We start from the raw sequence: 56567 nt of genomic DNA, 5'->3' as shown, positions 1-56567 counted from the left end.
GCGACCGCGCGCAGGTCCATCTGGTTCACCACCGACAGCCCGATCTCGACCAGGGCAGGGCCGGCGCGGTAGACGCGGCTGGCGGGATCCTGGTCGACGAACCCGTGGTGGACCAGCATCGCCATCAGCCGGTGCGCGGTCGACTGCCCCACCCCGAGGGCGTCCCTCGCATCAGACAGCCGCAGTTCCCTGGTGGCGCTGAACATCCGGAGCAGCCGCAGCGCGCGGTCCACGGATTCGATCGGGTACTGGGGAGCGGGCCGCGCGGGACCGGCTTCGGCAGCGGATGTCTGCATGCCAGACATCGTATCTGGACCAGGGCGTTTATGGGGTTTTTCAAGGACAACAGTGGGCAAAGTTTCTTGAGAACAGAATTGGAGTCCGCAGGCTAGACTTCACGCCGGGTCGCGGGGTTAGCATGAGCCGACGGCACGCGGGGCTCCAGGTCCCCGCGGGACTCAGGAAGCGCAGGAGCGACGATGCTCGAAGCCCATTCCGGCCCGGAAATCCCGACCCGGGTCGCCGAACTTCTCGACCGCGAGTGGCGCCTGCTCGTCGACGGCAAGCTCGTCCCGGCGCGGTCCGGCAGCACCTTCTCCCGGGTGTCCCCCTACACCGGCACGGTGATCGCCGAAGTTCCCGACGCGGGACCCGACGACGTCGACGAGGCAGTACGCGCGGCGGCCGACGCCCGGGCGGCCTGGCGGGACACCCTGCCCGTCGAGCGGGCGAAGCTGGTCGCGGAGCTGGCCGACGCGATTGAACGCCACGGCGAGGAACTGGCCCTGCTCGACACGGTGGACGCCGGTTCGCCGATCTCGAACTCCCGCGTCGACGTCGGCGTGACGGTGGCGCAGCTGCGCATGTTCGCCGGGCAGGCGCTGGAACTCAAAGGCACGACAATCCCGGCCAGCACGGCGCTGCACGTGACCACGCGAGAGCCGGTCGGCGTGGTGGCGCGGATCGTGCCTTACAACCATCCGCTGATGTTCGCGGGCAAGATCGCCGCCCCACTGGTCGCGGGAAATCCGACGATCCTGAAGCCGCCGGAGGCCGCGCCGCTGTCCGCGCTGCGGCTGGCCGAGCTGGCGAAGGACATCTTCCCGCCGGGCGTCCTTTCGGTGGTGGTCGGCGACGGCCCCGCGGTGCCGGACGCGCTGGTACGGCACCGCCACGTGCGGCGGATCGGGTTCATCGGGTCCGAACCCACTGGGCGCGCCATCCAGCGGGCGGCGGCCGAGAGCGGCGTCAAGGACGTCAGCCTCGAACTCGGCGGCAAGAACGCGATGGTGGTGTTCCCCGACGCGGACCTCGAAGCCGCGGCCGCCGGCGCGGTGTTCGGCATGAACTTCACCTGGTCCGGGCAGTCCTGCGGGTCGAACTCGCGGCTGCTCGTGCACCAGGACGTCCACGACGCGCTCGTCGCCCGCGTGGTCGAGCTGATCGAGGCGCGCCGGATCGGCGACCCGTTCGACGAGCGCACCGAACAGGGCACCATGATCAACCGGGCGCAGTACGAGAAGTCGTTGTCCTACATCGACATCGCGGTGGCGGAGGGCGCGCGGGTCGTGACCGGCGGCGGCCGTCCGGCGGGCGTGGAGCAAGGCTTGTTCGTGGCCCCGACGGTGTTCACCGGCGTGCGCCCGGACATGCGGATCGCCCGCGAGGAGGTCTTCGGGCCGCTGCTGTCGGTCATTCCGTTCGCCGACGAGACGGAAGCGGTCCGCATCGCCAACAGCGTCGACTACGGCCTGACCGCGAGCGTCTGGACCGCCGACGTCACGCGTGCGCACCGCGTCGCCCGCGCGTTCGAGGCCGGGTTCGTCTGGATCAACGGCTCGTCCCGGCATTTCCCGAACGTGCCCTTCGGCGGTGTCAAGGGCTCCGGCGTCGGCCGCGAGGAAAGCCTCGAAGAACTGCTCAGCTACACCGAAACCAAATCCATCAACGTCATGTTCTGACCATCGAAGGCAAAGGGGCCCTCATGGCGTACGTCATCGGCATCGACACCGGCGGAACGTTCACCGACGCCTTCGTCGCCGACCAGCACAACCGGCTCGCCGCGGCCAAAACCCCGTCCACTCCCCCGGATTTCGCGACCGGCTTCCTCACCGCTATCGACGAACTCGCCGCGGAACTCGGCATCCCGGTCCGCGAACTTCTCGCGAACACCGACTATCTCGTGCACGGCACCACCTCGACGTTGAACGCGCTGGTGACCGGGGACGTCGCGCAGGTCGGCTTCCTCACCACCCGCGGGCACGCGGACTCGATCAGCATCATGAATCTCGAAGGCCGCTACGCCGGCCTGGGCAGCGACGACATCCAGCACATGGCGCGCACCGCGAAGCCCGCGTCTTTGGTGCCCCGGCACCGGATCCGCGAGATCGACGAGCGCGTGGACTACCAGGGCCGCGTCGTCGTCCCGCTCGACGAGGGCGGCGTCCGGACCGCGGTTCGCGAACTGCTCTCCGACGGTGCGGAGGCGATCGCCGTCTCGTTCCTGTGGTCGTTCCGCAACCCCTCGCACGAGCAGCGGGTGCGCGAGATCGTGCAGGAGGAAGCGCCGGAGGTGTACGTGGCGCTGTCCAGCGAGGTCAGCCCGCGCATCCGGGAGTACCCGCGCAACGTCACGACGATCATGAACACCCAGGTCGGGCCGCGGCTCGGCAGCTACCTGCGCCCGCTCGAAGACGAACTGCGGGCGCGCGGGCTCACCGGCGCGCTGCTGGTGATGCAGGGCTCCGGCGGCTGCGTCACGGCCGCCGATGCTCCGGCACACGCGATCACCACCATCGGTTCGGTGCTCACCGGCGGCGTCGTCGGCTGCACGCGGATGGCCGATTCGCTGGGCCACCACAAGGTGATCTCCACCGACATGGGCGGCACGACGTTCCTGGTCGGGCTGGTCGTCGACGGCAAACCGGTGACCACGACGAGCACGATCCTCAACCAGTACACGATCAGCACGCCGATGGTCGACGTGCACACCATCGGCGCGGGCGGCGGCGCGATCGCCTGGGTCGACCCGGGCGGCAACCTCCGCGTGGGGCCGCGCAGCGCGGGCGCCCGTCCAGGACCGGCCTGTTACGGCGAGGGCGGCTGGGAGCCGACGGTCACCGACGCCGACCTCGTCCTCGGCATCATCAACCCGGACAATTTCCTCGGCGGGCGCAAGAAACTGGACGTCCAGCTTTCCCGCGACGCCATCGACAAGGTGGTCGCGACGCCGCTCGGCATGTCCGTCGAGGACGCGGCGGCGGCGATCTACGCGATCCAGAACGCCCAGACCGCCGACCTCGTGCGCAAGGTCGTGGTCAACTCCGGCCAGGACCCTCGCGATTTCACGCTCTACGCGTTCGGCGGCGCGGGCCCGATGCACTGCGCGAGCTATTCGGCCGACCTCGGCGTAAAGGAGGTCGTGGTCCCGCTCGGTTCCACCGCCGCGGTGTTCTCCGCCTACGGCCTGGCCGCCTCGGACATCGTGCTCACGGCCGAACAGTCGCAGCCGGGTGCGATGCCGGTGCCCGCGGACACCGCGAACGAGGTTTTCGCCGGCCTGGAACGCGAACTCGAACGCCGGTTGGCCGAACAAGGCTTGACCTTCTCCGCCATCAGCTACGAACGCGAAGCCGACATCCGCTACACCATGCAGCTCGCGGAAGTCGCGACTCCAGTGCCAGGCGGCGAGCTGACCGACGAGTCGGTGAAGCAGCTCGGCCGCGACTTCGAGGCGAGCTACGAAGCGTTGTACGGCAAGGGATCCGGCTTCCCCGACGCCGGGCTGCAGCTGATCACCTACCGCGTCCGCGCGACCGGGATCCTGCAGATCCAGCCGGAACTGCCCGAGCACGGCACCTTGTCCGGCGAGCCCGCCACGAGCGGCGAGCGGGACGTCCTGCTCGACGTGCGCACCGGACGGCAGCCCGCCGCGATCTACGACTACCGCGCGCTGGGCGCGGGCCACGAGATCGAAGGCCCCGCGGTCGTCGAAGCGCCCACCACCACGGTCGCCCTGCCCCCGGGCACTCAGGCCACGGTGGACCGTCTGGGCAACCTCGTGATCCGTTTCCCCGAACGGAAGGAACACTCCTGATGGCCGTCATCCCCGTCGCCGGATCCGAGCGATTCGTCCAGTCCGGCGCTCCCCTCGACCCCGAAGCCCGCTTCGGCGACCTGAACCTGCACCGCGTCAGCTCCCACGACGTCGACGCGCTGACCTACGAGGTGGTCCGGCACCGGCTGGTCGCCATCACCGACGACATGGGAGACGCGATCAAGCGGATGTCCGGCTCGGTCGTCGTGACCGACTGCAACGACTTCGGCGCGGGCATCATGGACGAGACCGGCGAAACCGTCCAGGTCGGGCTCTACAACATGCAGCTCGGGTCCGCTTTGGACATGGCGGTGCGCTGGACGCTGGAGCATCGCGCGGAGAACCCGGGAATCGCGCCGGGCGACCAGTTTTTGCTCAACGACCCGTGGATCGGCGGCGGCCTGCACCAGAACGACGTCACCGTTCTCGCGCCGCTGTTCTACGACGGCCAGCTCTTCTGCTGGACCGGCGCGGTCGCGCACCAGGTCGACCTCGGCGGGGTGTCGCCGGGCAGCTGGTCCGTCGAGGGCCACGACGTCTTCTGGGAAGCATTGCCGATCCCGCCGGTGAAGATCGTCGAAGGCGGCCGGCTGCGCTCTGACATGGAGGACATGTACCTGCGGCGATCCCGCGTCCCGCGACTGGTCGGGCTGGATCTGCGCGCCAAGATCGGCGCGAACAACGTCGCGCAGGACCGGCTGACAGCGCTCATCGACAAGTACGGCCCGGACACCGTCAAGGCCGTGATGAAGAAGATGATGGGCGACGCGGAATCCCAGCTGCGCGCGAAACTGCGCTCGCTGCCGGACGGAACGTGGTCGGCCGTGGCGCACCAGGACGGCGCGCGGGCGGGCGACCGGGACATCCACAAGATCGTCGTCGCGATGTCCAAACAGGACGACACCCTGACGTTCGACTTCACCGGCACCGACCCGCAGGTCGACGGGATCATCAACTGCACGCTCGCCGGTTTGCGCGGCGGGATCCTGCCGATCCTGCTGACCATGCTGTGCCCGGACATCTCCTGGTCGCCGGGCGGGATCTACCGGTGCGTCGAGATCGTCAGCGAACCCGGGACGATCAACAACTGCACCTTCCCGGCGGGCATCGGGAAAGCCTCGGTCAACTCGGCCTGGTCCACGCAGAACGCGGTCTCCGAAACCGTCGCGCAGATGCTGAGCACGCACGCCGAGCTGAGCCGGTCGGCGATGAGCGTCTGCTGCGGCACCTGGGACCTGACGCTGCTGGCCGGCGTCGACCAGCGCGGCGGCGGCTTCGCCACGATGCTGTGCGACGCGATGTCCGGCGGGCTCGGCGCGAAGGTCGACGGGGACGGCGTCGACACCGGCGGCGAAAACTGCATCCCGATGGGCCGCATCGCCGACATCGAGATCAACGAGTTCAGCTTCCCGATGCTCTACCTGTGGCGGCGCGAGGAGGTCGATTCCGGCGGACCGGGCCGGTGGCGCGGCGGCGTCGGGGCGTCGAGCTGCTTCATTCCGTACGACTCCCCTACGCGCAGCGTGCACCTCGTCGTCTCGGCCAACGGCAAGGCAGTACCGCAAGCTCCCGGCATCTCGGGCGGTTATCCCGCCGCCACGCAATGGGACGTCCTCGTCCGCGACACCACCGTGCGCGACCAGCTCGCGAACGGCCGGATCCCGCAGACGATCGACGACCTGAGCGGCCAGGCGGACACCCTCCCGCCGCACCTGGAAACCGATCTCGCCGAGGCGGACGTCTACTTCACCCACTGGCAAGGCGGCGGCGGAATCGGCGACCCGCTGCACCGCGAGCCCGAACGCGTCGCCGCGGATGTCCGCAACGGCAAGGTGTCCGCTCTCGCGGCGACGGAGGTCTACGGCGTCGTGCTGGCCGACGGCGAACCCGACCTCGCGGCCACTGCGGCACAACGCGACCGGCTGCGGTACGAGCGCGCCGGGCTCACGCCGCCGGAAGGAGCGCACCAATGAACCTCGACCTCAACCTCCGCGTGGACGACGCGACCGGAGCGGTCGTCTGCCGGCATTGCGCGACCAGAATCGGCGACACCACCGCCGAACCGATGGCGCACGCGCTGCGCCACGCACGCCCCTCCACCGAAGCCGGACCCGGCGTCCACGCCGACCCCGCCGCGTTCGTCGACCGGGAAGTCCTGCTGCGCCAAGCGTTCTGCCCCGGCTGCCTGACGCTGCTGTCCACCGAGATCGTCCCGGACGGCGAACCCTCCTACCGAAGCTGGAGCCTGACATGACCCTCACCGGACTCGCCGGAAAGGTCGTCGTCGTGACCGGCGCGGCCCAAGGCATCGGCGCGGCTTACGCCCGCCGCCTGGTCTCCGAAGGCGCGACCGTGGTTCTCGCCGACCTCAACCTCGAGGGTGTCCAAACCACCGCCGCGTCTTTTGATGGTCCCGGCAAAGCCAGCGCGTACGCACTCGACGTCTCCAGCCGTAGCAGCTGCGCGGAATTCGCGGCGCAGCTCACCGAGGCGCACGGCCGGGTCGACGGGTTGATCAACAACGCCGCGATCTTCTCCACCATCAAGATGAAGCCGTTCTGGGAGATCACCGACGAGGAATGGGACCGTCTGATGGCGGTCAACCTCCGCGGCCCGTGGCTGCTGGTGTCGGCGTTGCTGCCGCTGCTGCAGGCTTCGCCGTCGGCGAGCGTCGTCAACATCGGCTCCGACGCGGTTCAACTCGGCCGCCCCGGCTACCTGCATTACGTCGCCAGCAAGGGCGGCGTACACGGCATGACGTTCTCGATGGCACGCGAACTCGGCGATTTCGGAATCCGGGTCAACACCCTCTCGCCGGGCCCGGTCTACACCGAAGTCGCGCGGGAAACCGTGACCCCGGAGCAACGCGAGGCCATGCTGCGAGCCCAATCGCTGCACCGGCCCGCCGGGGCCGACGACATGACCGGCCTCGCCGCGTTCCTGCTCAGCGACGACGCGGGCTACCTGACCGGCCAGACCCTCAGCGTCAACGGCGGGCTGGTGCACCGATGAGCACCCCACAGGAACTCGTCGCGCTGTCGTCCCGGATCCTGGCCGCCGCCGGACAAGGCGACCTCATCTGGGGCCACGTCTCGTGCCGCGACGCCGACGGGCGGGGCGTGTGGATCAAGTCCGCGGAATGGGGCATGGAGGAGGTCACGCCGGAGCGGGTGCACCTCGTCAACGCCGACGGCGAGGTCGTCTCCGGCGATGGTCCGCGGCACAGCGAATACCCGATCCACACCGAGGTCATCGCCGCGCGGCCGGACGTGAACGCGGTGGTCCACACCCATGCGCCGCACGCTGTCGCCCTCGCCGCGACGGGACAGGAGCTGCGGCCGGTGAGCCATGCCGCGAACCTGTTCGTGCCGCCCGAGGTTCCGCGGTATACCGAGACCGCTGATCTGATCCTGACGCCCGAATTGGGCAAGTCGCTGGCTGCGGAACTGGGCAATGCGCGGGCGGTTTTCCTGGTGAACCACGGGATTGTCGCGGTCGGCGACTCGGTCGAGAGCGCGACGGTGGCCGCGGTGGTGCTGGAGCGGGCGTGTGAGCAGCAGCTGCTGACACAGTCGTTCGGCGGGTGGCCTAGTTGGTCGCCGCCGGAGGAGTCGCACGCGAAGCGGGAGCATATCTACCACCCGCGCGCGGTGCGGGCGGTGTGGGATTACTTGGTGCGGCAGTTGCCGTGAGCTGAAGGTGCGCTGTCCGGCCGGGCAGCGCACCTTCAGCCGTCAGCGCTCCTGAACCGCCCGGACAGCGAGCGGGCGCTGGCCGGGCAGGTGCTTCGCGCACGCTCGCGCGTTGGGCTCCGCCACGATCGCCGACTCGGTGTTGCCCGGCGGATAAACCCGCAACCCATAGACCGGCCGGGGCGCGCAGCTCGCCGGATCGTAGACGTCGACGTTGACCTGATCGACCCACGCCATGGCGGACTGGCCGGGCGCCAACGTCAACCTCGGCGCCACCCCGGGCTCCCGGACCGCCGCGTCGCCCACCTGGTGCCGATCCGGGCCCGCGACGTAGGAAACCCCGGGATGACCGCCCAAGGCGCAGGCGCCGCGGCCGGAGTTGGTGAAGACGATCGGCACGTAGTAGTGCCCGGCGGCCCCCTCTCCCCGGCCGAGCGCGACGTGCAATCCGCTGGTCCGGCAGGACGCCGTCCGCGCGGAAGCTGGCTGGTTCGCGATGACCGTGCCGGCGAGTGCGGCCACGACGCCGCCGATTACGAGGTACCGGGCCGAGATCACTGTCGTTCTCCCGTCGTCCGAGATTCCGCTGATGCCTCATCGTGGCAACGCACCGCCCGTCCGCTCGAGAAGCCAAGGACCCTCTTTGGGTCACTGCCTGCTGGCAGCAAGCGCCGAACCCGCGGAAAACCCCGCCGTCCGCCGCACGACGCGAAGGAATCCGCATCGGCTCCGGTCTTGCCGCGATAGGGAACAATTTCTAAAGCATGTTCCGCGGCGGAGGGGCGGCCCGATGACGGTGCGAGTCTTGCTGGTCGAAGACGACGCCCTGATCAGCGAAGCGCTTTCGCTCGCTCTCGCTGACCAGGGTTGCATGGTGACGCAGGCCGCGTGCGGCGAGGACGCGTTGTCGATGCTGGAATCGGTGAGCGTGGACGTGGTCCTGCTCGACCTGATGCTGCCCGGGATGGACGGGCTCGCCGTGTGCAAGGAGCTGCGCGAGCGCGGCGATCTTCCGGTCATCATCATCACCGCTCGCGCCGACAGCCAGGACGTCATCGCGGGCCTGGAAGCCGGTGCGGACGACTACGTGACCAAGCCGCTCGTCGCCGGTGAGCTGGCGGCCCGGATCCGCGCGTTGCTCAGGCGCGCCGCGCCGGTCCGGCGGTGCTGCCTCCAGGTCGGCGATCTGCTGCTGAGCACGCACGACGAGACCGTCTCCCGCGACGGCTCCCCGATTCGCCTCACCCGCACCGAATTCCGGCTGCTGGCCGAGCTGGCCGCAGCCGAGGGCGAGGTCGTCACACGGGAGCAGCTGCTGCACCGGATCTGGGGCCGCGATTACTTCGGCGGCACCCGGCTCCTCGATGTGCACATCAGGCGGTTGCGACGCAAAGTCGAGCCGGATCCGGACTGTCCGCGCATCGTGCTGACCGTCCGGGGCATCGGCTACCGCGCCACGCCCCAGCAGTGAACCGGGCCCGGCTTTCCTTGCGCTGCAGGGTTTCCGCGGCGTTCGGGCTCGGCCTGCTGGTGGTGGTCAGCGTGCTCTCGGCGGCGACCTGGCACCTCGCCACCGGGTATCTGCTCAACCAGCGCCAGCAGAGCGCCGACCGGCATTCGCGGGTCAACGCGCGGCTGGTCGACAACGAGGTCCGCACCCAGACCGACGGTCTCGGCGAGTTGCTGTCCGGCCTCACCTCCGGGCCGAATTCGACGATCCTCGTGTCCCTGCCCAGCGGCTGGCACACCGCCGGACGCCCGATCCGGCCCGAGGCCCTCCCGTCCGGCCTGCTCTCCCGGGCCCGCCCCGGCGCGCCCGCACACGACCGCTTCACCGCCGACGGGGTCCCGGTCCTCGCGGTCGCACAACATCTCGCCACCGCGGACGGCTTCTACGTCGAACTTCATTCGCTGCTCGGGCTCGAACGGACGTTCCGCAACCTGCGCCTGATCCTCGTCGCGGGCACCCTGGCGTGCGGCCTCTTCGGCGTAGCCCTCGGCGCCTGGGCCGCGCGGCGCGCGCTGCGTCCGCTAGCCGCATTCACCGAAACCGCCGCCCGCATCGCGCGCGGCGACATGCGCGCCCGCCTGCCCGAACAGGCCGGTCCGGATCTAGCTCCCCTCGCCGAGACGTTCAACTCCACCGCCGACGCCCTGGAACAGCGAGTCCGTCGCGACGCCCGATTCGCCGCCGACGTCAGCCACGAACTGCGCTCGCCACTCACCACGATGACCACCGTCGCGGAGGTGCTCGAACGCCGCCGCGACGCCATGCCCCCACCCGCGCAGAAAGCGTTGCAGCTCCTGCTGGCCGAACTGCACCGGTTCCGCGGCATGGTGCTGGACCTGCTGGAGATCTCGGCCGTCGACCAGGCCGACAACGGCGAAGAACGCGAACTGGTCGACCTCGGCCCGCTCGTCCGAAGCGGGATCGCGAGCAGTCCCGCCCCGCGGCCGGAGCTGGACCTCTCCCCGCAGCCCCTGCTGGTAGCCGCCGACCGTCGCCGCCTCGACCGGGTGCTGGCAAACCTGCTGGACAACGCGGCCCGTTATGGCGGCGGCGCCATCCGCGTGGCCGCCCACACACGCAACGGCGTTGTCCGACTGGAGGTCGACGACGCCGGAGAGGGGGTGCCCGCCGAACTCCGGGAGCGGATTTTCGAACGGTTCTCCCGGGGGTTGCACGCCGGACGGCGAGATCCCGATTCGGGGACGGGGTTAGGACTGGCGATCGTCGCGGACCACGTGTACCGCCACAACGGCCGTGTGTGGGCGGAAGCAAGGCCGGGCGGAGGGGCGCGGTTCGTGGTCGAGCTTCCCGAAGCGCACGGGTGACGCGCGCGATCTGACGACCAGCCGGCAGGACGATCGCCTTCATCGAGTGCACGTCGTTCACCTGCCGACGCGCAGCCCACCAGTCGCCCATGACATAGCCTGTCGGGTCCGATGCCGTCAGCAATCCGACGCCGAAGGACCCCACACTAGCCGCGCTCGCGAACGGTGCTGCCAAGCCTTCGGGAACCACGAGCAATCCAGTCGGCCGGCTGACAGCGCTACTGCGACGATCCGATCGTCGAGATTCCCCGGTCCGGCTTGCTCGGCACCGCTCGTCTCGGCCACGGCAGCGCGACGTTGCTGAATGAAGACCAGCACCAGCGTCGCGCTGAGGAAGAAGGTCGCGGCATTCAGCGCCAGCGAGGCACCCGCGCTCCACGCCGTAACCAGAACGCCGCCGAGGCCGAAGCCCGCGACTTGCGCGATCTGTGAGGTCATCTGTCGCAGTCCGAGGCCTGCCTGCAAGGTCTGCTCGGGCAGGACATCCGAGAGCAGCGCGCCAGCTGCGCCCCCTTGAACGGTGCTCCCGCCAAGGTGAGCAGGACGACCAGGACCCAGAGTGCAGGAAGCGGCACTCCGGGAATCACCATCGCCGCGGCCAAGCACCCGCGGACGACGTCTGTCACCACGATCACCGTGCGGCGCGGAAATCGGTCGGCCAGGCTAGCAGTGGAATGGCTGCGCCAGACCGACGTTGTCGTTCAGTTTCTGCCCAAGCCAGCCAGTCGGCAGCGGCTGAGTTTCAGCGTAGGTCAGGCTTTGGGCGTCGAAGGTCGCACGATTGCAAGTTTCCGTCCCCCGGCCGAGAAAAGGTTGAGTCGCCAGTAGCGGTCGGTTTGATCCCGGAGCCGGAACTGTCGCATGGCCCGCTGCGTCCGCAATGGCCGACCTTCGCGACAGCTGCCGGGGATCTGAGTTGCGCGGCAGCGTCTTCCTTGGCGTTGGCCGTGCAGTACCGGAACTTCACCGGTGAGCTGCTGTCACTCGTGGCGGCCATGCCAAGGACGAGCGACACGCCCTCGACGCCCGGTCCTGGCAGCCGTTCAGAACGCCGGAGTGCATACCGGTCGCTGACGGATGATGACGCAGCCGATGGCCTTTATTCCGTTCTCGTCGTTCACCATGAGACTGTAGCTGGAGTTCCCGACCCGAATCTCCTGTCCTATCTGCCTGGTCTGGGTGTTCCGGACGTAACCGCTGGTTCCGGGCTGCCCGTGGAGTCTGATCCACGCGGCGAGGCAGGCACCGCTGAACCGCAGCTCGACCCATTCCTGTGCATTTCCCGCGGTGTACTCGGTCACCGCGTCCTGATCGCATCCCCTGCTGATCGGGTTTTTGCCGTAGCAGCTCTCTGCCGAACAGAAAACCGGCATCGACGACGTCGCTGCCTGCGCGCCGGCCGGAACCGCCGGAACCAGGGTCAGGCCGAGCGCCATGGCTGTTTGGACAACGGCACGTTTCATGTTTCCCCCTCAATGTGATGGAAGCCGTCTGCCACTGGAAGCGAAGCACCTCCGCGGCCGACAGCGTCCAGGCTCCGCCCGCACCGTCACGTTCGCGTCACCGTGCCGGAGTGACGCCGATGTGACGGCAGGCACCGACGATCGGTGACTTGCGACGGTCACAGCGCGCGGTGAGTCGCGCGCTGTCTGGGGGAAGGACTCGTCCGTGAAAAAATGGGGAACCGCTTCGGCAGCCGCAGCGATCGCGGTACTGGCAATGACCGGCATCGCGGCTGCGTCCGCCGAGACACTCACGACGTCGGCCGCGGCGGCCACCGGCGAGCAGTCCGCGGCCGCTGCCGTGCGAGACTACTGGACTCCCGAACGCATGCGCGATGCCCGACCGGCCGCGATCCACCCCGGCGAACGCGGAACGCCGACAGCCAAAGGGAAACCCGGCAGCACACACAGCGCGACACCGGCGCTCCGCGGCTTCGCGAACCTGACTCCGAACGCCGTGCCGTCCCGGCTGGGCAAGATCTTCTACGTCGACCCGTGGGACAACACCGGCCGCACCTGCGACGGCAACGCACTGAACAGCCCGTCCCGCATCCTGGTGATCACCAGTGCTAGCTGCGTCTACAGTCGCCCCGGCCACAACTGGATGCGGAACTGGATTTTCGTACCGGACACCTTCCAGGGCAGCCAGCCTTACGGCAGTTTCGCGGCCAAGCAGTACATCGCCTTCAACGCGTGGGTCGACAACGGCAACCTGAACTACGACACGGCGATGGTGAGCACCTGGAACAACCAGGACAACCAACGACTGGTCGACGCGGTCGGCGGCGACGGCCTGGCCTGGAACTGGCCGCACGACATCTTCGTCAATTCCCTCGGCTACTCGTTGCAGGGATTCACCTCCACCTGCGCGGGCACCACCAGCGCACTGCCCGACGGCCGCATCCAGATGCCCTGCGCGCCGGTGGGCGGCGGCAAGGCGCTCGGCGGCCCGTGGCTGATCCACATCGACCCGAACACGACCCTCGGCACCGTGGACGGCGTCCTGAGCGCGACGGTGAGCAACGGAACGATCCAAAGCTCGTACTTCACCGCCGAGATGAAAAGCATGCTCGACCAAATCGGCAACCAGAACTGAACCAGACAACAACCCGGCGCAGCACCTGCCCGCCGGAACGTCAGTCAACTCGGCCGCGTCAGGCCGCAGTGCGCCCGTGCCGGTCGGCACGGGCGCGATGACCAGGCGGCGCGTTAGGCCGGTGTTGGCCGGATGAGTTGTACGCCGTAGTTGTCACCAGTTGGTCAAGTTAGTTGTCACAGGGGTCCAAACTGAGGTTCCGGCGGGGCGTAGGAGCACGCCTGGCGACGCCCCGAGGATTCCCCGCGGACGTTGTCAGGTGCGAGGTGTTCCTTATTTGCCGCTGTAGACGGGAAAGACGCTGTGCTCGCCGTAGTCGACGTCGCGCAGACTCCTCAGCGCTTCCATGTCTTCCCTCGAGATTTCGAAGTCGACCTCGGCGTTGGAGCGCATGTGCTCGGGGTTGGCGGTCTTCGGCAGCGACACGGTGCCCAGCTGTAACGTGTAGCGGATGCACAGCTGCGGCACGGACACGCCGTATTTCTCCGCCGTCGCCTGGATTTCGGCGTTTTTCAGGATCGCGCCGTGCGCGATGGGCGAGTACGCCTCGACGAGAATCTGCTTGCTCTGGCAGTAGGCCAGGAGGTCCGAGGGAGTGTTGCCGGCGTGCACGAGCAACTGGTTCACGTGCGGGAAGACAGTCGCCGTCGACAGGATGTTCTCGAGGTCTTCCTGCAAGAAGTTCGACACCCCGATCGAGCGGATCTTGTCGGCTTGGTGGGCCTCTTCCAGGGCGCGCCAGGCTTCGCGGTTGCCTTCGGCGTAGTCGCCGCCGCGGAAGTCGCCCCAGGGTTGCGGGCTGTGGATCAGCATCAGATCCACCTGATCGAGCCCGAGCTTCTCCAGGGATCCGTCGATCGCGGCGACCGCGCTGTCGTAGTCCTTGATTTCCGCCGCCAGTTTCGTGGACACGAACAGCTCATCGCGAGACACGCCGGAGGTGCGGATGCCCTCGCCGACGCCGCGTTCGTTGCCGTAGGCCTGCGCGGTGTCGATGTTGCGGTACCCGATCCCGATCGCGGCGCGCACCGCGTCGGCCGCTTTGTCGTCGTCGATGAACCAGGTGCCCAGGCCGAGCTTGGGGATCTCGACGCCGCCTGCCAGAGGGTAGGTTTCGCGCAGGATGGTCATGCGTTGTCTCCGTTCTTGCGCAGCTTGCGGTATTCCTCGTCGGTGACCGGCTCGAGCCATTCGTTGCTGACGCCCTCGCCCGGGGTGATGAAGGCGATGTGGGAGAACCAGGAGTCGGCCTTCGCGCCGTGCCAGTGCTTGGTGCCGGCCGGGACGCGGACCGCGGCGCCGGGCTCCATGCTGACGGGGTCTTCGCCCTCGGCTTGATACCAGCCGCTGCCTGCCGTGCACAGCAGGATCTGGTCGCCGCCGCCTCCGGTGCCGTGGTGGATGTGCCAGTTGTTGCGGCAACCGGGTTCGAAGGAGATGTTGTTGACGGGGACGCTTCCCGAGACGAGGGACGCGTTGTAGCTCTGGCCGGTGAAGTACTGCGCGTAGGCGTCGTTCTTCTCGCCGAGCGGGAAGATCTGGTCGAAGTCGTTCGAGGTCATGGCTTTTCCTTGTTCGTGTCGGCGGTTCTCCGCGGTCTGGGCGGTCGTGCGCTCAGGCGTCGTTCTCGACGATGTTCTTCAGCACTGTGGTCGCTCCCATGCCGTTCGGCCACCCGGAGTAGAACGCGAGGTGCAGGAGAGCTTCCTTCAGCTCGTCGTCGGTGACGCCGTTGCGCCGGGCGAAGGCGAGGTGGAACTGCAGTTGGTCCAGTTTCCCGAGCGCGGTCAGCGCGGAGATCGTGATCAGGCTGCGGTCGCGTTTGGACAGTCCGTCCCGCTCCCATACTTCGTCGAAGAGGACTTTGTCGGTGTAGTGCACCATTCCGGGTGCGAAGTCTCCGAAGGCGTTCTGTGCGCCGGTCCAGCCGGTGCTCTTGTCGTTCTGACTGTCGGTCATGAGCGGAGTTCCTTTCGGTCGGATGGATGGTCAGCGCGCGGGGCGAGACGCAGGGTGGCGGCCACGGCCCGGTCGGCGAGCATCGGCTGCAGGTAGGTGGTGCCGTAGCGGGCGTACTTGGTCCGGTAGGCGGCGTCGGCCTGCTCGCGCACGCCCGGGTCGGCGGCAGCCATGACGACCTCGACCTGGCGGCCCGGGATCCGGATGGCGCCGGCGGGGTGCTCGGCGTCGCCGAGCCGGGACAGTTCGCTGCCGCGCCATGCCGGTGTCGCGTTGTTCATGAGGACTCCTTCGCGGTGGGCAGGAAAAGGGCGAGAAGCGCGGCCAGGGCCAGAACGCCAGCGGCGATCCACAGGCTCGTGTGCGCGCCGTGCACGAACGCTCCCGGCTGGGCCAGGAACCCGCCGAACACGGCGACCGCCAGCGCACCCCCCGATCTGGCGACTGGTGTTGAACACCCCGGAAGCGCCCCCGGCTTGGTCTTGCGGAACAGCATCAAGCAGCACCGCGGTCGCCGGCGGGGACACGGTCGGTCCGCCGAGCCCGACCAGGACCATCAGCGCGGCGAACGCCCACAGCGACGCGGAAGCGGGCAGCACGGCGACAGCGGCGAGCCCGGCTGTCATGAGCACCAGCCCCGCCACGATCAGCGTCTTGCGGCCGAACCGCTCGGCAAGCCGCGCGGAGAACGGCGTCAGGACCAGCCCGACCAGCATCATCGGCAGGAACACGGTCCCCGTGCTCAGCGCGGTCAGGCCCCGCTCCTGCTGCAGGAACAGGCTCACCACGAACGGCAGCCCGTAGTACCCGACCATGAACGCGAACCCGCTGACCACGGTGATCACCACGGTTCGAGAGCGAAACAGGCCCGGCGGCACCATCGGATGCGCCGCGCGCCGCTGCGCGAGCACGAACCCGGCCAAGGCCAGGACGGCCGCCGCCAGCGCCGCCACCACGACCGGGTCGTCGAAGCCGCGGGCTCCCGCCTCGATCACCCCGAAGGCAAGGGCCAGCGCCCCGCCCAGCACCGGCCCGCAGGACGAGGCGACCGCGCCGCCCATCGCCCACACCGCCACGGCCCGGCCGCGAGCCCGGGCCTCGGGGCAGGCCTCGCGCAGCAGCGCCATCGACGCCGGCATGACCGCCGGAGCGGCCGCGTCTTGCACGAACCGGGCAGCGACCAGCGCCCCAAGCCCCGGCGCGAACCCGCCGGCGACCGAGGCCAGCACGAACGCCGCCAGACCCAAACTGAACGCCCGTCGGGCCACCAGGCGGTCCGACAAGGATCCGGCGGTCAGCAGCAGCGCGGCGAAGATCAGCGTGTATCCGTCGACCACCCACTGCAGCCCCGCCACGCCGCCGCCCAGGTCAGCACGGATCGCCGGCAACGTCACGTTCACCACCACCGCGTCCAAGGTCACCACGAAGAACCCGAACACAGCCGCGGCCAGCGCCGCCCCGGCCTGCCGGTCGCGGCTCGCCGGCGGCTCCAGCACGGCAGCGGGCGGTGCGCCGACGGACGGTGACCTGGACGAGTCGTTCACGCCAACGAGCGCACCGCAGTTCGCTCAGGCAAGACAGGTCGCGTTACGGGGGTACAACCTCAACCCCCCTCGCGGCGGCTCCCGCGACGTACCGTGGTCGGCGTGGACAACCGCGAAGAGATCCGGGACTTCCTGCTGACCCGGCGCGCGAAGCTGACTCCGGACCAGGTCGGACTGCCCGGGGGCGGGCGGCGCCGCGTGCCCGGGCTGCGCCGCGAGGAGGTCGCCGTCCTGGCCGGCGTCAGCCCGGAGTGGTACACGCGGCTGGAGAAAGGCCACATCGCCGGTGTGTCCGAGGACGTGCTCGACGCCGTCGCCCGCGCCCTGCGACTGAGCGACGTCGAACGCCAGCACTTGTTCAACCTCGCCCGAGCCGCCAAACCGGTCCGCACACCGCCACGGCGGACCGCGCCGAAAATTCCGGCCAGCTTGCAGCGGATCCTGGACTCGATGGTCGGCACCGCCGCCTTCGTGCGCACCGGCCGGCTCGACATCGCGGCCGCCAACGCCCTGGGCCGAGCCCTGTACTCCCCAGTCCTGGACGAGCCCGCCCACCGCGGCAACATCGCCCGGTTCGACTTCCTCGATCCCCGCGCCGCCGACTACTACCCCGACCACGACGGCGCCCTGTCCGTCGCCGTCGCCCTGCTGCGCACCGAGGCCGGCCGCACCCCGCACGACCCCGCCCTCACCGAACTGATCGGCGAACTCGCCACCCGCAGCGAGGCGTTCCGCACCCGCTGGGGAGCCCACGACGTGCGCTCCCACCGAGGCGGCGTCAAAACCTTCAACCACCCCGTCGTCGGATACCTCGAACTCGCCTACGACTCCATGGAACTCGTCGCCGCACCAGGACTCGTCCTCACCGCCTACACCGCCGAACCCGCCAGCCCCTCGGCCGACAGCCTCAACCTGCTCGCCACCTGGGCCGCCACCGAAACAGCACAGTCATCCCGCCTCGCACAGCCCCCGACCGAGCACGGCGACGCGGGCACGCTGTCAGAAAGGGGCACCAACGAGCCCGCCTGAGCCTGGCAGACCAGACTTTCGCGCACCAGGCTCTGCTATAACCTCGGCGCGCTACTCGGTGCGGAAGTCGCGGCCCTGTCCGCGCTTCGGTTCTCATGGCCAACGTCATCGTCTCGAACGTCCGGCTTGCAGAGCCTCACGCTCAACAGCGTGAGCTCACGAGCGATGTCGTATATGACACGGCGGGGAGGCGCGGTCCGGCGCTAGTTCGGTTTGCCTGACTGGCGATCACAGCTCCGGGTCACTGTGCGATACGGCGCAGGTCGAGGCTGGCGGCGAACACGGCCGCGGTGAGAGCGGCCAACCCGCACGACAGCACGAGCGTGCCCGCCAGGAGCGTTTGCACGGCCGCGAGAGCCAGCCCCGCGCCGAGAAACAGCAACGCGACGCGCAGCCGCCGGGTGCTCGGCAGTATCGCGATCCGACCGACACGAGCCGTGAGCAGGCATAAGCGAATCGCGATGAAGCCGAGGGTGGCCCAGTAGTAGCCAACCAGCAGGGCGTCGACCATGCCAGCCGGGTGGACGATCACTCCGCTGTGCGCGAGCACGAACAGGAAGCCGAACGCGAGCACGGACGCGAGGAGAGTGCGAGCGCCCGCAACCGCCAGGCGCCCGAGCGCGGCCCACTGCGGCGGCGGCAACGGTGCGGCCAGCGCCACCCCGGCAAGGACCAGCGCGAACCACGCACTAGTGACGGGACGACCGAGGTTCGCGGTGAGCGAGGCGGGACCGGCCGCGCGCACCAGCAGCGTGGCCGCGATGGTGATCGCGGCGAACGCGGTGGCCAGGACACGGCTGGTCTGCCCACGCGCGGTTTCCGGCCAGTCGCTGGGGTGCAGCCACAATTTCGCGGCCCCAGCAGCGGTGTCGAACCAGGAGCGAGGCCCGGCCAGCCGCACCTCGTGCACGATCTCGCTCCCCCACCGGTCGCGGATCCCGGGCGGGTAGAGCCGCAGCAGCAGCGCGGGCACGTTCATGTCGGCGAGCTCCCCAGCGCACGCAGTCCGGTCCGCGCGACCCGGGCCATCTGTTCGAGTTCCGCGCGCAAGGCCTCCCGCCCGGCCGCCGTAATCCGGACTGTGCGCTGCCGGTCCCGGGCGCCGGAGCGATCCACGGGTTCGATCAGGTGCCGCGCCTCCAGACGGGATAGCGCGCCGTAAAGACTGCCCGGACCGAGGCGAGACCCGGTCAACTTCTCGATCGCGCCGTTGACGGCGTACCCGTGCAGCGGACCAGCCGCGAGCGCGGTGAGGACCAGCATCTGCGCGTCGTTGCTGTGCATGCCTTCGATAGTACGCGACTCGATGCTACGTGTCGCGTACTATCGAAGGCATGGGCGAAGGCACCGAAGGCAAGCGGAAACGCCGATGGCCGCGGCGGGTTGCTTGGATCGCACTCGGCCTCGTGGTCGTGATCGGCGGTTACGTCGGCTACGCCGGGATCCGGGCGGCGCAGCCGGTCACGCTGCCTGCTCCGACCGGTCCTTACCAGGTCGGCCGGAGCATTCTCGCATGGACCGATCACACCCGCACCGACCCGTTCGCCCCGCGACCGGGCAAGCCGCGGGAGCTGTCGGTCTGGCTGTGGTACCCGGGCTTGCCGGGACCCGGCGCGCGGCACGCGCCCTACGCACCGGGCCTGTGGGCAGGACTGCACGTGAGTGGCCTGGCCAGTCTCGGCGAAACCGGCTTCGCCGACATCGCCGGCCACTCGTTCGCCGACGTCCCGATTTCGCCGGGCAGGTTCCCCGTCGTCGTGCTGGAACCGGGCATGGGCCTCGCCGCGCCGCAATACACCACGCTCGCGGAAAACCTCGCTAGTCACGGCTACCTGGTCGCGGGCGTCACTCCCACCTACAGCGCGAACCTCACCGTCCTCAACGGACAGACGGTGTCCGCGACAGAAGCAGGCAAGCCCCCGGCGACCGACGCCGCGAACCAGCACGCGGGCGAAGCCCAGGCCGTCGACGACCGGCTGGTCGCAGTCTGGGCGGAGGACGCCCGATTCGCCGCCGCACAGGCGGCGACGCTGAACACCAGCGGCCGTTTCGCTGGGCACATCAACGCTGACACGATCGTCTATAACGGTCATTCCTTCGGCGGCGCCGCAGCATTGGAAGCGTGCCGCGCCGACCCGCACTGCGCCGGTGCGGCCGATCTCGACGGCACCCAGTACGGCACGGTCGCACACAGAGGTCTCGCCAAGCCGATGATGCTCATCGGTGGCGAGAACTCCTGCATCACCGGCGCCTGCGAGCCAGCCGACGCCGGCGAGCAGGCCAGCAAGGACACCGCGCGGACGCTGCTGACCGCCAGCGCCGGAAGCGCCTGGTGCTACCAAATCGCCGGCGCCCAGCACTTCAACTTCAGCGACTACGGCACCTACTACCTCGCTGCGCCGATCCGGTCCCAGATCCCGCTCGGTCCCATCGAGGGCGCCGAAGCGCTCACCATCGCCAACGCCTACCTCGCCGCATTCGCGGACCACGTAACCCAGGGACGACCCGAACCGCTGCTGACCAGCCCCACGCCGTATCCACAGGTCCGCGTTCAGCGCACGGCATCCTGAGCCCACCGCATTCACGCCCAGCACCGCCGCACTCCAGACCGGCCGCGCCCACGATGCCCGTTCCGGCGCCGCCACGGACTCGGCGATTGGATTGTGCGAGCACCGAAATGCACCTGTGCGCCGGCCGGTCCACAGGTTGCGCGTCGCCTGCCAGACGGTGTCCGCGAGCAGGTCTTCGTCGCAGTCGAGCAGACGGGCATTTCCGCGTCGCCGAAGCCGTCGACGAGTTCCGGCGTGCAAAGGATCTGATCGCCGAAGGGCGCATTGCCAGCTCGTAGTTCGCAGGCATTGCAGGGAAAAGCGGCGACGCGGTTGCAGATTCGATCCCTGCTGCGCCCGTCGAAACCGTTGGTTCATTCGGCCGCGGCGCCGAAACGCTCCGCTGCCGATCGGCAACTGCCCTGATCAAGGCCGACGGCACGCCCCGAAACCCTTCCTGTCCCGGAACCCGGACCGCTTCCTCCCCTGTGTGACCGGCAGCCGAACCTCTCGTCCCAACGTCCGGCTTGCCCTATGCTGCCTCCGGATCTCAGGGCGGGGAGCACATGAACAGGACGCGGGCGGGACGCCGGATCGGCTGGACTCCGGGCGTGGTCGCGTTGCTCGCCTGCCTGGGAGCGGGCAACGCGATCGTCGGCGAGAGCTTCCTCCGGGACGGCGTCGTCTCGTGGACGCCGGTGTACGTCGCGGTGTCGATCGCGGTCGTCGCCGTGCCGGCGCTCCGGGCCGGGCGGCGGACGGTTTCCCGGCACTGCGTCGAGCGCTCGATTCGGCAGGGCCGGGCGGCGACGTCGCCGTCGTTCCCGTTCACCCTCGCCGCGTGGGCACTCGGCGGAACGGCCTTCGGCTGGGCGACAGGCACCGCACTGGTGTCGGTCAACGGAAACAAGCCCGACGCACGGGCGAATCTGCGGTGGGCGGCCGATTTCCCGCGGCCCGTCCTGCTGCTGCTCGTCGGTCTCCTGGTGATCGGCGCGGCCGGGTACTACTCGTGGCGGTTCCGGGAGCGCTACGAACTCGACCAGTTGCATCGGGCCGGGATCGCGGTCGTGGCGGTGCCCGAACTTCCGGGTCCGGTGAAGACGACCCGGATGTGGCTCGTCGGCACGGCGGTCGACGCGTCGCTCTTCGCCGGAGCCATCGTCCCCCGGCTGTTCTCCGCCGACGACCGTCCGACCTCGGACGAACTGCTGAAAGGCGGGTTCACGGTGCTCGTCGGCCCGGGAACGGTGAGTTTCGCGTTGCTGGTGCTGCTGTTCGCGAACTGGTCGACGCGCCGGTCCGCGCTGCGGGCGCTGCTGCGTCCGACTTCCCTCGCGGCGGTCGGCCTCGTGCTCCTCGGTTTCGTGGCCGATCAGGCCGGCCAAGAGGTTCTCAGCTTCGTCCTGCTCCTCGCCGGCGGCCTGCTCGGCTCAGCGACCTGCCTCGGCGTCATGAGGCACGGCTCCCAGCCGTGGATGGGCTTGTTCTACCTGGCCGGGAACTTCGTCCTCGGCTACTTGACGGCACCGGACGGCAACTACGCCCTGCCAGTCGGCGTCGCCGGCTGGATCATCGCCGTGCTGGCCGCCGCCTACGCCGTCCGCGAGGCGCGCAATCACTACCACGAATGGACTGACCTGGAATCGCCGCCGTTGGCGGCGTGAGCCTCGTGTCGGCCGTTGACCGGCGCCTCACGTGCATGGGCGCAGCGCCAGAATGCGGAAAAGGATCCGGACGAAGCCGAGGTCGAGGAACTCAGCGAACGACTCGCCGCCCGATTCGTGAACGCAGCCCGGACCGAAGCCGCGGGCAACCAGAACGGTTGACTCGTCGGACCGCTCTGCGCGGACCACCTGAGCCAACATGCGCGAGCACGGCTGGATCGACAACCTCACCGCTCCTGCCGGAGCGGTCCTTCATGGAAGCCACCGCGACATCCGCCGCCACGGCGACCCTCCGAACACAGTGCGCGAGCTGCGATCGACCCTCTGCGTTCTCCGCCGACATCTCCGGTCGGCCTCAGCCGCCGAGCAGGTCCGCCACCGGACGCTCGGGATCGATCTCGACGCCGAGGACCCGGAGGTTGCCGTCGAGGACCGCCCAGACCGACCGCGCGAGGAACTCGGCTAGCGTCGAGCGGCGAACCGCTGCCCGCGACCTACGTCGCCGGCTGGATCAAACGCGGCCCGACCGGATTCCTCGGCACCAACAAAGCCTGCGCCCGCGAAACGGTGCAGGCTCTGGTCGACGACTACAACTCGGGCCAGCTCGCTCTCGGGAACAGTTGACCGCCGTCGTTCGGGGCTAGCCGCGCGCCTCGACCAACCTCGCCCGTCCACAACTGTTCGGGGTCTGGCCAGTCCGGTGAGCGTGTCCGTCGCCTCAGGTGCGACGACCGCGGCGAAAACCCGGCGGACACGGCACCGACGGCACGCGTGGCCGGTCCACGTCGCCTCCCTTGGAACGACCGCAGTCGCGGACGAGACACGTCAAGCGGACCGGAACTCGGTGCCGCTGCGGCGGCATCGGAACGGATGATCTCGATGCCGGCTTGACTTCAACCTCGGTCGAACTTCAATGATGCGAGCATGGTATTCACTGACTCGGAAGTGCCTTACTTGCGTGAACAATGCATCTGCCAGCCGACGACCGTCTCTCCTGACGCCGCGTCAGGTCCACGGCGAATCCTCACGCAGGTGCAACCCCGCCTTGTGCCGCACCCTGCACTGCACGCCAGCACCGCCGCCCCGGCATGGCAGGCGCATAGCCGTCGGCTGGCCGCAGATGAGGTGCCATCCGCCGGTGTATTCGTTGCGGGCCAGGAACACTCGTTCTCCGCTATCCGTAGTGGCCTGAACCGTCCGGTTGGCGTAGGTGCGCTCGACGGTGTATCGGTCGGCAGCATCGGACGCTGTGCGATCAGCAAGCATCCAGCGCTTGACTTCTAGCACCACGCCGAGAGCCGGCGGCGTGGCCATCTCGCGCTGCTGCAGTTCAGCAGCCTCCGCTTCCTCCCGCGCTTTTCGGGCCGCAGCATCAGCCTGCTCGATCTCCCATCGCGAGCGCCCCTGAGCGCGCTTGCTGTGCGTTCCGCACGGCTGCTTCTTCTTGTTCACACACTGCTCGCCAGGCGCAGCCTGGCAGATCGGGCATTCGTAATTGTCCCGGGCAGGGTCGTGCACGACAACAACGGTGTCCTTGTACAGACCCGTGCCTCGCGGATCCACGAACCGGGAGACGAATTTGGTCGCGCCGTAGGTGACGGACTGAAAGCCGCCGTTGCGGCCAACCACTATCTCAGTGATGGGACCGTACTTGCGAAGCGCCTCAGCCGGGGACAGCCGACCAGTCACGGCCACCGAGCCGTGCTCGGTCCACTCTTGCCCGATAACGGGATCACCGATTCGAGCCCACGCAATCGGCTCGCCGCACCAACCGTCATACAAAACCGCGCCGCTCATGTTCCTATCCTGCCCGATTCCAGCTGACTCGGGACAGCTGACAGCGGACATTACCCGGTCACAACCAGGCAAAGCAGGTCGTCGCCAGCTGCCCGGCCGGTGCCACCGTCAACCAACTCGGCATCGACCGCAAACCCGTCAGCCGGATGCTCCACCGCCACGGCATCCTGTGCTCCGAACCGGGCTGCCTGTCACCCGCCGCCAGGTCGACGAAGCCGCTGACCTCTGCCAGAATGGCAAGTCCACGACCCCAGGTCACCGAACGTCCCAGTACCATTCAGCACCGACTCGCCGAGCACGGCATCACGCCCCGGGCCGGGGGCCCGGGGCGGCACCCGAGGACACCTTGCCACTCCGATCATGCCGACTCGATCAACCTCGGATCAGGCACTCGTGGGTGCAGTTCCGCGCGCGCTCACCACCATGCCAAGCAGGCCGATCGCGGCGAGCCAGCCACCGGGAGCCAAAGTCGCACCGACACCACAAGCTGGCCGCACCGCGCCCTTTAGGGACTGGTGCTGTCGGTCAGCTCCCTGCGGATCAGATCGGCGAACCGTTCGTTGCGTACTGCCTCCCCCAGCGGCACCCCGACGGCCCGTTCGGAGTCGATCGCTCGCTGGATCGCCGGCAGCAACTCGCGGACGATCAGCTTTTCCGCTGCCTCCGCATTCCAGACTATCTTCAGGATCCGGTCGCACTCTCTCTGCGCCGCCCTTCTATTGGACGGCAGGTTCGCTGAACCGACCAGTTTCTGCCGGATCATCGCCATAAGATGGTATTGGGCGGGCCGGTAGCCGCGATTGATCCGCTGATTCCGGATCATCCATTCCAATCGGTACCAGGTTGCCGCGGCGGTGTAGTACAGGATCGGCGGCTGGCCGCTGACGAACAATTCAGTGCCGCGCGCCTTGATCAGCTCCTGGTAGTGACCCACGCGGGACGGTTCGGTCAGGAACATCGCCAGGTACGCGCGACTGAGCTGGGCACGGCTGATGACCCGGGTCTTCTCGACGTCCTTGCGTTCGCTGTACTGTTTCGCACGACGTTCATAGAACAGCTGCTGCGGCTTGTCCCAGCCGAGGATGAAGAAGTCCTCCAGTTCCTTGTGGAAGTCCTCGCGCGCGGCCAGGTCCTCGTCACTGACTGGGGTCTGCTGGTTGGTTGCGGCTACGATGCCCTGGATCACGTCCTCGTCCACCGAGTGGACGATGTGAACGCTGACGAAAACCTGATCGGTGAGCTGATCTCGCTCGTGGAACAGCACATGACAGCTCTGGCAGCCATTCACAATCTGGAAATCGTCCAACACGAAGTCGTCACCGACCCGGTCCATTTTCCGGGTCACGATGGTGATTCCGTTGTTCATCACTGCGAACCGCTGCCGCTTGACCGGATCCCGCAGGGTTTCCCGAATACCGCGGTTGACCTTGTTGTAGCCCTGGAAGGCGCGCACGTTGCTCTCGAAGAGGTTCTCCCGCAGCTTTCCTGAGCCGTCCTCCAAGATCGTGCGGACCAGCTCTGGCGCGGCGATCAGTCCTACAAAAGACTGTTCAACGCCGGGACCGGCCGGTACCGCGAACTGTTTCGGCACCGGCAAGGTGACTCGGATAGTGCTGGTCGCCTGCTGGTACAACGTGCGCAGCTCCCGCCAGTTCACACAGCGCACGTCGGTCGTATCGAATCGGTTGAGCTTGTCTAAATGTTTCTCGGCCGATCGCGCCTTGCGGTTGACCATATCCGAGATCTGATCGCCAGTGGTCACATAATGGACGTGCAGTTGCGGCAGTTGGCCAGCCAGCCGGGCCGAGTTCTCGAACACGACGTCCAGGCAGTCGCGCAGGCCGGCCACATCGGCGGATATGTCGTACGGTATTTCGCCGGAGCCGCACAGGTGACCAAGATTCTCCGCGAGATCCGAGATCACCTTGGTCTCGAACTTGCCGCTGGTCTTGGCCTGGATGATCACAACCTGCACCTGCGGCCGCCTGCGGCTCATCGCCGCTCGCACTTCCGTCGGGTCCCGATACAGATCCCCGTCGATCAGGACTGCGTACGCGTCGATACCGAGATCGTTGCCGCCGCCGGTACGGTACGCGTCCGGGTTGAAGGGATCGTTGTAGTACGAGCTGAGCACGCAATAGGCGGCGAACGCCTCGAACGCCTCGAACTCTGGCAATTCGGTCAAGTCCTGGTCGGCTTGGAAGCCCTTGACCAGACTCTCGATCACCTTCTCCACTGCGGGTCCACTCCTTGCGCAGACATCAGCTCCGCCGAGCGCGGGCGATGACTTCTTCGACGGTCAGCGGGCTCGGCGGGTGGTGGCTCAGGCAGATGGGGGTGCGGATCTTCTGGAAGGCCAAGCCCTCGGCGACGGCATAGAACTGGCCGGCGCCCAGCCGGGAAATGTCCGGCACCGAACTGGCTTTCGCGGCTGCCATTTCCTTGGCAGCCGCGATCTGCGACGGACTGTTGAGAAAGCCGAAGAACTGCGTGGCGGCGTTGCCGGAAATCCGGTTGTGGATACCGCGCGGCGCCTGCGTGGCGAACACTAGGCCGAGACCGTACTTGCGGGCCTGCGAGGCCAACGCGAGAGTGCTGTAGGTGCTCGCGGTAAGCGCACCGGACGGGGCGATGGTCTGTGCCTCGTCCATGATCAGCAGCCCACCGAGCGGCCGGTCACCCGCGGGATGCCGCTTGATCCAGGCGAACAGGGCCATCTGGAGCTGGTGGATAAAACTCTGCCGTTGTTCCTCGGCGGACAGGCCGATCAGGCTGATCACCGAGATCCGGGCACGTTTCCCGGCCGCCGGAGTGAGCAGCACACCTGGGTCCACCGGCTCACCGGCACCTCCGAATAGCGGATCATTGATCATGGCAGCGCGCAGGGTCTGCGCCATGTCCGCCGCCATTTCGTCTGCCTTGGCCAGTGGCGTGACGTCATCGGGCAGGTCGCCGAGCAGATCCAGGAAATCGCCCAGCCCACCGCCGGTCCTGTGCGCGAAGTACCGCAGCGCCTGGTTGAGAACGGCGCGCGATCGCTCGGCCTTCGCGGTTGCACCGTCGGCACGGGCACGCGGTGCGAGCGCGGCGACGGCTGTCTCGATGGCCTGGCGGAATTCGTCCGGGTTGTCCGCGACCGCGGCGAAGTCGGGCAACGGACGGAACGTCAACGGCCGGCCTGCTTCCCAGCGAGGCGTCCAGACCACCACGTCGGTGTTGCGAAGGTAGTCGTCGGCGCGGGCCACGTCCTCGGATCTCCAGGCATCCGGCGGCTGCGGCCATGAGTCGGCGAGCCGGGCCAGGTCGTTGTTGGGGTCGAGCACGATCGCGGAGACGCCGCGCAGCGCACACTCCTCGACGAGCCGTCGGATCAACACCGTCTTGCCCGACCCGGATCCGGCGAAGATCGCCAGGTGTTTCCGCAACGATTCCAACGCAATCGTCACCGCCGCACCGGTATCCATCCGGTCTCCCACGTGCAGCGTCAGCTGGTCCGCTGTCGCTGGCGCGGCCGCGAATAGGTTGGTCGTGCCCGGATCGGCTGTCGGCCTGGGCAGGTCGGACGATCGCGGCCCTGGAGCGGGTCCGGGTTCAGGATGTCGTGGATCCGCGTCGTCCGGCGGATCGCCGAACACCTCGCGCAGCAACGCGGTGCGGCCGGCCGGACGGCGGCTGAGCATCCATGCGTTGAACTGGGCCGTCGGCAGGGTCGCGGCCAATCGCTCCAATGCGGCGAACGTGCGGAGACCGGTCTCCAGCGCCTCCCTCGACAGCCGGACCACCACCCCGCCCGCGGCCTCGAATTCCCGGACCTTCTGCCGGGTACCACTGCCTTTCGACCAATCGCCGGTGCGCAGCAGATAGACCTTGCGTTTCGGCACCGCCGGGTCCAGGCCGGTGGCACTCAGGACCCGGACAATGCGGTTGATCACCGCTTTCCCGTTCGTCCACGCGATCGCCCGGAACGACCAATAAATCTGGTCCTCGGTGTCTTCGTCCACGATCCGCCGCAATTCGCCGTGCAGGGCCGGATTGCCGGCGGCCATCGTCTCCGCCGGCACCTCATACTGGACGCGTTCCTCGCCCTGTTCGGCGACCCACCAGTTCAAGCCACGACGCAGGAGGTCCGGTATGCACCGATCCTCCTGGTGCGGGTCGAACGCCTTGGCGATCTCCGCGTTCACGCCGGCATCGTTCACCAGGGCAGCCAACCGCTGGTCGATCTCGGCGAATGCGCCGTGCTCGACCGGCGACAGCGCAGGCCCTGGTCGCGGCGCGGACACGTCGGGCCGGCTCGACTCGTCGAGACTGGTCAGTTCGATGACCTCATTCGCCTCCAGGCACGTCTGAATGTGGGCGTCGACCCGGAGAATGAGGCCGCGCGCGGTGAACCGGACCGCGTCAGCGAACGCCTCCGGCCGTACCGGCCAGCTCGGATAAGGCGGAGTGAAGCGGACCTTGCAGAATTTGAGCGCGAATCGTTTTTCTATGAGCGCCTGCCCGACCGCTGCCGTCGGGATGGTGTCCAGTTGCTCGGCACGACGGAACCGCTGCGCGACGGAGCCCGGCGCGTAATCCCGGATGCCCTGCCAGACTGCGTCCATACAGGCCACCAGAACCAGTGACCGGCGGGTGGCTTCGCGCAGTTCCATGAGCCCGCTGCCGACATCCTCGAACAGCCGCCTCCTGGGCAATCCTATCGGGTCCGTCACCGGGTCGAACCCGGTTTCCGATGCGGCACTGTCGGTTCCTCGCTCTGACTGTTGGATCAGCGTGTCGATTTGGTCCAGTGCGATCACACTCGGCCCGGTGAGCGCGATCAGCTTGAATAGATCGCTGACCATTTCGTGCGATGTTTTACGGCTGGTGCGAAGGCCCCACTCGGCTCGTTCGCCGACCACCGATTCGTTTTCCGAGGACAGGTAGGCGATGCCGATCTCCCTGATGGTCACCGAATCACTGGCCAGCAACACCAAGGCTCGCAGGGTGTGCCCGCATTCGAAGGCGAGCCGCCGATCGAACCGGTCCAGCGCCTCTACCATTTCGTCGAGCCCGGACCGGGTCGGCTTGTCCAGTCCCATGAGCTGCCGATGCGCGGGATCGGGCAAAGCGAGTTTCCGGGACAGCTCCCGCCGCAGGATCACGCCCTGTTCCACACCGCCGCTGCCGGACTGGAGAAGACCGCCGAGCACGTCGAGCACGACCTTCTGCCAGAAAGACCTTTCGTGCCGCAGTTCGAGGGCGAAAAAGTAGCCGCCCGCCGCGCTGATCCGCTTCCGCACGGTAGCGGCGAGATGGGTCTTGCCTGAGCCGGGCCGTCCGGTGACGGCCACGCCGATCGGGCTCTCTGCGTCACTGGCCTCGGCGTCGGCGAAGCCAGTCATGACCGTCCGCAACGCCTGATCGTTGAGACCGTCTACGTGCGCCTCCGGCTCGGTCCACACGCTCTCTCTGGTGGGTGCCCAGTTGGTCTTGGCCAGTTCCGTCAGTGCGTCGCGTTCGATATCCTTCATGACTGTTCAATCGACAGCAGGTGTACGTCCTCTCCGCCGGTGCGCAATCCGGCGGCTCGGTCCGCCTGGGTCAGCGTTTTCTGGTTGAACTCGGGATTGAGCCGCACTTTCGGTTCCAGGGCCAGCCGGAGAAGGGCGGCGTCCAGGTCGGAACGCGCCACGTCGGCGAAGGCACGCCGCAGCCGGGTCAAGCTGACCCCCGCTCCGGGCGCGGCAGCCAATTCGGTGTACGCGGCGCGGATTCGGTCAGTGATATCGCCGTCCGGGGCACCCAGCTCGTCGCCTAGGACGAAGATGTCCGCGACACGCAGGTCGGAACGTGCCATGAAAGCAGCGAACCGGCGGGTCAAGGCGTATTGCAGGCGGGTAGCCTTTTGCGCGCGCTTCGGAGTGGGACTGCCCAATTCGTCGCCACAGCGCCGCCAGCCCTCGTCCGTCAGTTCATGCACCCAGGCCCGGTATCTACCGGTCTGCCACGCCTTGATGTAGCCCAATTCAACCAGGTGCTCCCGCTCCGCTTTCTTGATCTCGAAACCCAGTTCGTCGCGGAGGTCGGCATTCGACGCTTCGCGTATCAGGGTCATCAGTGCGAGCAGCGCGGATCGTTCCGGCAGGGTGAGGTGCGGGTCCGCCATGGGTCCGAACGTACCCGGATACCGACATAACGGGGAGAGCCGTCGCTGGAATGACGCAATGACCCCAGCGGGCCGTGACTCTAGGCATCGACACTAAAGACATATCAGAAGCTGAAATGTCAAGCCGTGACGTTCTCGAGGTGATGCGACCAGGCGGTCGCATCGTCTCAGGGGAGTACTGGTCTTAAGTCCGACGTGCAGGGTGCCCACAAACCGGCTGGCCAGCGGCCGGCCGGTCACCGACCCGGTGTTCCTGGTGCCCCGTGATTCCGCGCCGCAACCGTCCCAAACGGCTGAGCCGCCGAGGGGCCGGACGGACCAACGTGCTGACCCGGCTCCCCCGGCGCGCCGCTTGCCTCTGCGGATCCTGCCCTCTCCTACCACGTCGGAAGGTTGGGCAGTTTCGCTGTGACGATCAGTTCCGGGAGTGGCCGCGCACCCGCGCCGCTGGCCGGGGACGGCGGAAGCGGGCGGCGCGGCTCGCGCACTCCGACACCACCGCCGTCCTCGTCGTCGCCCCGCTCGCGGTCAAGGAACTCGGCCAGGTCGTCCGTCCCCAGCGCCATGCCCGGGGACCGGACCTGAGCCGTCGCGCAACCTTACAGCGTTTACCGTCGGGCATGGCCGCCCTCTCATCGGTGCATGACGCCGTTAGTAGCCGCGGTGGTGGTGTATGAGACGCTCGTCCTGTTAGGGGCCTCATGGCGGTCCGCGGTCGTCAAGGAAAGGGAAAGTGTCCGCCCACAAGCCGTTGGCGCCCTGGGAAATGTCTTGAAACCGCCCTCAACCTCCAGCACGTCAGCTCCCCCGTCGAGACGGCCTCCGACTTTCCACCGCCGGAGGACTCGCCGACCGTAGTTGTGTGTCCCCGCCACCCGATCCACCTCCGCACCCGACGGCCGCCGCCCCCTTGCGGCCTCCTGCTCGTAGTGCAGCCACATCCTCCGCTCAGCCGTCAACTCGCCGTCCACCACGCCAGCCTCCGACGCTGGATCCACGGCTGCCTCGGTTTCACTCGCTAGCCCGGCCGACTCGACACCCGCCGGCAGGACGACCGGAGCAGGTCGATGGCCCTGCAATGCCCGGTTCAGCAACTCCACAGCAATCAAAAAAGCAAGCGGAGGGCAACCCGCCACCGTCACACCGAACACGCCCAAAGACGGAGCCGCGCCGATACTCGCACACAACGACAGCCGCGCACATATGCCAGGCCCGCATATCCACGCCGACGCCCCAGCAGCGAACGCATCCCGCGAGCTGGACCCGCGCGGTTCGCGCGATGAATGATTGTCCCGTGCCCTGCCGGATATGCGGCGGTGACCAACCTCGATGAGGGCAGCGGCTGAGCGTCCCGAAACGTTGCCAGCTAGGCAAACCCGCCGGGACACCAGCCTCGTCGGCACGTCCGTCCTTTCTACGGATGCTGCGTCATGAGCGCTTTGAACGCTCCCGGATGACGTCGCGTCGACAGGAGGACCGCGGCGAGGATCGCGACCGGGAACAGCGCCGTGACCACGTATCCGGCCGTGTACAGGGAAGCCACCGGGACGCCGGGCAGGCCGGGGATGAAGGAAAGCGACAGGACGACTGTGATCACCGCGGCGCCGAACGCGGAGCCGATCATCATGACCGTGCCAGGCAAGCCAGCCGCCATTCCGGCCTGTTCGTCGTTGACGACGAGTTGCGGGACAGCGAACGATCCGCTGTAACCGGCACGGCTTCCGAGGCCGACGATCGCCGAGCCGACTAGGTACTGCCAGGTGTATTCGTGCGCGACCGCCAGCCACAGCAGTCCGGCCATGCAGATTGCGGCCCCGCCCGCGAGGATGACGGCGGGCCTCCCCTGCTGGACCATTCGCTCGGCGGCCTTGCCGCTGATGAACATCGTCAACGCGAACGGGAGCATCAGAAGGCTGGTGGAGAGCGCGTCCGCACCGAGGCCGTAGCCGACCTCGCTCGGGGTCTGCGTGTAGTACGTCACGAGGAGGACGAAACCCGCGTCGACGGCACCGAAGAGGAATGACGACACGCAGGCCGTTGTCGCGAAAGGCTTTTTGAGCAGGCTGAGATCGAAGATCGCGGCCTTCGAGTTGCGTTCCGCGCGGGCCCAGAACACTCCGAGCACCACACCGGCCACGAGTACCAGCAGGCTGACAATGCCCCAGACACTCACTTCGGAGACGGCGAGCAGCACCAGGCTCACCCACGCGATCATCCATACGGTGCCGCGGACTTCGATGCGTGCGGACGAGGCGGGCCGCGACGGCGGTACCACGATCAGCAAGGCGACGGTCGTCACCGCGAAGGCTGCGGCGAGGATGTAGAAGAACGACTGCAGGGACAGGTATTTCACGGCGAGACCGCCGCCGACCATTCCGGCGACCACGCCCGTGCCGGTGGTCATGATCAACACGCTGACCGCCGTGGCGATGGACGCGCCGGTCAGGTTGCGCCGCAAGAAGCCGAGCGGGAGCATCTGGGCCGCGCTGCCGAAGCCGAGCATCGCGGATCCGACGAGCAGAGCCGGATACGAGTCGCCGATCGCCGCGACGAGGGCGCCCGCGAAGAGCAACAGCCCGGACCCGAGCAGCATCTTGCGGTCCTCGACGACGTCCTGCATCCGCGGGATGAGCACGAACCCGGCGCCGCTGCCCAGCGCCAGGACGGTGAAGACCCACGTCGCGGCCGAGACTCCGATCCGGAACTGGGACTCCATGGCAGGCAGCAGCGGAGCGAGCATGAAGGCGACCGCGATCGTCACGGTGCACAGCAGCCAGGAAACGCCGATCAGCGCGGTTCGCCGGGCGGGGCGCTCCGTGACCGGCAGCGCGGAAACGACAGCGGAATCATTGTCTTGAGTCATTCGGTTCATCCCTATTCGACAGTGAAGAACAGGCGTTCTTGGCAATAGGTCCGAGTGTCAAGCGCAATCGTCAGTCTCGTGGAATGGCGGTTGAAGGCATTAGCGCGGATCCGCGCGAACCTGCCTGAGAACTCGTTCGAGAGCCGCCGCCGTCTGCTCGACGTCGGCGATCGAGTGTGCGGTGCTGAGAAAGATCTTTCCCGACGGCATGAAAACGGCGCCCGCGCCGAGCATTCCGCCGGTGATTTCGGCCCAGAGGCCTCCGGTGCCGTGCAGGCTCGTCTGCTCGCCGCGCGGGACGAATTGCAGGAGCGAACCGACGCGCCGGAGCGAGCCCGGGACGTCTGCCGAGATCAGCACGTCGCCGATGACCTTTTCGAAGGCCGCACCCAAAGCGTCGAGCCGATCGAAGACGCCGGGTTCCGCCGACAATTCCATCGCCGCCGTTACCGCGGCCAGTGCCACTGGGTTTCCGTTGAAGGTGCCCGCGTGCGTGACGCCGTCTTCCACCAGGTCGATGATGTCGCAGCGGCCGGCGACCGCGCTTTGGGTGAATCCTCCGGCGATGGCTTTTCCGAAGGTGGAAAGGTCCGGGCGCACGCCGAACAGTTCGGCGGCTCCCCCGCGGGCGATCCGGAACCCGGTGATGACTTCGTCGAAGATCAGCACCACGCCGTGCGCGTCGCACAAACGCCGCAACGTTTCGAGGAAACCCGGCACCGGGGCGTGCACGCCGGCGTTGCTCATGATCGGATCGACGAGCACGGCGGCGATCCGGCGTTCCTCCGCCTCGGCGAGAAGCGCTTCGATTCCGGAAATGTCGTTGAACTGCGCGATGATCAGATCAGCACAGGCGTCTGGGCTTTGGCCGCGGCTGGCGGGAACTGCGGTTTCGCCGGTGTCTCCGGCGCCGAGGCTCGCGTAAACGCTGTCGTGCCAGCCGTGGTAGGCCTTCGTGAACTTCACGACGCGATGCCGTCCGGTTGCGGCCCGGGCGAGCCGCAAGGCGATCTGCACCGCCTCCGTCCCGGTGTTGGTCCACAAGAGACGCTCGGCTCCCGGCACCGATTTGAGGACCGCTTCGGCGGCTTCGTACTCGAGACGGTGGCCCATGCCGACGACCTGCATCGAGGTCATCGCCCGGGCGACCGCGTCGATGACGCGGGGGTGGCTGTGGCCGTGCACCAGCGGGCCCCAAGCCATGACGTAATCGACGTAGCGGTCGCCGTCGAGGTCCCACAGATGCGCTCCGCGGGCGCTCTCGACGAACAACGGGACCGGTCGCATCGCCGCGCGAAGTCCCGAGCTGACCCCGCCTCCGACGCTCCGCTTCGTGCGTTCGTAGGCAGTCCTGGACGAATCGATGGCCATGGATCTTCCCTCGGGACAAGGGGGCCGGCCCCGCCGGAGAGCGATCCGCCGCTCTCCGGCGCGCCCGGGCCCGTCGTGCGAACGGCCGGACGGGCTCAGAGCCCGAGGTAGTCGCCCAGCTCCTCGTAGTCCACCTGCCAGAGACCGGGCGAACCGATGGGGTACTGGGACCGGAAACCGAGAATCCGCTGCACGCGCGGCGAAAGCGTGCGCGCGATGTCCAGGTCGACGAGGAACGGGTACGCCTCCTCGCCGGTGAGGAACCCGAGGTTGAACGGGAAGGCCAGCCCGCGGCGGTACTCGTCGGTCGTGACGTTCGCGCCGCCGCCGTGCACGGTCTTGCCGCTGTAGAAGAACGCGTCGCCCGCGTTCATGACCGCAGGGATGGTGTCCTCGGGGCGGCCGCGGTCCTCGAAGTCTTCCCAGAGGTGGCTTCCCGGGATGACCCGGGTCGCGCCGTTCTCCTCGGTGAAGTCGGTGAACGCGATCATGAAGTTCACGCACGCCTCCGGGCCTCGCGGCCCCATGCCGACGAACGGGTACCAGTTCTCCAGGTCCCGGTGCAGCATCTGCGCCTTGTTGCCCGGGCCGATTTCGATCAGCTGCGCCGTGGTGAGCCAGTAGGTGCCGGACTGTTCGAGGAAAAGGGCGTCGCAGAGCGAGTGGATCAGGTCCTTGTCGAGGACCTCCTCGCGGAACGTCTTGCTGTGCGTCACCAGGTTGGTCAGCCGCTTCGTGTTGCTCCCGTGGAATTCGGCGACGATCTCGTTCTCGTGCTTGGAACCGGGCGACAGCGCGTTCATCGGCCCGTCGACCTCGGCGTTGAACCGGGCGATCTGGTCCGCCGACAAGAAGTTCTTGATGATCACGCCGCCGTCCCGCGCGACGATCTCGAGGATCTCGGCAAGCGGCGTCGCGACCTCGACGGAACGCAGTTCGGCCTTGGTCTCGGCAGTCATCGCTCTCTCCACTCCGACGCCCGACCAAGCGTCTTGGTCATTTGATCTGGTCGAGTGACCAAGAGTGTGAGCGGCGTCCCATGAGGTGTCAAGAGCCGAACCGCGAATCGCCGCGGAGGAAACGGACTATGAGGCGTCCGAGGCGAATTCCTCCCCGCGCGCACGGGCGCACAGCCCCGGAACGCCCGCGAGGAACGCCGCGACATAGGCGTCGACGTGCGCCTGGCCCTGCAGCGCCGCCCGCTGGACGACCAGCCCGTCGGCCACGCCCGCCAGCACCGACGCGAGGGCTTTGATGCGATCGGCGGGCACGGACGGACCGGCGGAGCGCTGCAGGACGTCCGCCACCGACCGGAGGTACACCTCGGCCGATTCGGCCGCGAGCGCCGGCCGGTGCCGGGCCATCCACAGGTACAGATCGAGCTGCGCCAGCGCGTAGTCCGGGTGCTCGACGACCCAGCGCCCCATGAATTCGACGAGCCGCGTGACGGTCACCTCCAGCTCGGCCGGCTCCATCGAGTCGAACGCCGAGGCGGCCTCGTCCGCGAGATGCTGGAAGACGGCGAGAAAAAGCCCGTCCTTGTCCCGGAAGCAGTAGTGCAGCGACGCCAGCGGGGCGTTCGCCGCTTCCGCGATCCGCCGCGTCGTCGCGCGCGGCACCCCCTGCTCGGCGATGATGCGGACCGCCGCCTCGATGAACTGTTCCGAACGGACCTGCGTCGGCACGTGCGCCATCGGATCTCCCTCGTTCCCCCCTGGACGTCGCCGTCCTGGGCTTTTGACCAAGTCAATTGTATGAACGCGGCGAGACCGGAGCCGACCGACTCGCGCGCGATGCCGGAAATATCCCTGGCTCCGCCGCGCCGCGGTCTGCGAAGTTGATCTAATCAAACGCCTTGATCGGATGACCAAGTACGCCTACAGTCCGTGCGACAGGTCACAACCAGGGAAGCCTCAGGCGTCCCGCCCGCCGGCGAACAACGCCCGCGCGGCCGTCCCTGTTCGACGCGCACTCGCCGCTTCCCCGCCATTCCCGGTGAACCGATGTTGGGAGACTCATGGACGAGCAACCGGAATTCGACGTCGCGCTCCTGGGCTGCGGGAACATGGGAGCCGCGCTCGGCCGCGCGGTTCTCGCCGGAGGACGCAGCTTGACCGCCTGGAACCGGTCGGCTGAGAAGGCCCAGTCCCTCGAGCGGTTCGGAGCGCGAACGGCGAGCACTGCGCGCGAAGCGGTCGGCTCGGCGCGGACGACGATCGCCTGCCTCAGTACTTACGAAGTTCTCGAGAGCGTCCTTGTAGACGCGGACCTGCCGGCCGGGCGCACCTTGATCAACTTGACGACCGGCGCTCCCGGCGACGCCACCCGGATGTCGCGATGGGCGGACAAACAAAAAGTGCATTACCTCGACGGCGCGGTGCTGGCGTTCCCCGAGCAGATCGGCGGCCCGGAGTGCCAGCTGCTCGTCGCCGGGCCGCCGGAGGTCTGGGAGTCGCACCGGGAACTGGTGCGCAGCTTGGGAGGAGCCTCCCGGCACGTGTCCGGCGCCGCGCACGGAGCGAACGTGCTCGACATCGCCGGGGTCGGCGCGTTCTACGGGACCAGCATCCTCGCTTTCATCGAGGCAGCGCGCTTCGTCACGGCGAGCGGGGTCGCCGTGAGCGAAATGATTGCTCTGGCCCGGCAGATGGAAGAGGTCCTGCACGCCGCGCAAGACCAGTTCGCCGAGACGCTGGAAACCGGTGACTTCTCCACCGACCAGGCGACGATCGACGTGTACCACGCAGGCGTCGGGCCGTTCCGCGACGCCATCTCCGAGCGGCTGGACTCGGCACCCATGTTCGAGGCCGCGACAGGTTTGCTGAAGCGCGGAGTCGAAGCCGGTTTCGGCGCCCAGTCCCTGTACGCGCTTTTCAATCTCTACCGCACCCGATAGACCGCCTCCGGTCGCGCGGGGCCTTGCTGACGGCCCGCGCGACCGGAGGTTCCCAGCTGGCTACGAGTGTTCCTCGGCCGCACGGGCGCGGAGGAGGAACTTCTGTGTCTTGCCGGTCGACGTCTTCGGCAGGGGCCCGAAGACAACGAGGCGAGGAGCTTTGTAGCGCGCCAGCCGCGCCTTGACGTGGTCTACCAGTTCTTCCGCGGTGGCGGAGGCACCCGGCGCGAGTTGCACGAACGCAACGGGGATTTCGCCCCACCGGGTGTCCGCCGCTCCGACGACCGCGGCTTCGAGCACCGCCGGATGCTCCGCCAGGACGTGCTCGACCTCGACGCTGGCGATGTTCTCGCCGCCGCTGATGATGACGTCCTTGCTCCGGTCGCGGATCTCGAGATAACCGTCGGGGTGGCGCACCGCGAGGTCGCCGGTGCGGAACCAGCCGTCCGGAATCGCCGCCCGGGTGGCCGCCTCGTCGTGGAGATAGCCGAGCATGACGTTGTTGCCGCGGAGCGCGATCTCCCCGACCGTCGCGCCGTCGGCGGGCACGTCGCCGCCGTGGCCGTCGACCACCCGGGGCGGCAGGGACACGAGGTTGCCGACGCCTTGGCGCGCCTTGAGCCGCACGACGGTTTCCTCGGCCAGGTCTCGCCATTCCGGCACGGGCTCGCAGACGAGCGCGGGACCGAAACTTTCCGTCAGCCCGTAGAGGTGCGTGACGTCGAACCCGAGCCGGGTCATCCGGCGGAGCACGGCTGGTGCCGGGGGTGCGCCGCCGGTGCCCACGGAAACTTGCCGAGGCAGCGGCGAGGCTCCTGCGAAATGGGCGATCAGGTCGAGAACCGCTGGTGCGCCGTTGAGACTCGTGACGCCTTCCTCCTGAATCAGCCGCCAGATCTCCGCGGGCTCGACTTTGGGCAGGCAGACGTGTGTGCCGCCGGCCGCGGTGACCGCCCAGGTGAAACACCAGCCGTTGCAGTGGAACATCGGCAGGGTCCACAGGTGGACGGTGCGCGGGCTCAGCGCGAAGTGGTTCGCCATCGCCAGCGCCTGGAGATACGCCCCGCGATGGTGGTACATCACGCCTTTCGGGCGTCCGGTGGTGCCGGAGGTGTAGTTGACCGCGAGCAGGGATCGTTCGTCGGCGACTTCTTCCTGGACCGGCTCAGCCCTCGCGAGCAGGTCTTCGTACGCGGAGCCCGCGTCGATGGCCACGAGCGGAGTTTTCAGCGCCGCACAGACCTCGCCGACGATCTCGGCATAGGACGGGTCGTAGACGAGAACTCCGGCATCCGAGTGCTCCAGGATGTAGGTCAGTTCCCGCGTGCCGAGCCGGGTGTTGAGCGCTACCAACGGAACTCCGGCCCACGGGACGCCGTAGTGCGCTTCGAGGGCGACATGGGTGTTGGGGGCCAGTACCGCCACCGGCCTCCCGGCCGCGACCGTGCGAAGCCCTCCGGCGAGCCGGCGGCACCGGTCGCGGAATTCCGTGTAGCTCCACCGCTGTTCGCCGTCGATGACAGCGGTTCGCGAGCCGTGCGCCGCGGCCGCCCGGTCCAGGAACGCGGTGGGCGTCATCGCCGACCACGCGTGAGAAGAGTCAGCCATAGCGGAGCACCCCGTCGTCGACCGTTTCGAAGAGCCGGACCGTCTCGGCGTAGTTCTGCGGGTTGACCCACGGCTCGCGGTCCCCCTGCGCCGGCATCCGGTCGGCGGCTCGCTGCATGTATCCCGAGGTGACGCCCGGGGTGTAGGGAAGCCGCGGCATCGCGTCGTCAGCGGGCACCGGAGTGACCCGCGTGGCGCCGGTCTTGTCCATGTGCTGGAGAACGCGGCACCAGAATTCGTTGACGATCTCGATCCGCAGGGTCCACGACGAGTTGACGAACCCGAAGCCGTAGACCAGGTTCGGCACGCCGGAGAACGCCAATCCCTTGTAGGTCCAGCTGCGCCCGAGGTCGACGGCCTCCCCGTCGATCTCGAACGTCGCCTCGCCGCCCATGACGACGTTCAGCCCGGTCGCCTTGACGATGAGGTCGGCTTCGACCTCGGTCCCGTCCCGCAAGGTCAAGCCGGCCGGGGTGACTCGTTCGATGTGGCCGGTCACCACCTCCGCGGCTCCGTCGCGGATCGCCCGGAACAGATCGCCTCCCGGCACGACGCACACGCGCTGGTCCCAGGGCTCGTAGTCCGGGGTGAAATGGGCTTCGCGCACGTCGGGGCCGACGACCTCGTCGATAGCGTCGAAGATCAGCTTTTTGAACTCCTCCGGATTCTCGCGCGCGTGCCGGTACGTCTCCTGCTGATTGTGGAGGTTGCGCAGGCGGATCTCGTGAAACGCCTTCTCCGCACCGATCTCCTCGCGCAACTGCTCGGCCTCGGGATCGACAGCCGGCGCGATGTAGACGTACGTGGGCGACCGCTGGACCATCGTCACTTTCGCCGCCTGGTCCGCGAGGCTGGGAATGAGCGTCACGGCGGTGGCACCCGAGCCGATGACCGCGACGCTCCGGTCCCGGCAGTCGAGGTCGTCCGGCCACTCCTGCGGGTGCACGATCCGGCCTTCGAACGACTCCTCACCGGGAAGCGCGGGGTTGAACCCGCCGCGGTAGCTGTAATAACCGGTGGCGAGATAAAGGAACCGGCACCGCACCCGGTCCTCGCCGGACGCGTCGCGCACCCCGAGCGTCCACGTGTTGTCCGCGCTGTTCCAGGACGCGGACTCCAGGCGGGTCCCGAACCGGATCCGCTCGGTGATCCCGAACTGGTCGGCGGTTTCGGCCAGATAGCTCTTGATCGACGCGCCCGACGCGATCGCCTCCGGCTCGACCCACGGCTTGAATCCGAAGCCGAGCGTGTACATGTCGCTGTCGGAGCGGATGCCCGGGTAGCGGAACAGATCCCAGGTGCCGCCCACGGAATCGCGCATCTCCAGCACGGCGTAGCTCTTGTCCGGGCAGGCGCGCTGAAGCTGCGCCGCCGCGGCGATTCCGGTGATGCCGGCGCCGACGATGACGACATCGACCTCTGGCGGGCTGGTCATTCTCGGCTCCCTATCGTCGATGCCTGTTCGATCAGCCAGGCGAAGCACGGCTCAAGTCCTTCGGACGCCTCGGGATGCCACTGCACGCCAAGGACCGGACGGCCGGGCAGTTCGATCGTCTCGGCCGCTCCGTCGGGCGCTCGTCCCGAGATCACCAGCCCTTCTCCGGGGCGGTCGACAGCCTGGTGGTGCCAGGAATTGACCGGCCGCCGCGTTCCGTAGAGCCGCTCGGCCAACGATCCGGCCGCGAAGTCGACCGGATGTTCGCGGTCCGGTCGACGATCCGGGACGGCGGCGAGAGAGTAGTGCGTGATCTCGCCGTCGACCAGATGCGGAACCAGCGTGCCGCCGAGGGCGACGTTGAGGACCTGAGCGCCCCGGCAGATCCCGAGTACCGGAATTCCGCGCGCGATCGCGTGGCGGGCCAGGGAAATCTCGTAGTCGTCGCGGCGGCGGTCGATGACCAGGATTTCGCCGTCGGTCGGACTGTGCGCCGGGGGCGGTCCTCCCCACTTCTCGGGATCGACGTCCTGGCCGCCGGTGAGCACCAGGGCGTCGACGCGTTCGATGACCGCCGGTCCGGCGGATTCGTAGGGCAGCTGAACGGGAATCCCGCCCGCCTCGGCGATCTTCATGCCAAATTCCGCCCAGAACATGTCCGCCTGGCACGCGGACCAACGGCGGTCGACGCCGTTGAGCGTCCGCGCGGAGATCCGGCGCCCGGTAATCGCGATCAGCGGCTTCACGAGCCGCCCCCGATGTTCACGAGCACCCTTGTGCCGCCAGCGTTCTTCATCAGTTCGAACCCCTCGTTGATCCGGTCGAGCGGGACGGTCGCCGACAGCATGTCGTCGAGGTTCAGCCGGCCCTGCTCGTAGTAGCGGACGTAACCGGGGATGTCGGCCGGGAACTGGTTGGAGCCCATCAGCGCGCCCTGGAGCCGTTTTTCCCGCAGGAACAGCTCCGACGCGCGGATCGAGACGGGCTGGCTGTCCGGCACCAGGCCGACCACGGTCGCGGTGCCGCCCGGGCCGAGCATGGCGAAGGCCTGCTCCACCGTGGCCGCGAGCCCGACGGCCTCGAACGAGTAATCGACCCCGCCCTGGGTCAGCTCCTGGACCGCTTCGACCGGGTCATCCCGTCCAGTTTGGACAGTGAGCGTCGCACCGAACCGCTTCGCGTCGGTCAACCGGGCCTCGACCGCGTCGACGGCGATGATCTCGCGAGCACCGGCGAGGCGGGCGCCCTGAATCGCCGCGATGCCGATCCCGCCGCAGCCGACGACGGCGACCGTCGAACCCGGTTCCACCCGCGCGCTCCGGAAGACCGAACTCAACCCGGTCACGACGGCGCAACCCAGCACCGAGGCGGCGGCGAGCGGCATGCGTTCCGGGATGCGCACGACGGAGTGCTCGTGCACCACCATCGCCTCGGCGAACGCGCCGAGCCGCGCCGTCGGGTGCACCGGCTGGCCCCGTTCGTTGACCAGGACCGGCCGGGTCCGGCTCCCCAGCGAACCCCGGTGCGGGCACAGGGTCATCCGGCCGGACAGGCAGAACCGGCAGCTGCCGCAGTAGATGCTCAAGCACGTCACGACGTGGTCGCCGGGCCGCAGCGCGCGAACCCGCTCGCCCACGTGCCGGACGACGCCGGACGCCTCGTGCCCCAGCAGGGTCGGGCACGAGGCAGGCCACGTGCCTTCGATCTCGTGCAGGTCCGAACGGCACAGACCGGCGTAGTGCACGTCGATCAGCACCTCGTCCGGGCCAGGATCGTCCAGGACGAGCGTTTCCAGCTCAAGCTTGCCGGGCGCGTCGTTGAGCACCGCGGCGGTGACGGGTACGGGCATGGCGGTCTCAGCTCCCGGGCTCGAGGGCGATCCAGGTGGTCTTCAGCTGGCAGTACTTGTCCAGGGCGTAGGTGCCCTTGTCCGCGCCGTTGCCGGACAGCTTCCGGCCCGCGAACGGGGTGGACGGCACGCCTTCCTCGTAGGAGTTGACCCAGACGTTCCCGGCGTTGATCCCGCGGGCCATCCGGTGGATGCGCGACACGTCGCTGGTCCACACCGAGGCGCCGAGCCCGTAAACCGTGTCGTTGGCCAGCCGCAGCGCTTCGCTTTCCTCGCGAAACGGCTGGACGCAGACGACCGGCCCGAAAATCTCCTCGCGAGCGATCTGCATCGACGTGCTGGTGCCGGTGAACACCGCCGGTGCGACCAGAGAGCGCGCTTCGTCCAGCGCGTGTTCCGATCCGGTCCGCAAGGTGGCGCCGTCCCGCAGGCCCGACTGGATGTACTCGAGAACGGTGTCGCGCTGGGTGCGGCTGCTCAACGGCCCGAGGTCGGTGCCCGGGTCCAGCGGATCGCCGATCGAGAGCGCGGACACACGCGCGCAGAGCCCTTCGATCACCTCGTCGTACACCGACTGTTCCACGAACAGCCTCGACCCCGCGGTGCACATCTGCCCGGTGTTGAAGGTGAATGCCCAGGCCGCGGTGTCGATGGCACGTTCGAGATCGGGCGCGTCCGCGAAGATGACGTTCGGCGATTTGCCGCCGAGTTCGAGCGAAACCGTTTTCCCGTTGGACTCCGCGGCATAGCCGAGCAGCTGCAGGCCGATCTCGGTCGAGCCGGTGAACGTCACGCAGGCGACGCCGTAGTGGCGGCCGAGCGCCGAACCGACCGTCGAACCGCGCCCGGTCACGACCTGGAGCACCCCGTCCGGAAGCCCGGCCTGGCTGCTCAGCTCGGCCAGCCGCAGCGACGACGCCGAGGTCTGCAAAGCGGGCTTGAGGACCACGCTGTTTCCGGCCATGAGCGCTGGGGCCAGTTTGAGCATCGCGAGGCTGAGCGGGAAGTTCCACGGAGTGATGGCCGCGACCACGCCCAGCGGCTCGCGGGTCACCAGAGCCACTGCGTCCTGGAGACCGCGCGGGGAATCGTCCATCAGCTTGTCTGCCAGCTGGCCGTACCAGCGCAGGTTCCGCACCGCCGAAACGACCTCGAAATCGCGGGCCTGCTGGACCGGCTTGCCCATTTCGCGCGAGACCAGGACGGCCAGTTCGTCGGCGTTCCGCTCGATGAGATCCGCCCACGCCAGCAGGATCCGGCCGCGCGCCGCGGGCGCCAGGCGAGACCAGCTGCCGCTCTCGAAAACCGCCTGGGCCTCCCCCACGATCCGCGCGACGTCGACGAGCCCGGCGGCCGGCACCGTGGTGAAGTGTTCGCCCGACCAGGGATCGCGCAAGGGAAGCGTCTCGCCGCTGCTCGCCTTGGACCAGCCGCCGCCCTCCCACATCCCGAAGGACGCGGGAACGGCGGCGGCCAGCGCGCGCAGGCGTTCCTCGCCGGCCATCAGGCGAGCTCGAAGTAGCGCTGGAACTCCCACACCGAAAGCTGGGCGTCGTCGCGTTCGGCCTCGGTATGGAACGACAGCCACTCCCAACGGCGCAGGCCGATCCAGTAGTCGATGAACTCGTCCCCGAGGTACTTGCGGAGCTGGTCGTCGGCCTCGAGCGCCGCGATCGCGTCGTACAGGTTCTTGGGAACCGGCGCGACGCTGCCGGGAGCCAGTGCCCACGCCATCCCGTCGAACGCGGGCGGCGGCGTGGTTTTCTCGTCCAGACCGAGGAGACCGCCGGCGAGGAAGACTGCGAGCGTCGAGTACATGTTGGAATCCGCTGCGGGCAGCCGGTATTCGAGCCGGGTCGCCGCGGCGTCGGCGAGCACCGCGCGCACGGCGCAGGATTTGTTGGCCACGCCCCACGTCTGCGTGGTCGGCGGGCCTTCCAGCTCCATCAGGCGGCGGTAGGAAGTGATGGTCGGCAATGCGAAACTGGTCGACGCTTCGAGAGTTCCCATTACGCCGCCGAGGAAATGCAGCATGCGTTCGGACGGTTCGGCCGGCGCGGCGGCGTTGAAGAAGATGTTGCCGTCCTCGTCGCTGACCGAGACGTTGAGGTGCGCGCCCTGTCCGTAGGCCGCGGACCATTTCGACATGAACGTCACCGACCGGCCGAGGGAATAGGCGACCTCGCGCATGATCTGGCGGGCCCGCGCCCAGTAGTCGGCGGCGGTGACCGGGTCGGCGGGGGCGATATTGAACTCGATCTGACCGGTCGCGGCCTCGTCCGACCAAGCCTCCCAAGGGATTCCGATCTCGTCGAAGCGCGCCGCGACCGCCTCCAGGTACTCCGTGTAGTCCGCGGACTTCGCGTGCACCAGCGCCGCTCCGGCAGTGCCGCCGAGCGGGGTGAGGTCCTGGTACTTCTGCGCGCGGGCCTGATGGACGGATTCCTCGAACACGGTCGCTTCGATCTCGACGCACGCCTGGACGCGCAGCCTGCGCTCGCGGTAGGCGGCAACGATCCGCTTGAGCGCCTGGCGCGGGTCGGCCTCGACCGGTTCCCCTTGCAGCGTCCACAAATCGCCGATCACCGAGGCCATGCCGGGCTTCCATTCGACCAGGGTGTCCTCGTCCGGCCGCAGCACGATGTCGGTGATCAGCCCGTCGCGCCGCCAGGCCGGATAGCCGAAGCCGAGCGCGGAATGGTTGTTGAGGTCCAGCCCCAGAGCCAGATCGGGCAGGGCGACGCCCTTGCCGCCGCCCGCGCGGTACTTCGCCGCGGAGAGCGTCTTGCCGATGAAGACGCCGTCGTTGTTGGTCGCCTCGAGGCGTACCCGCGAAACGGATGCCATCGCGCTCAGCCGGTCAGAGTTCACCGCACACCACCTTCAGGTTCGCGCCGACGAGCGCGGAAAATCCGGACAACGGGCCGTTGAGGGCCAGTTCGCCGCCCTCGAGTTCCTCCGACAGCAGCGAACGGCCGCCGAACACGCGCGCCAGCGCGGCGGCCGTGCCGAGAAGTCCGTACCCCTCGCGCGCGACGTCGCCGAATTCGGCCGACGCGTCCTCGTCGAAGCAGTACACCGACAGCCCGCCTGGCATGCCGGGAAGCGTTTTCGCGCGCTCCCAGAACGATTCCGCCGCCGAACGCCAGTCGACGTCGAGCCCGGTCAGCAGCGTCCGCACCTCTCCCGCGAAACCGTTCAGCGCCTCCGGATCCGCCTCCGCCGGCACCGGATCCGGCCATCGCACGTCCCAGGCGACCTGAGCGGGCGCGAGGCTGTCCGCGGAGACCGTGACCTCCGTTCCGGCGAACGTCACGAACGCCTTCTGGGCGTCGGTGGCGGACGACAGACCGATCACTCGGGGTTCGTCGGCCGCCGTGAAAACTTCGCCGCGGGAGAACGCTTCGCGCAGCCGGCGCGCTACGGACAGCACCATCGGGGTCGGCCGGTCGAGCACACCCACCGCGGGAGTTGGGGATTCGGACATCGCTGCCTCACTTTCCGATCGGGCGACTGAATCATGTGATCTAATCAGAAGCCCTGTCAACACCCGCCGCCGTATTTCCGCGGTGAAACCCGAGATCAACGGCCTGAAAAGGGGACTCCGATGGGTTTGTCCGTTCCCGCGATGCTCGACCTGCTCGACGACGACGCGCGCGCGTTTGCGCAGACATTGCTCAGCGAGGCACCTCCCCCGCCGTACGCGCAGTACGGCGTCGAGGGCGTGCGCAGGCTCTTCGACACCGCCGAGGCACCGCGCCATCCGATCCGGCCCGTGCACAGCGTCGAGAAGAGGACTGTCGACAGCCCGACCGGCCCGTTGCGAGTGCGCTGTTACCGGCCTTCTGGTGCAGTCGATCTCCCCGTGCTGATGTACGCCCACGGCGGCGGATTCGTCGTGGGCACGCTCAACGGTGTCGACGACCTCTGCCGGTTCTTGTGCGCCGAAGCGGATTGTGTCGTGATCTCGGTCGAGTACCGACGCGCTCCCGAGCACGTCTTCCCCGCAGCCGCGGACGACTGCTTGCGGGTCCATGACTGGATCTTCGAAGAAGCCGCGTCCCTCGGCGTCGACCCTTCCCGGATCGCCCTGGCCGGCGATAGTGCGGGCGGGAATCTCGCGCTGTCGGTCTGCACCGCGTTGGCCGCGGCGGAGCGCCCAATGCCGTGCGCGTTGGTCCTCGCCTATCCCGCGACGTCGAACACTCACTCAGGACCGTCGTGGGATGCGTTCGAGGACGCGCCGATCCTTTGCAAGACAGACGCTCTCTGGTTCTGGTCGCTCTACGGCGCGGACCAGGACCCGCGGGCGGTTCCGTGTTTGTCGGACGCGCTGTCCGCCCTGCCGCCGACCTTCCTCGTGGCCGCACAGGTGGACGTGCTGCGATCGGACTACGAAGACTTCGCGACACTCGCCCAGTCCGACGGAGCCGAGGTGGAACTCCGCCGATACGACGGTGTCCCGCACGGCTTTTTCACCGAGGTGGCGACGATCGGCAAAGCCGAGCTGGCCGCGACCGATGCGGCGCGTCATCTCCGGTCGCACTTCGGCCGGTGATCCCTCGGGCAATGGAGGCGGATACCGCCGCGGCCGTTTCTGGTCGGCTTCCCGGTGCCTGGCTCTGACAACACCCGCCCGGGCGCGCGGTTTTCGAGCCGCGCGGGAGCTTCGGGTAGATCGTCCCGGAAACTGTCGGTGTCGCGTGCGAAGCTGACGGAGTGGAAGTGCACTTCGACGCCGAACTGTGGATCTGGGAAGCGCGGCGGACCGACACCTGGACCTTCGTCAGCCTGCCCGGCGACATCTCGGACGAAATCCGAGAAATAGGCGGGCCGCGCCGCGGGTTCGGATCGATGCGCGTGCAGGTCCGGGTCGGCGCCACCACCTGGCGAACCTCGATCTTCCCGCTCAACGCGCACGGCTACGTGCTGCCGGTCAAACGCGCGGTACGCAAAGCCGAAAAACTCGATCCCGGCGATGTCGCCCAGGTGACCGTGACGGTCCTCGACCTCTGACGCCGCCGAAGCCGGTCCGATCCGGCGGGGAAGCTCCCGGCGGGCATGAAGCCGGCCGGGACTGCCGGAAACCTGGCGAAGGCAGAGAGCATCCACCGGGCCTTCCTCGAAGACGAGTTCCGGATTCGCGTGAACCCGGTGCGACAGCGCGAGAAACACCGGCTCTGCACCGGATTCCTCACTCTGCACCGGATTCCTCAGCTGTCAGTCGAGCCGGTCCGCCATGAGCTCGCCGGCCATGATCGCGGCCAGGTTCGTGTTGGCGCGGGGGACGGAAGGGAACACGGACGCGTCGACCACGCGCAGGCCGTCGAAGCCGAGTACCCGGCAGGCGGGGTCGACCACCGTGTCGCGCTGCCCGGGGTCGCCCATCCGGCACGTGCTGGTGGCGTGCTGCGAGTCGCCCGCGGTGGCGAGCAGGTGGTCGTCGAGCTCGCTGTCGTTGTCCAGCACGGCGAACAGCGCCTCGTTCGCGCTCTCCACCGAGCCGCTGAGGATCGGCGCGGTCTCGTCGGCGCGAGCCAGTTCGGCCAGCGCCCGCACGCCGGCGCGCAGCCGCAGCAGGTCGCGCTCGTCGGAGAGCATTCGCTGGCGCACCACCGGTTGGGCGTCCGGGTCGACGGAGAGCAGGCTGACCTCGCCGCGCGAATAATTCTGGTTGAGCCACACCCCGTAGGCGCCGGCCCCGGCCCCGGTGTTCGCGAACGCCATGGCGAGCACGCTCTGGTTCATCGAGACGAACATCAGGTCGCCCTCGGGCGAGCCGGGACCACTGGTGAAGCGGACGCAGACGTTGGTGTGCCGGTCGTCCGGCGTCTTGATCGCCGCCGCCTCGGTCAACGGGAGCTGGATCATCGCGATCGGATGGTCTTGCAGACCGCGGCCGACCGGCAGATCCGCGCGAACGTCGACGCCGAGCGACCGCAGCTGTCCCGCCGGGCCGATGCCCGAACGCTGCAGGATCGCCGGCGTGTGGATCGCGCCCGCGCTCAGCACCACCGTGTCGGCGAGTTCGGTCGTGGCTGTCCCGCCGAGGACGACGCGGACGCCGATCGCGCGGCTGCCGTCGAAGAGGACTTGGTCCACCTGTGCGTCCCCGCGGATGGTCAGGTTCGGCAGCGCCCGGGCAGGTTCGAGGTAGGCGTCGTTGACCGAAACCCGCCGCCCGGCACGGGAATTGATCGGATAAGACGAGACGCCGACGGCTTCCGGGGCGTTCACGTCAGGCGTCCAGCCGTATCCCGCCGCGATCGCCGAACGGTGCAATGCGGCGTCGACCGCGCCCCAATTCTCTTGCGGCGTGCGGTAAATCGGAGTCGGGCCGCCGCGGCCGTGGTAGGGCTCGTCGCCGAAAAGCTCGTCGTCCTCCAGCTTCGCGAAGTACGGCAGCACCTCCCGCGGCCCCCAGCCGGGCAGCGCCCAGTCGGCGAAGTCCGCCATCGGCGGCCGGATCGCGATCTGCCCGTTGATCGACGAGCTGCCGCCCACGCCCCGGCCGCGCCAGTACGGCGCCGGCTGCTGCTTGTCGGTCCGGGTGGAGTCCAGGCCCGGCCACACCATGCCTTCGGCCGCAGTCGGGTGCAGCAGCGCGACGATCGGATTGGGCGAGCGCCATGCCTCGGGCATCTCCGCCGACCGGTAATCCGGGCCCGCCTCGAGCAGCAGGACCCGCTTGCCCCGCTCCGCCGAGCGCACCGCCAGTGCCGCTCCCGAGGATCCGGCGCCGACCACGATCAGATCCCAGCCGCTGTCCGCCATGTTCCTGCTCCTTCGCCCGGGTCGTCGTGGCGGTTACGATGGTCGCCGGTTCTACGTTCAGTCAAGAGTGAACGTTCAGTTTTTTCTGAGCTAGGGTGAGGGGTCGATGACCGTGTCCGCGGGCGACGACCAGTCCGTCGAGAAGGCGCTCGTCGAGGACTTCGGCCTGCGCATCGGCCGGGCAATGGGCTGGCCGCCGATGGCGGGCCGCACCAGCGGCGTGCTGATGCTCAGCGAAAAACCGCTGACCCTCGGCGAACTCCAGGACGCGCTCGACGCGAGCAAGGGCTCGGTGTCCGAGATGACGCGGCTGCTCATGGTCAACGGCGTCGTCGAGCGGACCAAGAACCCCGGCAACCGCCAGTACGTGTACCGCTGGCGCGACGACGCCTGGCTCGGCTGCCTGCAACACCAGGTGACCGCGACCCGCGAACTGCTCGAACTGGCCGAGAACGCACAGGAACACGGGAAGCACCTGGCGGCCAGTCAGCGCGGCAGGCTGCGGCAGATGCGCGACTACTACGTCTTCATGACCGAACAGCTCGAAGCGCTCCTTGCCGAGTACACCAGCCGAACGAAGCCCAACGCCTGACCCGGCAGGCGCACGCGGCGTGGCGCCTGTGCCGTAAAGCTAGCGCGGGGACGATCGGATGAACTCCACGGCGATGCCGGTGAAATCCCACTTCAGCAGGTTTTCCTCGCCGGTGTTCGCCAAGATTTCGTACAGAAGCCGAGTGGTCGGGCCTGGGTGCTCGCGCCACTCGTCCGCGCCTTGGTCGTGGTAAGCGATCTTCCAGGTATCCGGGTCGGCCGATGCGGTGATCCAGCAGAAGGTTCCGCCTTGCCCGTCGGTTCCCCACGGCAGCAAGCCGCCGGGTTCGGGGAAAAGACCGTAGTCGACGTCGGTGAGGTATTCGAGGTCCTCGTCGCCGAGGATGTTCAGGAGTTCGTCAAGATCGCGCTTGTACTTGATCCAGTCCTGCTCAGTCGAGACCGGACTGCGAATGACGATCCTGCGAAACACACCGCCCGGGAAGCGGTTCAGAAGTTCTTTGTAGTCGGCTGGCAGCGATGTGCCGAGTTCGCGTTCAACGTCTGCCCATTCCTTTTTCGGCGTGAACTCTTCGCGCCAGCCGAGAAGCCGAGCGATCTCGTCGACGAAAAAGCGGGCATCGGCTTCGGTCATCGTCTCTCCCAGAATGGCTGTTGTGCTCGTCTTTGATTCGCTGTTCCCGGTCGGCGACGACCGCGGCTACCCGGGCGCCCAATTGCGCCCAGTCTCGATCAGCAGTTTCCGCATCGCCGCCCCGGCGGGCGAAAGCCGCTCGCCGCGTCGATGGGCCAGCACGATCCGGCGGCTCGGCGGGCGCGGCGAAACCTCCGTCAGGACGCGGATGTCGTCGCGGAGACTGTACAGCGACAGCCGCGGCACCAGCGCGATTCCCATGCCGACGGCGACCATCGCTTGCGCTTCCTGATAACTGCGCGCTTCGAAAGTGACGATCGGGTCGAAGCCAGCCGCCTCGCACGCAGCGTTGAGCAGCGCCAGGACATTCGGCGAGGTCCGGATGATCCACGGCTCGTGCCGGAGTTCTTCCATCCGGACCGACGACCGGGTGGCCAGCTGGTGGCTGGACGGCACCAGCAGCACGCTCGGATCCCGGAAAATCAATTGGCTGGTCAGGCTTTTCCCGGGGCCGTCCGCGGGCCGCTCGCGGTCCCAGGTGATGGCCAGTTCGATTTCCCGTGATTCGAGGAGCTGCTCGAGCCCGGAGAGCTGCGCGCTGTGGATCCGCAGGTCGACTCCGGGATGGTGCTCGCGGAACGCGGAGATCGCCGTCGGCAGGAACGATTCGGTCACCGTCGGGACGGTGCCGAGCCGCAGCGTTCCGGTGTTGAGGCCGGCGAGATCGGCCAGTTCCTCGTGGGCCGCCGATACGATCCGCTCGATCTTCTCCGCGTGGCGCACCACGGCGCGGCCCGCCTCGGTGAGCGTCACGCCCCGCGGCCGTCGCTCGATCAGCGGCTGTCCTGCCTCGTCCTCCAGCTGGCCGATCTGCTGGGAGACCGCGGAAACCGTGTAGCTGAGGTTCTCCGCCGCCGCGGTCAGCGAGCCCGCGCGGGAAACCTCGACCAGCACGAGCATCCGCCGGATGTCCATCCTCATCCCCGCAGCCTACAGCTCAGCTTAAGCCACCTTGAGGAACTTTAGCTGGTTTGAACCGACGCGGTCGCGCACGCTTGCTCGGGAAGCAGGCAACCGAAGGAGTTCGAGGTGAATACCCAAGCGGGCACGGTCGACTTGGCGGGTGCGTGGATGCGCGGCGGCACGAGCAAGTGCTGGCTCTTCGCCGCGGACGCGGTGGCGGCGTTGCCGTTCGAGCTCGACGTCGTGCTGGCGAGCGCGCTCGGCTCGGGCGACCTCCGGCAGATCGACGGAGTCGGCGGAGCGACGTCGACAACGTCGAAAGCGGCGGTCGTCTCCCGTTCGACCGGGCCAGGCGCCGATGTCGACTACCTCTTCGGCCAGGTGGGGATCGCCGAGCGGGTCGTCGAGTGGGGCAGCAACTGCGGAAACTGCGCCACCGCGGTCGGCCTTTACGCGGTGCAGGAAGGCCTCGTCGCGGTCGAGGGCGAGGTGACGACCGTGCGGCTGCGCAACCTCAACACCGGTGCCGTCCTGCAGACCGCGGTCGCCACTCCGGGAGGCCGCGCGCCGCGGATCGGGGAGACCCTCGTGCCCGGCGTCGAATCGGGCGGCGTGCCGGTGGAGCTGACCTTCCGCGGGCCGTTCGATCTCGACTGTTCGTTCCCTACTGGCCGCCCAAGCCAGTTCGTCAGCGCGGGCGGAGCGACCGCCGAGGCGAGCGTGGTCAACGCCGGAGCGCCCGCGATCCTGATCGACGCCCGCGGCCTGGCGATGACCGCGACCGAAACCGCCGAAGAGATCGCCGAGCGGCTGCCGACGCTCACCGCCTTCCGTGCGGCCGGAGCCGTTCTGCACGGGTTGGTACCGCCCGGCCGTCCGGCGCCCAATGCGGTGCCGAAGACCGGAGTGGTCGGACCCGCAAAGGATTACCGGACAGCCGACGGAAAGCTGATCCGCGCGCGGGACTACGACGTCGCGGTGCGCATGCTCTCCATGCACGCCGCGCACCCCGCGATCGGGCTGACCTCAGCCGTGGCTGTCGCGGTTGCCGCCGCGAAGCGCGGAAGCGTCGTCCACGTCGGCGACGACTGTCAGTCCTTGCGAATCGGGACGCTCGCCGGTGTGGTCGAAGTCGGCTGGACCCGCTCCGCTACCGGTGCGGTCGAGACAGTCTCGTTGCTCCGCGCGGCCCGCAGGCTCGCGACCGCTGTCGTCCACATCCCGACCGCCGGCCGCCCGCACCGCACTCGGCAGCAACCGGAAATCCGTCCCGCTGTCGGCGCGGAACTAGCGGTGTCACTCTGACAAGCGCGCCTGCCTGCCCATTCGCTCCCCTGGCACCGGGACGCCACGTCTATCAAGGAGGATAGAAGTGCTCACGCCTTTCACGACGGCCGCACGCCTGGACCGTCTCCCGATCACCAGAGCCCACAAATTCGCCCTGGCCACCTTGGCCTTCGTGTTCCTGTTCGAGTTCGGCGACCTCAACACCTTCGCCTACGTCGCACCGGCGCTGGTCAAGCACCTCGGATTCTCCGTATCGGACATCGCGGTCGTCACCTCGGCCGCGTTCCTGGGCATGGCGGTCGGCGCGGCGTTCGGCGGACGGGTCTCCGACCTCATCGGCCGCAAACGGGCCCTGCTCTGCTCGACGTCGTTGTTCTCGGTGTTCTCGCTGGTCAACGCGGCCGGGTTCGACGTGCCGAGCTTCGTCGTCTTCCGGTTCCTGACCGGAGTCGGGCTGTCCGCGATGGTGGTCGCCGCGACCACCTACATCTCGGAGGTCATGCCTGCCGCCCGGCGCGGGCGGATGCAGTCGGCGGTCATGGCCGTCGGTCTGGCCGGAATCCCGTTCATGTCGTTCTCGGCGCGCGGCATCGTGCCGTTGGGGTCCGGTTCCTGGCGGCTTGTCTTCGTGCTCGGATCCGCGGCCCTGCTGGCGCTGCCGGCACTCGTGGCACTGCCCGAAAGCCCGCGCTGGCTCGTCCACCGGGACCGGCTGCCCGCGGCCGAGGCCGTCCTCGAAAAGCTGGAACGGCGGGCAGGGCCGCTGCCGCCGATCGCCGAAGCCCCGGCCGGACCGACCGCACCGGCAGGACCCAGCGGCTACCGGCAACTGTTCACCAGCCCGTATGGCCGCACCACCCTGTTCCTCGCTGTCGTATGGATCTTCCAGACCCTCGGCTTCTACGGTTTCGTGGCCTGGGTTCCCACTCTCCTGACGCAGCACGGCTTCAGCGTCGCCAAGTCCCTCGGGTTCTCCGCGCTCACCACGATCGGCGCGGTCCCCGGAGCGCTGCTCGCCTGGCCGGTGACCGACCGGCTCGGGCGCAAGCTTCCGCTCGTGGTCGTGGCACTGGCCACCGCGGCGAGCGGGCTGGCCTACGGCCTGACCTTCAACCCGGTCGCCATCGTCGTCTTCGGGTTCTGCGTCAACCTCCTGATCCAGACCTTCGCCACGCTGCTCTACACCTACAGCCCCGAGCTTTTCCCCACCGGACTGCGCAACGCCGGGCACGGACTGGTGTACGGAACCGGCCGGCTGGCGAACATCTTCGGGCCGATGCTCGTCGCGTCGATCTTCGCCGGGCTGGGGTACCAAGCAGTGTTCGTGTACATCGCGGCGTGCTGGCTGATCGTCGCGCTGGCGATCGCGGTCTTCGGGCCGCGCACCGGAAAACGCCCGCTGGAAACGCTGTCCGCGCGAACCGGCACCGGAACCGCATTGAAAACCCCGGTGCACACCACCGAAGACGCCGAAGGGACACTTCGTTGAACGCGTCTGCCGGAACCGCGAACCCGGGAAAAGCCGCTGACGTCATCGTCGTCGGCGGCGGCAACGCGGCATTCACCGCCGCGCACGCCGCCGCGGTGCGAGGCCGCCGGGTGCTGATTCTCGAGAAAGCTCCGCGCGAGCAGTTCGGCGGAAACAGCTACTACACCGCAGGAGCCACTCGGATCGCCCACAGCGGCATCGCGGATCTCCTCGACTTCGTCGAACCCGACGAGCGCCATGCCGCCACGGACGTGCCCGCGTATTCGCCAGCGGATTACGCCCGGGACCTCGCGAAGGTCACGAACGGCCGCAACGACCGTGGCCTCACCGAGGCACTGGTCAACGAGGCAGCGCCCGGACTTCGCTGGCTGCACTCCCTCGGCCTGAAGTACCGGCTGATGTACGAGCGGCAGTCCTACGAACGCTCCGACGGCACCTACCTGTTCTGGGGCGGGCTGCACGTCGGAAACGTCGGCGGCGGGAAGGGACTCATGCACGACCACGCCCGGGTCGCGGACCGGCTCGGCACGGAAGTCCGCTACGGACAGGACGTCTTCGGCCTGCTGACCGAGAACGGGGCCGTGGCCGGAGTGAAAGTCCGGCAGGACAACGGGATTGTCGAAGAACTGCGCGCGGAATCGGTCGTCCTCGCCGCGGGCGGTTTCGAGGCGAACCGGGAGCTGCGGCGAGCGCATCTCGGTCCAGGCTGGGAAAACGCCAAGGTCCGGGGAACGCCCTTCAACACCGGCCAGATGCTCACCGCCGCGCTGTCACTCGGAGCGGCCAAGGGCGGGGACTGGCAGTCGTGCCACTCCACCCAGTGGGACGCGTTCACCCCCGGCAACGAATCCAACCGCGAGCTGACCAACCGGCTCACCCGGCAAAGCTACCCGCTCGGCATCATCGTCAACCGCGACGGAGAACGGTTCCTCGACGAGGGAGCGGACTTCCGGAACTACACCTATGCCAAGTACGGCAAGGAAATCCTCGAACAGCCCGGCTCCGTCGCCTACCAGATTTTCGACGCCGGTCTCCGGCCGATGCTGCGCGCCGAGGAGTACGACATGCCGGGCGTCTCCGTCGCTCGCGCCGACAGCGTCGAAGAACTGGCTGTGCGGATCGGCGTCGACCCTGAACGCCTGGCCAAGACTGTCAATGATTACAACCGCTCGATCGACGTCTCGATCCCGTTCGACCCCAACGTCAAAGACGGCCGCCGGGCCGACACCATGCCGCCGAAAAGCAACTGGGCGACTCCCCTGACCACCGGGCCGTTCTACGCGTATGCCGTCACCTGCGGCATCACTTTCACCTTCGGCGGCCTGAAATGCGACCCGCACGGAAGGGTCCTCGACGACCGCGGCCGCGCCCTCCCCGGCCTCTACGCGTGCGGCGAGATGCTCGGCGGGCTCTTCTCGGGCAACTACCCCGGCGGCTCAGGCCTGGCGGCCGGTGTCGTCTTCGGCCGGCGCGCGGGCTCGCTGGCCTGACCCCCGCCGCCTGCCGCGTCGCCGTCCACAACGGACTCGCCGGGGTTCAGCGAACTTGCGACGGCGGATGCCCATACCGTCGCCGAAACGCCGCAGCGAACCGGCTCGCGCTCGAAAAACCCCACCGCGCCGCGACCTCGCTCACCGACGATCCCGGGCGAGCTTCCAGATCCGCACGAGCATGCTGCAACCGCACCCCGACGAGATGCTCCATCGGCGTACAACCAACCCACTCCCGGAAACCCTCCTGCAACCTCCGAACCGTCGTCCCAGCGACAGCCGCCATCTCGGAAGCGGTCCACGCCCGGGCCGGATCGGCGCGGACGGCATCGACCACCCGGGTGATCGACCGCGGCCGCGGGGCCGGGACGCGACCGGAATCCGGGCAGCCAGCGAGAAGGAACCCGGCCGCGACCGCCCCGGCCAGCTGTTCCCGGACGATCGGCTGGTCGCTGAACAACGCACCGTCGCGCATCTGGGACGACAGGCCCGCGACGAGATGCCGCCAGTCGCGCGCCGGGCCGTGTTCGAGGCGGAGCTGGTCCGGGAGCGCGCCCGCGACCCGGACGGTCCCGCTGCCGAGAACCCGCTCGGCCTCGCGGTCCAGCCAGTCCCGGTCGAATTTGACCCCCAGCACGGTGCACGTCGCGTCCCAGTGGGTGATCAGCGACGGGGTGTCGGCCCGGAAGACCGTTGCCTGGCCTGGCACCGACGTCACCGGGCCGTGCTTGCCGCGGCTGGCGAGGTGGCCGGTCAACGGAAGGTTGACCTCGTAGGCGGCCGGGTAGTCGCAGGCGATCTCGACGTCGGCTCCCCATCCGACGTACCCGATCAACACCGGGCCGAGGTCCAGCGTTCGCAGGGTCAGCCGCGGCTCGCGGCCGCCGCCGAGCGGCGTCAGCTGGTGCGGAAAGTAGGCGTCGGCCACCGACTTCGAGACTCGCTCCCAGTCCCGCGGCGCCGCACCACGGCGTGCGGACATGGACGCATGCTAGCTGATCAGCGGCGACGCGCCGGTTTCTTCGCGCGATCCGTACCGGATCCGCGCTTGCCGTGTCGTGGGCCCGGCCCGCGCGGATCTACCTTCTTCCCGACCCGCACGAAGGAGGCCGCGTCAATGACGACGAACACCACCGCTGTCCACGATCTTTCCTGGATCGGCGACATCACCATGGCCCAGCTGGAACGCAACCCGTACGAGCCCTACGAACGGCTGCGCCGCGAGGCTCCGCTGGCGTACGTGCCGGTGCTCGGGTCGTACGTCGCGACGACCGCGGAGATCTGCCGCGAGATCGCCACCAGCCCCGATTTCGAAGCCGTCATCACCCCGGCGGGCGGCCGGACCTTCGGCCATCCGGCGATCATCGGGGTCAACGGCGACATCCACGCCGACCTGCGTTCGATGGTCGAACCCGCCCTCCAGCCCGTCGAGGTCGACCGGT

51 protein-coding genes (2 of these 51 running past the window's edge) are annotated in these 56567 nt (G+C 68.3%); 20 read left to right on the top strand and 31 right to left on the bottom strand.

Features of this window, described 5'->3' with window-relative positions:
* A protein-coding gene (locus ACZ7OI_RS41240; protein ID WP_063697846.1) for an IclR family transcriptional regulator crosses the window boundary here: on the bottom strand, positions 1-296 show its 5' portion. Its footprint begins 496 nt before the window's first position; 296 of the gene's 792 nt are visible here — the first part of the coding sequence; its start codon is at positions 294-296; its stop codon lies off the left edge, out of view.
* A 183-nt stretch (positions 297-479) separates the two neighbouring features.
* On the opposite strand from ACZ7OI_RS41240, the gene ACZ7OI_RS41235 reads away from it, so the two are divergent.
* From ACZ7OI_RS41235 to ACZ7OI_RS41210, 6 genes are read left to right on the top strand one after another with little or no spacing between them, the layout of a single operon-like run.
* On the top strand, positions 480-1961 hold the full coding sequence (locus ACZ7OI_RS41235; RefSeq protein WP_470269557.1) for an aldehyde dehydrogenase family protein: 1482 nt from the start codon (positions 480-482) through the stop codon (positions 1959-1961).
* Between the two features lie 23 nt (positions 1962-1984).
* The gene (locus tag ACZ7OI_RS41230; RefSeq protein WP_470269556.1) at positions 1985-4096 is read left to right on the top strand and encodes a hydantoinase/oxoprolinase family protein; all 2112 of its coding nucleotides are present in this window, start codon (positions 1985-1987) and stop codon (positions 4094-4096) included.
* On the top strand, positions 4096-6069 hold the full coding sequence (locus tag ACZ7OI_RS41225) for a hydantoinase B/oxoprolinase family protein (protein ID WP_470269555.1): 1974 nt from the start codon (positions 4096-4098) through the stop codon (positions 6067-6069). The genes ACZ7OI_RS41230 and ACZ7OI_RS41225 overlap by 1 nt, the downstream gene beginning before the upstream one ends.
* Entirely contained in the window at positions 6066-6350 is a 285-nt protein-coding gene (locus ACZ7OI_RS41220) for a hypothetical protein (RefSeq protein WP_470269554.1), read from the top strand. The genes ACZ7OI_RS41225 and ACZ7OI_RS41220 overlap by 4 nt, the downstream gene beginning before the upstream one ends.
* Entirely contained in the window at positions 6347-7108 is a 762-nt protein-coding gene (locus tag ACZ7OI_RS41215; protein ID WP_470269553.1) for an SDR family NAD(P)-dependent oxidoreductase, read from the top strand. The genes ACZ7OI_RS41220 and ACZ7OI_RS41215 overlap by 4 nt, the downstream gene beginning before the upstream one ends.
* Positions 7105-7788, top strand: a complete 684-nt coding sequence (locus ACZ7OI_RS41210) for a class II aldolase/adducin family protein (protein ID WP_470269552.1) — start codon at positions 7105-7107, stop codon at positions 7786-7788. The genes ACZ7OI_RS41215 and ACZ7OI_RS41210 overlap by 4 nt, the downstream gene beginning before the upstream one ends.
* 42 nt (positions 7789-7830) lie before the next feature.
* Here the strand turns inward: ACZ7OI_RS41210 and ACZ7OI_RS41205 are convergent, their stop codons facing one another.
* Entirely contained in the window at positions 7831-8346 is a 516-nt protein-coding gene (locus ACZ7OI_RS41205; protein WP_470269551.1) for a DUF4232 domain-containing protein, read from the bottom strand.
* Between the two features lie 232 nt (positions 8347-8578).
* Here ACZ7OI_RS41205 and ACZ7OI_RS41200 point away from each other — a divergent pair, with 232 nt between their 5' ends.
* Together ACZ7OI_RS41200 and ACZ7OI_RS41195 are read left to right on the top strand one after the other, a co-directional pair.
* Complete coding sequence (locus ACZ7OI_RS41200) at positions 8579-9259, top strand: response regulator transcription factor (RefSeq protein WP_470269550.1); 681 nt, start codon at positions 8579-8581, stop codon at positions 9257-9259.
* Positions 9256-10623 carry a sensor histidine kinase gene (locus tag ACZ7OI_RS41195; protein WP_470269549.1) on the top strand — a complete coding sequence of 456 codons (1368 nt, stop codon included), beginning with the start codon at positions 9256-9258 and terminating at the stop codon, positions 10621-10623. The genes ACZ7OI_RS41200 and ACZ7OI_RS41195 overlap by 4 nt, the downstream gene beginning before the upstream one ends.
* A 117-nt stretch (positions 10624-10740) precedes the next feature.
* Here ACZ7OI_RS41195 and ACZ7OI_RS41190 read toward each other — a convergent pair whose 3' ends face one another.
* Positions 10741-11229 carry an MFS transporter gene (locus ACZ7OI_RS41190; RefSeq protein WP_470269548.1) on the bottom strand — a complete coding sequence of 163 codons (489 nt, stop codon included), beginning with the start codon at positions 11227-11229 and terminating at the stop codon, positions 10741-10743.
* Positions 11230-11666: 437 nt separating this feature from the next.
* The gene (locus ACZ7OI_RS41185) at positions 11667-12086 is read right to left on the bottom strand and encodes a DUF2690 domain-containing protein (RefSeq protein WP_470269547.1); all 420 of its coding nucleotides are present in this window, start codon (positions 12084-12086) and stop codon (positions 11667-11669) included.
* Positions 12087-12291: 205 nt separating this feature from the next.
* On the opposite strand from ACZ7OI_RS41185, the gene ACZ7OI_RS41180 reads away from it, so the two are divergent.
* Complete coding sequence (locus ACZ7OI_RS41180) at positions 12292-13221, top strand: trypsin-like serine peptidase (protein ID WP_470269546.1); 930 nt, start codon at positions 12292-12294, stop codon at positions 13219-13221.
* 273 nt (positions 13222-13494) lie between these two features.
* On the opposite strand, the gene ACZ7OI_RS41175 is transcribed toward ACZ7OI_RS41180, so the two are convergent.
* Genes ACZ7OI_RS41175 through ACZ7OI_RS41160 form a run of 4 tightly spaced genes read right to left on the bottom strand, consistent with a single transcriptional unit; the run spans position 13495 to position 16724 of the window.
* Complete coding sequence (locus ACZ7OI_RS41175) at positions 13495-14352, bottom strand: aldo/keto reductase (protein ID WP_470269545.1); 858 nt, start codon at positions 14350-14352, stop codon at positions 13495-13497.
* Positions 14349-14783 (bottom strand): cupin domain-containing protein, encoded by a 435-nt coding sequence (locus ACZ7OI_RS41170; protein WP_470269544.1) that lies wholly within the window; start codon positions 14781-14783, stop codon positions 14349-14351. Before ACZ7OI_RS41170 ends, ACZ7OI_RS41175 begins: the two co-directional genes overlap by 4 nt.
* A gap of 52 nt (positions 14784-14835) precedes the next feature.
* The gene (locus tag ACZ7OI_RS41165; RefSeq protein ID WP_470269543.1) at positions 14836-15180 is read right to left on the bottom strand and encodes a carboxymuconolactone decarboxylase family protein; all 345 of its coding nucleotides are present in this window, start codon (positions 15178-15180) and stop codon (positions 14836-14838) included.
* Positions 15177-16724, bottom strand: a complete 1548-nt coding sequence (locus ACZ7OI_RS41160) for an MFS transporter (protein ID WP_470269542.1) — start codon at positions 16722-16724, stop codon at positions 15177-15179. Before ACZ7OI_RS41160 ends, ACZ7OI_RS41165 begins: the two co-directional genes overlap by 4 nt.
* A 102-nt stretch (positions 16725-16826) precedes the next feature.
* Here ACZ7OI_RS41160 and ACZ7OI_RS41155 point away from each other — a divergent pair, with 102 nt between their 5' ends.
* Complete coding sequence (locus tag ACZ7OI_RS41155; protein WP_470269541.1) at positions 16827-17753, top strand: helix-turn-helix transcriptional regulator; 927 nt, start codon at positions 16827-16829, stop codon at positions 17751-17753.
* Positions 17754-17994: 241 nt separating this feature from the next.
* Here ACZ7OI_RS41155 and ACZ7OI_RS41150 read toward each other — a convergent pair whose 3' ends face one another.
* Together ACZ7OI_RS41150 and ACZ7OI_RS41145 are read right to left on the bottom strand one after the other, a co-directional pair.
* Positions 17995-18732, bottom strand: coding sequence for a hypothetical protein (locus ACZ7OI_RS41150; RefSeq protein WP_470269540.1), 738 nt, complete (start codon positions 18730-18732; stop codon positions 17995-17997).
* Positions 18729-19037, bottom strand: coding sequence for a PadR family transcriptional regulator (locus tag ACZ7OI_RS41145; protein WP_470269539.1), 309 nt, complete (start codon positions 19035-19037; stop codon positions 18729-18731). Before ACZ7OI_RS41145 ends, ACZ7OI_RS41150 begins: the two co-directional genes overlap by 4 nt.
* A gap of 50 nt (positions 19038-19087) precedes the next feature.
* Between ACZ7OI_RS41145 and ACZ7OI_RS41140 the strand changes: the two genes are divergently transcribed.
* Together ACZ7OI_RS41140 and ACZ7OI_RS41135 are read left to right on the top strand one after the other, a co-directional pair.
* Entirely contained in the window at positions 19088-20323 is a 1236-nt protein-coding gene (locus tag ACZ7OI_RS41140; protein WP_470269538.1) for an alpha/beta hydrolase family protein, read from the top strand.
* Positions 20324-20868: 545 nt separating this feature from the next.
* Positions 20869-21969 carry a hypothetical protein gene (locus ACZ7OI_RS41135; protein WP_470269537.1) on the top strand — a complete coding sequence of 367 codons (1101 nt, stop codon included), beginning with the start codon at positions 20869-20871 and terminating at the stop codon, positions 21967-21969.
* A gap of 27 nt (positions 21970-21996) precedes the next feature.
* Here the strand turns inward: ACZ7OI_RS41135 and ACZ7OI_RS41130 are convergent, their stop codons facing one another.
* From ACZ7OI_RS41130 to ACZ7OI_RS41085, 10 genes are all read right to left on the bottom strand, one after another.
* Positions 21997-22194, bottom strand: a complete 198-nt coding sequence (locus ACZ7OI_RS41130) for a hypothetical protein (RefSeq protein ID WP_470269536.1) — start codon at positions 22192-22194, stop codon at positions 21997-21999.
* A gap of 780 nt (positions 22195-22974) precedes the next feature.
* The gene (locus ACZ7OI_RS41125) at positions 22975-23766 is read right to left on the bottom strand and encodes a hypothetical protein (protein WP_470269535.1); all 792 of its coding nucleotides are present in this window, start codon (positions 23764-23766) and stop codon (positions 22975-22977) included.
* 505 nt (positions 23767-24271) lie between these two features.
* A complete protein-coding gene (locus ACZ7OI_RS41120; RefSeq protein WP_470269534.1) occupies positions 24272-26002 on the bottom strand; it encodes an AIPR family protein in 1731 nt (576 codons plus the stop codon).
* Positions 26003-26027: 25 nt separating this feature from the next.
* Entirely contained in the window at positions 26028-29279 is a 3252-nt protein-coding gene (locus ACZ7OI_RS41115; RefSeq protein WP_470269533.1) for an ATP-binding protein, read from the bottom strand.
* Positions 29276-29914 (bottom strand): hypothetical protein, encoded by a 639-nt coding sequence (locus ACZ7OI_RS41110; RefSeq protein ID WP_470269532.1) that lies wholly within the window; start codon positions 29912-29914, stop codon positions 29276-29278. The genes ACZ7OI_RS41115 and ACZ7OI_RS41110 overlap by 4 nt, the downstream gene beginning before the upstream one ends.
* A gap of 377 nt (positions 29915-30291) precedes the next feature.
* Positions 30292-30480 (bottom strand): hypothetical protein, encoded by a 189-nt coding sequence (locus tag ACZ7OI_RS41105; RefSeq protein WP_470269531.1) that lies wholly within the window; start codon positions 30478-30480, stop codon positions 30292-30294.
* Positions 30481-31328: 848 nt separating this feature from the next.
* Positions 31329-32777 (bottom strand): MFS transporter, encoded by a 1449-nt coding sequence (locus ACZ7OI_RS41100; protein ID WP_470269530.1) that lies wholly within the window; start codon positions 32775-32777, stop codon positions 31329-31331.
* Between the two features lie 99 nt (positions 32778-32876).
* Complete coding sequence (locus ACZ7OI_RS41095; RefSeq protein WP_470269529.1) at positions 32877-34148, bottom strand: aspartate aminotransferase family protein; 1272 nt, start codon at positions 34146-34148, stop codon at positions 32877-32879.
* 95 nt (positions 34149-34243) lie between these two features.
* On the bottom strand, positions 34244-35107 hold the full coding sequence (locus tag ACZ7OI_RS41090; RefSeq protein WP_470269528.1) for a phytanoyl-CoA dioxygenase family protein: 864 nt from the start codon (positions 35105-35107) through the stop codon (positions 34244-34246).
* A 126-nt stretch (positions 35108-35233) separates the two neighbouring features.
* Positions 35234-35842, bottom strand: a complete 609-nt coding sequence (locus ACZ7OI_RS41085; protein WP_470269527.1) for a TetR/AcrR family transcriptional regulator — start codon at positions 35840-35842, stop codon at positions 35234-35236.
* 323 nt (positions 35843-36165) lie between these two features.
* Here ACZ7OI_RS41085 and ACZ7OI_RS41080 point away from each other — a divergent pair, with 323 nt between their 5' ends.
* The gene (locus ACZ7OI_RS41080) at positions 36166-37044 is read left to right on the top strand and encodes an NAD(P)-dependent oxidoreductase (protein WP_470269526.1); all 879 of its coding nucleotides are present in this window, start codon (positions 36166-36168) and stop codon (positions 37042-37044) included.
* A gap of 60 nt (positions 37045-37104) precedes the next feature.
* On the opposite strand, the gene ACZ7OI_RS41075 is transcribed toward ACZ7OI_RS41080, so the two are convergent.
* From ACZ7OI_RS41075 to ACZ7OI_RS41045, 7 genes are read right to left on the bottom strand one after another with little or no spacing between them, the layout of a single operon-like run.
* Positions 37105-38652 carry an AMP-binding protein gene (locus ACZ7OI_RS41075; RefSeq protein WP_470269525.1) on the bottom strand — a complete coding sequence of 516 codons (1548 nt, stop codon included), beginning with the start codon at positions 38650-38652 and terminating at the stop codon, positions 37105-37107.
* On the bottom strand, positions 38645-40087 hold the full coding sequence (locus tag ACZ7OI_RS41070) for a flavin-containing monooxygenase (RefSeq protein ID WP_470269524.1): 1443 nt from the start codon (positions 40085-40087) through the stop codon (positions 38645-38647). The genes ACZ7OI_RS41075 and ACZ7OI_RS41070 overlap by 8 nt, the downstream gene beginning before the upstream one ends.
* Positions 40084-40833 carry a gamma-glutamyl-gamma-aminobutyrate hydrolase family protein gene (locus tag ACZ7OI_RS41065; protein ID WP_470269523.1) on the bottom strand — a complete coding sequence of 250 codons (750 nt, stop codon included), beginning with the start codon at positions 40831-40833 and terminating at the stop codon, positions 40084-40086. The genes ACZ7OI_RS41070 and ACZ7OI_RS41065 overlap by 4 nt, the downstream gene beginning before the upstream one ends.
* Positions 40830-41936: a Zn-dependent alcohol dehydrogenase gene (locus tag ACZ7OI_RS41060; RefSeq protein ID WP_470269522.1), complete on the bottom strand. Its 1107-nt coding sequence runs from the start codon at positions 41934-41936 to the stop codon at positions 40830-40832. Before ACZ7OI_RS41060 ends, ACZ7OI_RS41065 begins: the two co-directional genes overlap by 4 nt.
* A 7-nt stretch (positions 41937-41943) precedes the next feature.
* Positions 41944-43440, bottom strand: a complete 1497-nt coding sequence (locus tag ACZ7OI_RS41055) for an aldehyde dehydrogenase family protein (RefSeq protein ID WP_470269521.1) — start codon at positions 43438-43440, stop codon at positions 41944-41946.
* Positions 43440-44807, bottom strand: a complete 1368-nt coding sequence (locus tag ACZ7OI_RS41050) for a glutamine synthetase family protein (protein ID WP_470269520.1) — start codon at positions 44805-44807, stop codon at positions 43440-43442. The genes ACZ7OI_RS41055 and ACZ7OI_RS41050 overlap by 1 nt, the downstream gene beginning before the upstream one ends.
* On the bottom strand, positions 44797-45423 hold the full coding sequence (locus ACZ7OI_RS41045; RefSeq protein WP_470269519.1) for a hypothetical protein: 627 nt from the start codon (positions 45421-45423) through the stop codon (positions 44797-44799). Before ACZ7OI_RS41045 ends, ACZ7OI_RS41050 begins: the two co-directional genes overlap by 11 nt.
* A gap of 120 nt (positions 45424-45543) precedes the next feature.
* On the opposite strand from ACZ7OI_RS41045, the gene ACZ7OI_RS41040 reads away from it, so the two are divergent.
* Complete coding sequence (locus ACZ7OI_RS41040; RefSeq protein ID WP_470269518.1) at positions 45544-46494, top strand: alpha/beta hydrolase; 951 nt, start codon at positions 45544-45546, stop codon at positions 46492-46494.
* Positions 46495-46655: 161 nt separating this feature from the next.
* Positions 46656-46952 (top strand): DUF1905 domain-containing protein, encoded by a 297-nt coding sequence (locus tag ACZ7OI_RS41035; RefSeq protein ID WP_470269517.1) that lies wholly within the window; start codon positions 46656-46658, stop codon positions 46950-46952.
* Between the two features lie 204 nt (positions 46953-47156).
* Here ACZ7OI_RS41035 and ACZ7OI_RS41030 read toward each other — a convergent pair whose 3' ends face one another.
* Positions 47157-48710 carry a GMC family oxidoreductase gene (locus ACZ7OI_RS41030; protein WP_470269516.1) on the bottom strand — a complete coding sequence of 518 codons (1554 nt, stop codon included), beginning with the start codon at positions 48708-48710 and terminating at the stop codon, positions 47157-47159.
* A gap of 106 nt (positions 48711-48816) precedes the next feature.
* Between ACZ7OI_RS41030 and ACZ7OI_RS41025 the strand changes: the two genes are divergently transcribed.
* A complete protein-coding gene (locus ACZ7OI_RS41025) occupies positions 48817-49302 on the top strand; it encodes a GbsR/MarR family transcriptional regulator (RefSeq protein ID WP_470269515.1) in 486 nt (161 codons plus the stop codon).
* A 39-nt stretch (positions 49303-49341) separates the two neighbouring features.
* Here ACZ7OI_RS41025 and ACZ7OI_RS41020 read toward each other — a convergent pair whose 3' ends face one another.
* Positions 49342-49896 carry an SMI1/KNR4 family protein gene (locus ACZ7OI_RS41020; RefSeq protein WP_470269514.1) on the bottom strand — a complete coding sequence of 185 codons (555 nt, stop codon included), beginning with the start codon at positions 49894-49896 and terminating at the stop codon, positions 49342-49344.
* A 66-nt stretch (positions 49897-49962) separates the two neighbouring features.
* Positions 49963-50877 carry a LysR family transcriptional regulator gene (locus ACZ7OI_RS41015; RefSeq protein ID WP_470269513.1) on the bottom strand — a complete coding sequence of 305 codons (915 nt, stop codon included), beginning with the start codon at positions 50875-50877 and terminating at the stop codon, positions 49963-49965.
* 108 nt (positions 50878-50985) lie between these two features.
* On the opposite strand from ACZ7OI_RS41015, the gene ACZ7OI_RS41010 reads away from it, so the two are divergent.
* The 3 genes from ACZ7OI_RS41010 (at position 50986) to tcuA (ending at position 55125) form a co-directional block, all read left to right on the top strand.
* Complete coding sequence (locus ACZ7OI_RS41010) at positions 50986-52164, top strand: PrpF domain-containing protein (protein WP_470269512.1); 1179 nt, start codon at positions 50986-50988, stop codon at positions 52162-52164.
* Positions 52165-52231: 67 nt separating this feature from the next.
* On the top strand, positions 52232-53635 hold the full coding sequence (locus ACZ7OI_RS41005) for an MFS transporter (RefSeq protein ID WP_470269511.1): 1404 nt from the start codon (positions 52232-52234) through the stop codon (positions 53633-53635).
* Entirely contained in the window at positions 53632-55125 is a 1494-nt protein-coding gene (gene tcuA / locus ACZ7OI_RS41000; protein WP_470269510.1) for an FAD-dependent tricarballylate dehydrogenase TcuA, read from the top strand. The genes ACZ7OI_RS41005 and tcuA overlap by 4 nt, the downstream gene beginning before the upstream one ends.
* Positions 55126-55171: 46 nt before the next feature.
* On the opposite strand, the gene ACZ7OI_RS40995 is transcribed toward tcuA, so the two are convergent.
* The gene (locus ACZ7OI_RS40995) at positions 55172-56107 is read right to left on the bottom strand and encodes an AraC family transcriptional regulator (RefSeq protein WP_470269509.1); all 936 of its coding nucleotides are present in this window, start codon (positions 56105-56107) and stop codon (positions 55172-55174) included.
* Between the two features lie 135 nt (positions 56108-56242).
* On the opposite strand from ACZ7OI_RS40995, the gene ACZ7OI_RS40990 reads away from it, so the two are divergent.
* A protein-coding gene (locus tag ACZ7OI_RS40990) for a cytochrome P450 (protein ID WP_470269508.1) crosses the window boundary here: on the top strand, positions 56243-56567 show its 5' end (the start). Its footprint extends 905 nt past the window's final position; the window shows 325 of its 1230 coding nt (coding positions 1-325); its start codon is at positions 56243-56245; the stop codon falls past the right edge of the window.

It is taken from the genome of Amycolatopsis sp. NPDC114503, from assembly GCF_055633655.1.
Note: the sequence above shows the minus strand (reverse complement) of the source record. Positions and strands in the feature narration are given on the sequence as shown.

What these genes read in the sequence shown, in the direction of transcription:
- ACZ7OI_RS41140 (WP_470269538.1), top strand. Translation starts at nt 19,088, where the DNA reads ATGGGCGAAGGCACCGAAGGCAAGCGGAAACGCCGATGGCCGCGGCGG.
- ACZ7OI_RS41110 (WP_470269532.1), bottom strand. Translation starts at nt 29,914, where the DNA reads ATGGCGGACCCGCACCTCACCCTGCCGGAACGATCCGCGCTGCTCGCA.
- ACZ7OI_RS41015 (WP_470269513.1), bottom strand. Translation starts at nt 50,877, where the DNA reads ATGAGGATGGACATCCGGCGGATGCTCGTGCTGGTCGAGGTTTCCCGC.
- ACZ7OI_RS41030 (WP_470269516.1), bottom strand. Translation starts at nt 48,710, where the DNA reads ATGGCGGACAGCGGCTGGGATCTGATCGTGGTCGGCGCCGGATCCTCG.
- ACZ7OI_RS41165 (WP_470269543.1), bottom strand. Translation starts at nt 15,180, where the DNA reads ATGACCGACAGTCAGAACGACAAGAGCACCGGCTGGACCGGCGCACAG.
- ACZ7OI_RS41020 (WP_470269514.1), bottom strand. Translation starts at nt 49,896, where the DNA reads ATGACCGAAGCCGATGCCCGCTTTTTCGTCGACGAGATCGCTCGGCTT.
- ACZ7OI_RS41185 (WP_470269547.1), bottom strand. Translation starts at nt 12,086, where the DNA reads ATGAAACGTGCCGTTGTCCAAACAGCCATGGCGCTCGGCCTGACCCTG.
- ACZ7OI_RS41170 (WP_470269544.1), bottom strand. Translation starts at nt 14,783, where the DNA reads ATGACCTCGAACGACTTCGACCAGATCTTCCCGCTCGGCGAGAAGAAC.
- ACZ7OI_RS41220 (WP_470269554.1), top strand. Translation starts at nt 6,066, where the DNA reads ATGAACCTCGACCTCAACCTCCGCGTGGACGACGCGACCGGAGCGGTC.
- ACZ7OI_RS41040 (WP_470269518.1), top strand. Translation starts at nt 45,544, where the DNA reads ATGGGTTTGTCCGTTCCCGCGATGCTCGACCTGCTCGACGACGACGCG.
- ACZ7OI_RS41100 (WP_470269530.1), bottom strand. Translation starts at nt 32,777, where the DNA reads ATGACTCAAGACAATGATTCCGCTGTCGTTTCCGCGCTGCCGGTCACG.
- ACZ7OI_RS41105 (WP_470269531.1), bottom strand. Translation starts at nt 30,480, where the DNA reads ATGGCGCTGGGGACGGACGACCTGGCCGAGTTCCTTGACCGCGAGCGG.
- ACZ7OI_RS41125 (WP_470269535.1), bottom strand. Translation starts at nt 23,766, where the DNA reads ATGAGCGGCGCGGTTTTGTATGACGGTTGGTGCGGCGAGCCGATTGCG.
- ACZ7OI_RS41075 (WP_470269525.1), bottom strand. Translation starts at nt 38,652, where the DNA reads ATGGCTGACTCTTCTCACGCGTGGTCGGCGATGACGCCCACCGCGTTC.
- ACZ7OI_RS41135 (WP_470269537.1), top strand. Translation starts at nt 20,869, where the DNA reads ATGAACAGGACGCGGGCGGGACGCCGGATCGGCTGGACTCCGGGCGTG.
- ACZ7OI_RS41210 (WP_470269552.1), top strand. Translation starts at nt 7,105, where the DNA reads ATGAGCACCCCACAGGAACTCGTCGCGCTGTCGTCCCGGATCCTGGCC.
- ACZ7OI_RS41055 (WP_470269521.1), bottom strand. Translation starts at nt 43,440, where the DNA reads ATGGCCGGCGAGGAACGCCTGCGCGCGCTGGCCGCCGCCGTTCCCGCG.
- ACZ7OI_RS41085 (WP_470269527.1), bottom strand. Translation starts at nt 35,842, where the DNA reads ATGGCGCACGTGCCGACGCAGGTCCGTTCGGAACAGTTCATCGAGGCG.
- ACZ7OI_RS41115 (WP_470269533.1), bottom strand. Translation starts at nt 29,279, where the DNA reads ATGAAGGATATCGAACGCGACGCACTGACGGAACTGGCCAAGACCAAC.
- ACZ7OI_RS41225 (WP_470269555.1), top strand. Translation starts at nt 4,096, where the DNA reads ATGGCCGTCATCCCCGTCGCCGGATCCGAGCGATTCGTCCAGTCCGGC.
- ACZ7OI_RS41150 (WP_470269540.1), bottom strand. Translation starts at nt 18,732, where the DNA reads ATGAACGTGCCCGCGCTGCTGCTGCGGCTCTACCCGCCCGGGATCCGC.
- ACZ7OI_RS40995 (WP_470269509.1), bottom strand. Translation starts at nt 56,107, where the DNA reads ATGTCCGCACGCCGTGGTGCGGCGCCGCGGGACTGGGAGCGAGTCTCG.
- ACZ7OI_RS41070 (WP_470269524.1), bottom strand. Translation starts at nt 40,087, where the DNA reads ATGACCAGCCCGCCAGAGGTCGATGTCGTCATCGTCGGCGCCGGCATC.
- ACZ7OI_RS41235 (WP_470269557.1), top strand. Translation starts at nt 480, where the DNA reads ATGCTCGAAGCCCATTCCGGCCCGGAAATCCCGACCCGGGTCGCCGAA.
- ACZ7OI_RS41145 (WP_470269539.1), bottom strand. Translation starts at nt 19,037, where the DNA reads ATGCACAGCAACGACGCGCAGATGCTGGTCCTCACCGCGCTCGCGGCT.
- ACZ7OI_RS41095 (WP_470269529.1), bottom strand. Translation starts at nt 34,148, where the DNA reads ATGGCCATCGATTCGTCCAGGACTGCCTACGAACGCACGAAGCGGAGC.
- ACZ7OI_RS41215 (WP_470269553.1), top strand. Translation starts at nt 6,347, where the DNA reads ATGACCCTCACCGGACTCGCCGGAAAGGTCGTCGTCGTGACCGGCGCG.
- ACZ7OI_RS41200 (WP_470269550.1), top strand. Translation starts at nt 8,579, where the DNA reads ATGACGGTGCGAGTCTTGCTGGTCGAAGACGACGCCCTGATCAGCGAA.
- ACZ7OI_RS41090 (WP_470269528.1), bottom strand. Translation starts at nt 35,107, where the DNA reads ATGACTGCCGAGACCAAGGCCGAACTGCGTTCCGTCGAGGTCGCGACG.
- ACZ7OI_RS41175 (WP_470269545.1), bottom strand. Translation starts at nt 14,352, where the DNA reads ATGACCATCCTGCGCGAAACCTACCCTCTGGCAGGCGGCGTCGAGATC.
- ACZ7OI_RS41080 (WP_470269526.1), top strand. Translation starts at nt 36,166, where the DNA reads ATGGACGAGCAACCGGAATTCGACGTCGCGCTCCTGGGCTGCGGGAAC.
- ACZ7OI_RS41060 (WP_470269522.1), bottom strand. Translation starts at nt 41,936, where the DNA reads ATGCCCGTACCCGTCACCGCCGCGGTGCTCAACGACGCGCCCGGCAAG.
- ACZ7OI_RS41045 (WP_470269519.1), bottom strand. Translation starts at nt 45,423, where the DNA reads ATGTCCGAATCCCCAACTCCCGCGGTGGGTGTGCTCGACCGGCCGACC.
- ACZ7OI_RS41025 (WP_470269515.1), top strand. Translation starts at nt 48,817, where the DNA reads ATGACCGTGTCCGCGGGCGACGACCAGTCCGTCGAGAAGGCGCTCGTC.
- ACZ7OI_RS41230 (WP_470269556.1), top strand. Translation starts at nt 1,985, where the DNA reads ATGGCGTACGTCATCGGCATCGACACCGGCGGAACGTTCACCGACGCC.